The following is a 48845-nucleotide window of genomic DNA, read 5'->3' on the forward strand; positions in this document are numbered from 1 at the left end:
TTGCTTCCGGCTGGAGCATCTTGCCGGGTGGGACTTGCACCCACTGGAAAGCGCCGCCTTGTCACGGCGCACGCCATTAGCGGTCGTTGCTGACCCTCTCATTCAATGTCGACAGTTCGTGGGGAAGCCGTCGTTCCAGGTCCGTCTTAGTGCTTTGCTCAACGTGGCCAGCGGTCGACTTCGCAACAGAAGCATGAATGTGAGTCGCGATGCGAAGTGGTTGTTCCCGTTGGTTGCTTGTAAGGAGCAAATTCGCACCACATCAATTTGCCGACGGCCCCTCCCCGAATAGATGCGGTTGCGAGTCGATTGCGAAACAATCCGTTTAATGCTAATGCAAATCATTCTCATTTGCATTTGTGGTGACGGTTATGTCCGAGGTCAGCATGTGGTTCCGCGAAAAGATCAGCAGGCGTGGGCTGTTGTGGGGCGGCCTGGCGGCGGCCGGAGGCTCGGCGATAGCGGGAACGGCGGCTGGCCAATCGGCCCATTCCGGCCATGGGGCCACGTCGGCCGCGGGCACTACACCGCCTCCAGCGCATTTGGCCGCCCACGGATCGATGATCACCGTCGGAGACGTGGACAACGAGCGCAACGGTTTCGATCCTTCCCGGATCGTGACGGACTGGGAAACGGGCTCGGTGTCGACGCTTCCCGACGGACGAATCCTTCGGACTTTCGAGATCGAGGCGGTTGACAAGGAAATCGAAATCGCGCCGGGGATCATGTTCCCGGCCTGGACCTACAACGGGCGGGTGCCCGGGCCTGCGCTCAGGGCGACCGAAGGCGAGCACCTGCGGATGGTCTTCCGCAACTCCGGCTCGCATCCCCACTCCATGCACTTCCACGGCATCCATGCCGCAAGGATGGACGGCGTCCCCGGTGCAGGCTTGATCGATCCGGGAGAAGAATTCGTCTACGAGTTCGATGCCAGGCCCTTCGGCTGCCATCTCTATCACTGCCATGCGCTGCCCCTGAAGCGGCATATCCACAAGGGCATGTACGGCCTTTTCGTGATCGACCCGGATCCGGCCCGCCATCCGGAGCTTGCCAATGTCGCCCGTTCCCGCTTGCTTGGCACGCCCGAGAACGCCGAATGGCAGGAATTCGCCATGGTGATGAACGGCTTCGACACCAACTTCGACAACGGGAACGAAGTCTATGCGGTGAATACCGTCGCACACGCGTACATGAAGCGGCCGATCAGGATCGTCCGCAACCGCCCAGTCCGCATCTATCTGGCCAATGTCGTCGAGTTCGATCCCATCAACTCGTTCCACTTGCACGCCAACTTCTTCGACTATTTCGAACAGGGGACGACGCTCACGCCGACCTTGAGGACGGTCGACTTGATCACTCAGGTGCAGGCGCAGCGCGGAATCCTCGAGTTTACCTACAAGGATCACGAGACCGGTCTCTACATGTTCCACCCGCATCAGTCGGAGTTCACCGAACTCGGCTGGACGGGCATGTTCGACGTGGTGGAGGCGGTCGCATGAACGAGGTCTCGCACATCGCCGCCGCCGACCCGACCGCTCCCGTCGGCTCCGGAAAATCGCGCGCCGCTTTGCTGTGGCTGATCCTGCCGCTGGCCGCCCTCGGCCTGGCGATCACCTGGCTACTGGTCTCTGACCCGCTCAGAAACTTCGGGAACGGCGCTCCGCCTGTGGAGAGCCTGACTTTCGAGCGGACGATCCTTTCGTCCGACGGCATCCGCGTCCTCGTCCGCGCCGGTGGCTCGGAGCCGATGACGATCGCCCAGGTCCAGGTTGACGACGCATACTGGCAGTTCACGCAGGAACCCGCAGGACCGCTCGCCCGCGGCGCTACGGCATGGATCCACCTGCCCTTCCCCTGGGTGCTGGGGGAGGCGCATGCCATCAACATCGTCACCAGAACCGGAGCGACGTTCGGGCACGAGATCGCGGTCGCCGTGCCTACCCCGACGCGGGATGCAAGGAGCCTCGCCTCCCAGGCGCTGCTAGGCGTGTTTGTCGGCCTTGTTCCAGTCGCCATCGGAATGATGTTTTTTCCAGCGCTGCGCGGAGTCGGCCGCAACGGCATGAATTTCCTGCTCGCCCTGACTGTCGGCCTGCTGGCGTTCCTGTTAGTCGACGCCACGGCTGAAGCTTTCGAACTGGCGGCCGAGTCCGCCGCAATATTCCAGGGACAGGTCATGGTCGTCCTCACAGCCGCTGCGAGTTTCCTCCTGCTGATGGCGGCCGGCCGCCGGGACGGAGTGCCGACCGGACTTGCGCTCGCCACCTTCATCGCGCTTGGAATCGGCCTGCACAATCTTGGCGAGGGGCTGGCCATCGGCGCTGCGTTCGCGGCAGGCGCGGCCGGATTGGGCACTTTCCTGGTGTTGGGCTTCATGCTGCACAACATCACCGAAGGCATCGGCATTTCCGCGCCGATGCTGAAAAAGCGCCCGCCTCTGTGGACCTTCGTCGGCTTGGCGCTTCTGGCGGGCGGTCCCGCCGTCATCGGACTTTGGATCGGAAGCCTGGCCTATGCGCCGCAGTGGTCGGCGTTGGCTCTCGCGGTCGGAGCGGGAGCCATTCTGCAGGTCATCGTCGAGGTCACTGCGTACCTGATGAGGTCGGACGGGAGAGGCCCTGCCGCGCTTACAGCGCCAGCCACGATGGCGGGATTGGCCGCAGGCGTTTCGTTCATGTATGTGACCGCTATGCTCGTCAAAGTCTGATCTGCCGCGGCGACAGCTTGTCCGGTCGCTCCTGCCGGATTGTCGCCTGTGAACTGCGGGCGCGGAGATCGGTTGCGGCAAATAAAAAAGGTCGGCTTGGGTCCAACGTGCGTCGCCCCGGCCACCCGGCGTAAACGACCGACAACCTTGCCGTTTGAATCGGCCGGCGAGCACAGAGCGCCGGTTCCGGACATTCGCGACCGCTCTTCACAGCGGCGCTTCGCGCCACGGTCAATCCGGCCCTCAGACCGACCGTCGCCGCCCGTCAGACCCACCCGAACAGGCCTGGCTCATTGCTTCGTGCTCGCCTCCCGGAACGCCGCCTCTCCGGCGTCCGACACCTCGGCCCACTTCTTGTCGGCCGCTGGATCCGCGGCGTAGCTGTCGTGCCAGTTCCACCACTTGTAGGTCGGGGTCTGGGGATAGCCCTCGGGCGAGTCCTCCCAGACCTCCTGCCGGCCCAGCGGGGTGATGTCGAGGTAGTTCCAGGTGCCTCCCATCTGCTCGTCGCCGCGGTTGTTAATGAAGTAGGTACGGAATACGCGGTCGCCGTCGCGGATGAACACGTTGTGGCCGTGCCACTCGTCCACGCCGAAATCGGCGTCGAAGCTGTCGGTGAGAGTGAACCACGGCATCTCCCAGCCCATCCGCGCCTTCAGCCGCGCGATATCAGCCTGGGGCGCACGCGAGACGAAGACGAGAGTGGTGTCACGGGCGTTCAGGTGGGCGACGTGGGCGACTTGGTCGGCCACCAGGGAGCAGCCGCGGCAGGCATGGTCGGGCCAGCCGAACACGCCCGGCTCGAAAAAGGCGCGGTAGACGATCAGCTGACGCCGACCGTCGAACAGGTCGAGCAGGCTCACCTTCCCGTCGGGCCCCTCGAACGCATAGGTCTTCTCCACCGCCATCCACGGCATCCGCCGCCGCTCGGCGGCCAGCGCGTCACGGGCGCGGGTCTGGGCCTTTTCCTTCACGAGCAGCCGCTCGCGAGCCGCCTCCCACGCCTGCGGCGACACCACCGGTGGTGTGTGCATGGCAGTCTGTCCGCTTTTCCGTCCGCTCTCGGCTGATGAAGTCATGGCTTTGATACCTCCTAATCTGGGCGAATTCCCGCGCCTCATGGGTGAAACGCGGTTCCATTCGCTGCTCACCGCTCGTTTTTCGGCATGAGGTAGTTTGGCACCGGAAAGCGAACAGTGGGAGTAACAAGTGTGGCGCTATTCCGATGGAGTCGCCGATTACAGCCGCGGCGTGCGCCCGAAGCGGGTGATCCCCTCGGCGCGTTGAGCCGCGTTGCGCGACGGCGCTCCTGCCGGCAGTGTCCCGGTGCGCTGACGCCATTCAAAACGTTGAGGGCAGCGTTCGAAGATTGGGCTCAAACTCAATCAGACTGGCTGCCGCCAATGGCCGAGAACCTTGCTGCCTGAACCCGTCGGCGGGAACTAGCAAAGAGCGCCAAAACGGGATATCCGACCCCTGAACGCCAGAGCGCACGTTGGCTCTGTTCTCCGCTACGATGCAGGCTGACGTCCCGTCATCAACCCCTCCAATCTACGGTCCACCGGGCTATGTCGAAGACGAACGGTGGAGATCGACTCGCGCCACGGCGTAGGCGTCAAGCGAGATGAATTGGTCGCCCAGCTGTCTTCCGGAACTTTCCATGAAGTTCGGATCGGCTGCCGCCCGCTCGAATTGGTCGGCAGCAAGAAGGGCAATGCGGGCGCTGATCGGCGTATCCGAAAGCTGCACTGATTGCTTTTTGGCAGTGAGATTCGAGAGCCACAGCGTCGTGCGCCCGTCTTTTTCGGCCGCGATCGCTGCGATGCTGTCAGCTCCGGAAGTTCCTACGGACAGCAGGGTGGCGCCGTTGAGCTTTGAGAGGCCTGCCATGACATGGAAAGCGGGATACACCATTCGGCCATCCTGTTGGTCAAACCACGGCTGCACGAAATCGGCCTTCCTATAGACGTATCCGAATGGGCCGGTGAAGTCGCCGAATGCGACGGCCTCGATTCCCTCGCGCGCGCAGGCCGCGAAATAGCCGACTGTCCAAGCCGCATTGAACAGGCCGCGCTGCCGAGGATCGATGCGGCTCAGACAGACGCGACCGTTCGCTTCATTCGGCGCAGTGGACTTTCCGTAGGGGTTCTCGCGGCAGCCGAGCTGACTGGGACCTATACGCAGGGGCAAGCGGTCGCCCATGAAAGCACGGGTAGAGCGGATCAGATGGGGGATAGCCTGAAGCGTCTCCATCACGGAGACATCATCTGCTGCGTGCACGTTTGGACAGGTGGTGAAGGTTGCGTAGTCGAGCGCTCCGCTTGGCGGACGCTTGCGGTTTAGCTCGGTGAAGTATGCGGCCATGCCGCCGCCCAGCGCCACCCCGGGGAAAGCCCGGCGGGCGGCGGCGTAGCTTTGCTCAAAGGTGGGCATCGCCGGCCACGGTGCTCCCGGCTGCACCGACTTCATGTCCTGCGCCGGAAAGACGCAGACAGCTTCTGGATTGAGGCAAAGGCTTTGGACAGCATCCGCGAGAGGCGCCAATTCGCCGAAGGGATCGAGCGTGCCCTTGGTGATGAGCTCAAGGACGACGCCAGCACCGGTCAACTGTGCCAGGGCGGTGTAACTTTCAAGCTCATCCTGGCCGTGCCCGAACCGGAGATCGACTTGGCAGACCATCCACTTGGGAGCCAATCGTCGAATGAGCTCGGGGACTTCAAGCGCGTGCTTCGCCTCGTCGGCAGCGACGCTGATGCCAATGCTGGGCACTCGACCGATGGCTCTGCCGATCGTCAGGTTAATGGATGGATTGGGGGTTTTAGACGTCCAGGCAGGGAGCGTTCCCAACAGCTGAAGTCGGACGGCCTGCGTGAATTTCTCGCCTTTCGGCAATCTGTAGGGCCGCGGGCGACGCAGGGGACGGACATAGGTTTTGTAGGAGGCGTCGGACCAATTGCGCTGATCCTCCATCTCAAAGGCGTCACCTTCCATGCTGCATGTGGCCCAGACTCCAGGCGCGATCTCGTGCGAAAGCGCGCGAATGTCGGTGAACGGACATCTAGGATCGATGTAGTCCGGAAAAATCGAGACCTCTTCGCGACCGTCCCCGTGCAGCACCTTTACCGGCTTGCCGGCCAAACCCTCGATCGGATGCAGCACGACGAAGCCGGTTCTGTTGGTCAATACGTCAGTTTCGGGCTCTGCCTCCACCACAAACGACAGCGCACCGTCGCTCCTGCCTGCGATCCGCGCCTGGTAGACCAGGCGACCGCACGCACCCGCGCATGTTCCACGGTAGGCGACGCTGAACGCATCCGGCTTTTCATTGATCTGGAGGTCATCGAGAACGGGCGTCTCGGTTCCCCAGTTCTCGTCCCGTACGAGAAATGAGATCCCGCGCAGAATCTCGACCCCGCCGATACGCACATAGCGTATCGCCCCATTGTCAAACTCGACCGACAAGGGTCCCGCGCGCAGTGTCCGCAACTGCGGATCGACCTGTTTGGTCCCACATAAGCGGATTGCTCGAGATGCTGCCGTGGTCAAATCGCTCTCTCGGTCTTGGCGTCGAAAATCGAGGCCCGGTTCATGTTGATGTCGATCGGCAGCCTCTCGCCGGGACGACTGACGTCATGCGCCTGCAGTTCCGCCATCACCGGTGCGCCGGCCAGGCGGAAGGTCGCATAGCTGCGCGAGCCGGTCGGCTGCAGCAGGTCGATCGTTGCGTCGTAGCGAAACGTGCCCTGCGCAGGTGTCGCAGCATGCGCGCGCGTCAGATGTTCTGGCCGCAGTCCAAGCAGCACCGCCTGTCCGTCAACGGCGCCATTCAGGCTCCGGCCAGGGGCGACCGGAAGCAGCGTCTCGGAGAGCCGGATGGCGGCAGCGCTGCCGTCCAACTTTAGCGTGCCCGGCAGGAAGCTCATGCGCGGCGAACCGAGAAAGCCAGCGACAAAGGTCGAGGCGGGGCGCTCGAACAGCTCGAGCGGCGCGCCCTGCTGCTCGATCACCCCGTCGCGCATCAGCACGATGCGGTCAGCCAAAGTCATCGCCTCGATCTGGTCATGGGTGACGTAGATCATGGTTGTGGCGATGTCCTGGTGAAGGCGCTTGATCTCGCCGCGCATCTCGTCGCGAAGCTGCGCGTCGAGGTTGGACAGCGGCTCGTCGAACAGGAAAATGCGCGGGCTGCGGACGATGGCGCGGCCGATGGCGACGCGCTGCCGCTGCCCGCCGGACAATTGGCGCGGAAAGCGCCCGAGCAGCGGGGTGATGCCAAGCATGCGGGCCGCCTCGGCGACGCGCGCCTCCACCTCCGATTTCGGCATTTTTCGTGCCTTCAGGCCGAAGCCAATGTTTTTCGCCACGTTCATGTGGGGATAAAGCGCATAGTCCTGGAACACCATCGCCACGTCACGGTCGCGCGGTCGGAAATCGTTGACCACTTCGCCGCCGATCTCGATCGTGCCTTCCGAACTCTCCTCCAGCCCTGCGATGGTCCTCAAGAGCGTACTCTTGCCACAGCCGGACGGGCCGACCAGCACGGTGAACTCGCCGTCGCGAATGACTAGGTCTATGCCGCGCACGGCATGGAAAGCGCCGTAGCGCTTGTGCAAGCCGGTGATCCTGACTTCGGCCATGCCGACCCTTTCTATCCGCGAACAGCGCCGAGCGTGAGCCCGCGCACCAGATGTCGTTGGGCAAGTACTCCCAGTGCGATCGACGGCACGAGGGAGACGATGGCCAGGGCTGCCGCCTCGCCATATTGCGCACCCTGGAAACCGATGAAGGCGCGAAACACCGTTGGCAGCGTGAAAGCCGTGCGGCTGGTCAAAATCAGCGCGAAGAAGAACTCCGTCCAGCAGGCGATGAAGGCGAAGACCGCCGCCGCGACGATGCCTGGCGCGGCGAGCGGCACGGCGACGCGCCAGAACGCCTCCCAGCGCGTGCAGCCGTCGACAAGGGCCGCCTCCTCCATCGATTTCGGCATGCCGCGGAAATAGGCGAACATCATCCATACCGACACCGGCAGCGTGAACACCGTATAGGCGATGATCAGGCCGATATGCGTGTCGTAGAGGCCAACGCCGCGGTAGATCAGGAACACCGGCAGCACGATGCCGATGGGCGGCAGGAAGCGCTGCGACAGCACCCAGAACGACAGATGCCGGCCGCCGGTGTTGTAGCGCGCCAGGCTGTAGGCCATCAGCGTGCCGAACAGGGCCGAGAGCACCGTTGCCGACAGCGAGATGATCAGGCTGTTGATCAGCCCGTCGAGGCCGCGATATGCGAACAGCGCGGCTTCATAGTGGACAAGGGTGGGTGCGGTTGGGAACCAGACCGGCGGCACGCTGAGATAGTCGTCGCTCGGCTTGATCGAGGTGTTGAACATCCAGTAGAGCGGCCACAACACGAAGACCAGGAAGGAGCCGAGCAGCAGGATGCGGCCGACCGGTATCGACCGGCGTTTCGGGCGACGGACAGGCGCGACGGCCGCCATCAGACCGGCTCCGTCTTCAAAAGCCGTCGCACCAGCAGCATCACCACGAGCGCGGTGAAGATCAGGAACAACCAGCTTCCGGCGGTCGCCTGCGACAGGTGGAACTGGGTGAAGCCGACGGTGTAGAGATAGTAGGAGGCGGTGTAGGTCCGCGTGCCTGGCCCGCCGCCTGTCATGATGAAAATAGTATCGAACATGCGGATTGCATCGAGCAGCCGAAAGGTCAGCGCCAGCAGCATCATTGGCGCGAGGTGCGGCAGGGTTATCGCCCAGAACGCCTGCCAGGCATTGACCCCGTCGAGTTCCGCCGCCTCGTAAAGGTTCGGGGGAATGGCGGTAAGCCCGGCGAGCAGGATGACGAACATGAACGGTGTCCACTGCCAAACATCGGCGATAATCAGCGAAAAATAGAGCCATGGCGATTCGGTCATCCAGCCGATTGTCACCTCCTGCCCCAGAAGTTGCGTCAAAATGTAGTTGGTCGGCCCGAAAGGCCGCTGCAGCAGCAGCGTCCAGGCCTGGCCGACGATAACCGGGCTGATGAACAGCGGCACGATCAGGATCGACATGATCACGCCGCGGCCCGGAAAGCTGCGAACCATGGTCAGCGCCACCAGAAGGCCGAGAACGAATTCGATAGCGACGCTAATCCCCGAGAGCCACGCTGTCAGCCAAAGCGACCAGCGCGCGACGGGATCGAACACGACGCGCTCGAAATTCTTCAATCCGACAAAGGCGTGGCCCGGCACCTGGAAATCATAGTTGATGAAAGACACGACCAGCGAGAACAGCAGCGGATAGACCGACAGCGCCAGGATCAGCAGCACTGCTGGCGCTACCAGCAGCCATTTGAAGTGGCGGTCCGCCCATTGTGCGAAGCCCGACAGTCGTGGCGGGGCGCCAGCGGCCTTCAAGCGACTGATGGTTGCGGTAGGCTGCATCGATTACATCCCAAAACCTGCCTGACGGTTGCGACAGGTGTTGCGGACCAAGCGCCCGCAACACCGATTTTGATCAAGAAACCGGCCTGCGCCGCGACGCAGGCCGAGGTTCACAGGGTGACCGCCATACCGAGCTTCTCCACCGTGTTGTCGGCAGTAGCGCCCGGCAGTTTCAGGAACTCGGTGTAGAATGCCTTCTGCGAATCGACGCCGAGCCGGTCGGTCGTCTCATTCCACTCGGCCGCCGCTGTTTCTAGCGACGCCTTCGGATCCGCACCGGCCCACACAGCCGTGCACATGCGGTCGATGCTCAGGAAATAGTCCTGCGCGCCGGGCATGATCGGGTCGAGGAGACCGACATTGGCCGAGCTGTTAAGATTGCTCAGGTACTCCTTGGCGCTCGGGAACAGCGCGCCGTAAAGCTCGGATTTGAAGTGGGAGATGCGGTAGGGATCGCGCAGGGCGTAGGGCAGCATGCAGCGCGCAAGCGAGACGGGCGGTGAGCAGACCCACTGCATGAACAGGTAGGCCGCTTCGGGGTTAGCCGAATCCGCCGACAGCGCCTTGTTGAAGCCGGTCGCATGTTCAGGATTGCCGGGCACGACGGCATAGCCGACCTTGCCGGCGATCTGTGATTGCGGGATGAAGTTGATTGCAGTAGCCGACTGCGAATAGTTCGCGGCCATGCGGCCAGACGGCGGCCAGGAGTAGATCATCGCTACCTTGCCGGTCAGGAACGCCGCCCACAGCGAGACGGCGTCGAGTTCATTGTTGCCGGGGATAGACGCCGCATTGGCTGCAATCATGTTTTGCAGCGTCTTCACGCCAGCATCTGAAACCAAGCCGGCTTTCATGTCATCGCCGAACAGTTTTCCACCGTTGGCGCGGTACTGTTGCAGAAAGTCGAACTGATTGCCGGGACTGCCCGCCTTGCGGAAATGGCCTGCGCCGTAAACGTTCGGCGCCATCTGGTCGGTGATGAACTGGGCGATCTGGGCATATTCCTCCCAGGTCTTCGGCGGCGCCAGCTTGGCATTGAACTTGGCCTGGTAGGCCTCCACCATCTTCGGATCCTCGAAGATGTCCTTGCGGTAGTAGAGAGCGAACATGTCGCCGTCGTCGAAGAAGCCCCAGATCTTGCCCTTGTAGGTCGGCAGCGCCTTGTAGAGCGGATGATAGTCCTCGAGGTCGGCCGGGTTCATGTATTTGGCGATGTAATCGTCGAGGGGTGCGATGACACCGCCATCGGCTAGCGAGGGCGTCCAGGCTGGCGAGATGTCGAGGACGTCATAGGCGCCTGAGCCGGCAATGTGCTCGGCAACGGCCTTGGAGTACTGGTCCGGGTTCGACAGTTCGACCACGTTCGACTTCATGCCCGTAAGCTGCTCCCACATCGGTCCACTGAAATTGCGCGGATCGAGAGCCTGCAGGCCGACCTCGTAGGTCATGTTCAGCGTGACACCCGAATGCGCCTTGGCGGCCTCGACGGCGCGGAAGGCGGAACCATCCGCCGGGCCTTCCATCGACGCCTTCATGGCCGCCGCCTGTGCCTGGCCGAGCGGCGAACCGGCGTCTGCCAGTTCGAGCTTCTGCTGCGCCAGCGCCCAATCCGTCATCATGGCGAGCATCGGTCCGGACGCCGCCAGCATGCCGGTCATCTGGCCGAAGCGGGTTATGAAGGTTCGGCGGGTGGTCTCGCCGCGCATAAAGGCGTCGACCTCTGCTTCGAGGCCTGCCTGAAAGTCACGCTTGTCATGATCGTTCATAGTGCTTGGTCCTCCCATTTTCGTTTGCCTTCACTCGTCCGCGGGCGCGGCGATCGAGTGTTTCTCCCGTGAAGCCGCCGCGAAGCCTGTGGCGGCGCGCCGAATTCTTGACTCCTACGTCCCGAAGCAGGCAGCGAAACCGGCCAGCCGATTCTTCCATGCCTCGCTTGAAAGCACCTCGCGATTGACCACGCCGCGCGGCTCGCGGCCGTGCTGGACCTCGATGACCGCCTTCACGTCGGCGTCACCGTTGCCGGCAAAACACTGGTCGGTCCAACAGAGCGCATGCGGCGTCAGGATAACGTTGTCGAGCCTGAGGATCGGGTCGTCGGCTTCCGGCGGCTCCTGCTCCAGCACGTCGAGCCCCGCGCCGGCGATGCGGCGTTTCTGCAGCACTTTCGTCAGCGCCTTTTGGTCGACGATCGGGCCGCGTGCGGTGTTGATCAGGTAAGCCGTCCGCTTCATCAGGGCGAGCCGCTCGGCATTGACGATGTGGCGGGTCTGAGGCGTCAGCGGACAGCTCACCGACAGCACGTCGGCACGGCGGAACAGATCCTCCAGCCCGACCAGTTCGATGCCCAGTTCGGCGGCGACCTTGCTGTCAGCGAATGGATCATGGGCGATGAATTTCATGTCGAAGGGCTTGGCCATGCGAAACACCTCGGCGCCGATGTTGCCAATGCCGAGCGATCCCAGTGTCCGCCCGACGAGGCCGACGCCCATATGCTCCGAACGCCTGTCGAATCCATAAGGTCCCTTGCGGGTCAGCGCGTCCTTCGTGAGCAGTTTGCCGGTCAGTGCCAGCATGAAGGTAATTACGGATACGGCGACCGGCCGTCGCACGCCGTCGGGCGTGATGACCAGGGCGATGCCGGCGGCGGTACAGGCCTCGACGTCGACGGTATCGTAGCCGACCCCGAAACGGGCAACGACGGCCAGGCGGCCGCTCTTCGGGACACTGGTCGCATCGAATCGATGGGTGAGCAGGATCAGCGCATCGAAGTCCTCAAGCTGTTCGGCGCGCAGCGGATTGTTCGATTCCAGGAACGCCATCTCGACGCCGGGCGCATTGCGCAGCGGCTCCAGGTCGAAGTCGGGATAGGTCGGCGAGCCGTCCGGCTTGCGGAAATCACCGGAGAGCGCCACCCTGAACGTTGCGTTGGCCATCGTCTCCTCCGCCTCACTCGCACCCGGTCCGGATCTTTGAGACCGCGTCGGCCATCGCATCGTGCAGGACCCAGACATCGCCCGAATAGCAGATGAAATCGAAGCCTTGCGCGTAAAATTCGTGACCTTGCTTGACGCTGGGTACCAGGCGTCCAAGCGATTTGTTGTGCTTCTTGGCGGCCGCAACAATCTTGTCCATTGCGGTGGTGAAGGTGGGATGGGCGAAGTCGCCGGGAATGCCGAGTGAGACCGACAGATCGAAATGTCCGACCCATAGACAATCGACCCCGTCCAGTCCCGCGATGCCGTCGATGTTCTTGACGCCGTCGGCGGTCTCGATCAGGCAGATGAACACCGAGCGCTGGTTGGCAGCTTCGAATTTGTCTTTGACCGAACCCGGACGGTAGCGGTCATGCGCGATCTGCAGCGCTACGCCGCGCGCGCCTGCAGGATGGTATTTCATCGAATTGATGATGTGCTGCGCCTGTTCGACCGTACTCACCATCGGCGCGATCAGGCCTTCAGCGCCCACGTCCATGGCGCGGCCGAGGAAATGATAGTCCTGCGACGGCACACGCACCATAACCGGCAGGTCGGCCGCCTCGAAATAGCGGATCGCGCTCTTCACCGTTTCCAAGCTGAAGCCCGAATGCTCCATATCAAAGAAGACGAAGTCGCAGCCGGCGGACTTCAAAATGTGCCCAATTCCCGGCGTCGCGAACTCGGCGACGAGCGTGCCGAGCTTGACCCGCCGGTGCGCGGCCAACGCCTTAAGACCTGCCTCTGACATGCACTTCCTCCCCTTCGCCCAAAGAGCGCAATCCGACTATGCTTTCTTCAAGTCGTAGCCTCGAGAACGAGGTTGCAGATCGTCACCAACTTGGTGTCGACGAGCGGCGCGCTATGCGTGTTGAATTCACCGAAATGAGCCGTCCGGCAGTGTTCGTCGAAGGCGGCCTCGCTATCGTAAATCTCGTAGAGCACGACCCGGTCCGGTTCGCCGCGCGCCTCCGTCACGTCAAAGCGGCGGCAGCCGACCTCGTTGCGCACCGACGCGCTCGCATTGGCGTCGACGAGCTTTCGGAAGCTGTCTCGGGCGCCCGGCTTGAGGCGGAAATCGACCCAGACAACGTAGCCGGTCATCCCTTGGGCCTCGCGATTTCCAGATAGCGCTTAGACACATATTCCAGATGCCTGCGCATCGCCGCTTCGGACCGGTCCGGATCGCGCGCGGCGATCGCCTCGAATATTTCGCGATGGGCCTCGTAGGCTTTGCGGTCTTCACCTTCGGCCAAAGTCGTCCGCCGCTGTTCGAGCAGCCATTCGGCTAACGCCGCATGGATAGCCGTGAAGATTCGATTGCGGGTGATCACCGCCAGCACGTAGTGGAAGTCCACGTCCGTGCGTTCGAAGCGCGTGAGGTCGCCGATCGACTGCCGGTTCATTTCGAGCGCCTCCCTGAGGCTTTCAATGTCCTCTGGCGTGGCATTCACAGCGGCGTTGCGGGCAAGCCCGACCTCGAAAAATAAACGCGCACTCTGGAAGTCGTGAACCCCGCCCGGGGCCGAAATCATGTGCCGCGCCGGCCCTGAGAGGGCGTCGATTACGAACTGGGGCGTAGGGCGGGTGACCCGGGCACGCTCACCGGATCTCACCTCGACAAGGCCCATCTTGCTCAGATGCAGCAGCGCCTCACGGATTGAAGGACGCCCGACCCCGAACTGCCGCATGAGTTCCCGTTCCGACGGGAGCCGGTCGGCCTCGGCCAGTTCTCCCTTGCGGATCATCCGCTCGAGGTGCTCTGCAACCTCGTCCGAAAGCTTCCGTTGTTTGATCAGAACCCCAATCACTTGGCATACCTTTTATACCAGTCCGTCACGCTATTGCCATAGTGCCCCTGTGTCAAACACAACTCATATCGACAGACGCCCGTCTTCAAGCGCAAGCAACTTGCTCCCTAGCTGAGCGATCAGCCACAGCGCAGGGTGCCAACATTGTCAGTTCGCGTCAGGTATCATTTCCGGTCGAACGAGATTGGGGCGCGGTCACTGCCTCCCTTGAATGCCCTCTTTGGAGCGGCAGGATGGGGATACTGCTTCGGGTCAACCTGCGTCATCCCCGCTATCGGCTACAAACGTCCGAGGAGGTCCGAACTCGATCGCTGAGAATATTTGGGTTCCGATCCGAGAGCGTCGCGCGTCCAATGGAAGCGCAAAGGACGCTTTTTGAACTTTGCGCATGATCCTTTCCGAACCGAAGGTCAGCACAGCAAAAGCCAGTACCGGCTTCCGGGCTCAGGCGCCAGGCAGTCTGAACCGGTATTCCGTCACATGGTGGTAGATCTGGCCCGGCCATAGTGTGGCCTGTGGGAAATACGGCCGGTTCGGCGCGTCCGGCCAGACCTGCGGCTCCAGGCAGAAGCCCGAAAAAGCCTTGTAATGACGTCTCTCGAGCCCCGGCGAAGGCGGCGCCAGATACTGGCCGGTATAGAGTTGGACGCCCGGCTCCGTGGTCCAGAGCTCCATCTCGACGCCGGAATTCGCTCCCTGCGCCCATGACGCCAGCTTGAGCGGCCCGCGCGTCGGGGCAAGGCAGAAATTCTGGTCGTAGGGGAGTTGGCTGCCCTCACTCTCCATGCGCAGCGGCCGCGCCTGGCGGAAATCGAAGGGCGTGCCGTCGACCGGCTTCACCACGCCGGTCGGGATCAGGTCGCCATCGACCGGAAGATAGGCGCCGGCGTTCAGCATCAGCCGGTGGTCGAGGATGTCGCCGGCGCCGCCGTCATCCAGGTTGAAGTAGGAGTGCTGGGTGAGGTTGCACAGCGTCGGCTCCTCGCAGGTGGCGGTCATCTCGACGCTGAGCGTGCCGGGGATTTTCAGCCTGTAGGTGCAGGTCACGTCGAGCGCGCCGGGGAAGCCCATCGTGCCGTCGGGATCATGCAGCGTCAGCGTGACAAAATCCTTGCCATGCAGCGAAACCTCCCAAGCCCGGTGGGAAAAACCTTGCGAGCCGCCATGCAGCGTGTGCTTGTCGAGGAAGTTGCGCTCGGTCTGGTAGCGCTGGCCGGCGATGGTGAAGCGGCCATCGCGGATGCGGTTGGCATAGCGCCCGACGACGGCGCCGAAGAAGGCCGTGTCCGTCTCATAGGGTGCGAAACTGCTATAGCCGAGCACCAGCGGCGCATCGTGCCCGGCCAGGCGCAGATCCTGGATGATGGCGCCCAGCCCGATGATGTTGGCGGTGAGGCCGCCGCCGCGGATGCTGAAGCGGCGGATGGCCTCGCCCGCTTGCGTCGTGCCAAAAACCTCGCCGTCCTTCATCGCCATGTCCGAAACGCCAGTTGGTTGATCGATCCCGGCTGGCCGCCTTCGGCCGGCTTGGGTCTGTTGACAGTCAACAGGCCCTGCCCGATCAGAGGCCGAGGCCGCCGATGCAGACATATTTGGTGTCGAGATAGTCCTCGATGCCTTGATGTCCGCCTTCCTTGCCGAGGCCCGATTCCTTGACGCCGCCGAACGGCGCCTCAGGCGTGGTGATGAGGCCTTCATTGACGCCGACCATGCCGTATTTCAGCCCTTCCATGACCCGGAAGGCGCGGCCGAGATCGCCGGTGTAGAAATAGCAGGCGAGGCCGAATTCGGTGTCGTTGGCGAGTGCCACGGCTTCCTCTTCGGTTTGGAACTTGAACACCGGCGCGACCGGGCCAAAGATCTCTTCCTTCATGAAGCGCATCTTCGGCGTCGCATCGGCGATCACCGTCGGCTGGAAGAACGAACCGCCCAGCGCATGGCGCTTGCCGCCGGCGACGACCTTGCCGCCCTTGGCGGTAGCGTCGGCGATCAGTTCCTCGACCTTTTCCACCGCCTTCTCGTCGATCAGCGGCCCCTGCTGCACGCCGTCATCGAGGCCGGAACCGACCTTCAGCCCGTTGCTGGCGGCAGCGAGCTTTTCGACGAACTTGTCGTAGACGCCGGCTTGAACCAGGAAGCGATTGGTGCAGACGCAGGTCTGGCCGGAATTGCGGTATTTGGCGGTGATGGCGCCGGCGACGGCACGCTCGATGTCGGCGTCGTCGAAGACGAGGAACGGCGCGTTGCCGCCGAGCTCCATCGACACTTTCTTGACGGTGACGGACGACTTCTGGATCAGGATCTTGCCGACCTCGGTCGAGCCGGTGAAGGTGATCTTCTTGACCAGCGGGTTGGCGCAGATTTCGTCGCCGATCTCGCCGGCGGCGCCGGTCAGGATGTTGATGACACCCTTGGGGAAGCCGACTTCCTCGGCGAGCGCGCCCCAGGCGAGGCCTGAATAAGGCGTCTGCGAGGCCGGCTTGACCACCGCGGTGCAGCCGGCGGCAAGTGCTGGGCCGAGCTTGCGGGCCAGCATCGAGGACGGGAAATTCCACGGCGTGATGGCGGCGATGACGCCGACAGGCTCCTTGGTCACCAGGATGCGGCGGTCCGCCCAGGGCGACGGCACGACATCGCCATAGGTACGGCGGCCTTCTTCGGCGAACCACAATATGTAGGACGCGGCCGAACCGATCTCGCCCTTCGATTCGAACAGCGACTTGCCCTGCTCGATGGTGAGCAGTTCGGCCAGCACATCCTGATTGTCCATCATCGCGTCATGCAGCTTGCGCAACAGCTTCGAACGCTCGAGCGCGGTGGTCTTGCGCCATGTCTTGAAGGCGGCGTCGGCGGCTTCGATGGCGCGGCGCGTCTCGACCTTGCCCGACTTCGGCACGGTGCCGATCTTGAGGCCGGTGGCCGGATTGTTGACGTCGACCGTCTGGCCGCTATCGGCCTGCACCCACTCGCCATTGATGAGATTGGCCTGGCGCATGAAATGGCTGGTTTTCTGAAGCATGGTCTAGCCTCCGTTCGGCGCGCTGACGGGCCGCTATCTGGATTTCTTTAACGGGCGTGCGCACTGGCATCGATGCCGGCACGCCTGGAGCCACTGCTCTTTACCTAGGGCAAGCCCCGCAATCAATCGCAAGATGGCATATAGGGTTTGGGCCAGCCAAAGCGAGGCCGATTTGCGCCCCAAATTGCTATCCAAACACGTTGCTATCCAAACACGTGGACCACCACCGTCAGCCAAAAGGCCGTGGTGACGACAGCGCAGGCGGTGGCGATGGTCATCTGGTTCGATGCCAATGCCTGGCCGGTGTTGAACTGCGTCGCGATCAGGTAGGAATTGACCCCGGATGGCAGCGCGGCGGCCACGACCGCGACCTTCGCTGACAGCGGCGGCAGGCCGAACAGCCAGACCAGGCCGAGCGCGACGGCCGGCATCAGCATCAGCTTCAGCGCCGACAGCGCCAGCGCCGGCCGCACGTTGCCGGAGATGCCGAAACGGCACAGGCCAAGCCCCATGGCAAACAGCGCGACCGGTCCGGCGATATTGGCCAGCGCGTCGACCAGCCGGACGGCCAGCGCCGGCAATGGCAGGCCGGTGATACGCCATACCCATCCGGCCAGGATGCCGATGATCAGCGGATTGGAGAGCAGCTTTCGAAAGAAGCGCCGGATGATGCGCAGCGGATGCACATGCTCGTCACCGCGGCCAAAGATTTCAAACAGGATGATCGACGCCATGATCATCGTCGGCAGATGCACGGAAATCAGCAGCGACAGCACTTCGAACCCACTTGGCCCGAATGTGCCGAGGACGAATGGAATGCCGAGCAGGACGAGATTGGAAAAAGCCGACGACACGCCGCCGACGACCCCCGCACGCGCGTCGCGCCCGAACACCCGCGTGATGACCAGGTGGCCTGCGGCCCATGTGACTGCGGCCGCCGCGAAATAGGCTCCCCAGAACAACCAGGGCGCGGTGCCATGGAAATCGGCGTTGACCATGGTGCGGAACAGAAGCAGCGGCATCGCCACCCCGACGGCGAATTCGGCGATGGCCTCGCCCGCCTCGGCCTTCAGATAGCCGGTGAGCCCGGCCAGATAGCCGAGCGCGACAAGGCCGAAGACAAAAAGGACGGTTTCGATGAGTGGAGACATTTTTCTCCTGATAGGCGAGCCGGCATTGCAGCGCAATCGCCCCGCCTTGCGAAGCGGCCTGCCCTCGCCAACAACCGGGCTTGGTCATGCCTTGTTTTTCAGCCGGCTTTGCCGTCCCTATATGCGGTCACCGGAACCCACCTCCGGTGACCGGAAAAGGACGCCTGATGCTTCGATCTGTGCTGGCTCTATTGCTGCTCGTCATTCCCGCCGCGGCCCATGCGACCGAAGCCGGCTGGGCGCTGTTGCGCGACGGCGGACATGTCGTGCTGCTTCGCCATGCCATGGTCACAGGCACCACCGATCCGGCGAATTTCGACATCGAGAAATGCACCACCCAGGTCAATCTCTCGGTGCGCGGCAAGCAGCAGGCGCGCAAGATCGGCGCGCTGTTCGACGCCCGCGCAGCGCCGGTCGAGCGCGTGCTGTCCAGCCGCTATTGCCGCAGCCTCGACACGGCCCGCACGGCTTTCAGAGAAGAGCCCGAACCCTTCGCCCCGCTTGACCTGCTGAAGACCGACGCCAGCGAGAAAGCCGCCCAGCTCGAGGCGGTCATGAACGAGATCCGCGCCTATTCCGGCTCCGACAATGTGGTCATGGTCACCCATCTGGAAAACATAATGGCGCTCACCGGCATCTCGCCGCGCGAAGGCGAAGCCGTGATCGTCGAGCCGCAAGGCGACGGCCTGCGCGTGCTCGGCCGCGTCACCTTTTAATCTGCGCATTGGGTCACGGCTTCCCCTTCAATTTTCTCCGAAGGAAGGCGGAGAAGGGTCGAACCCGGTATTCCGCTTACTCGCGAACGGCTTTCAGTGCGAGCGTCGCCTGCTGGAGCTGCGTTAGTCAGTCGGAGGCTAATGGTATTTTTAATGGAACGCTAATATACATGGATGCTCGAACGGGCGGCGGCCTGCCAAACTTGAGGAATGCCATGCGAAGATTCATCTTCACGGCAATGTGTATCGCCGCCGCAACAGCCGCTAGCGCCCATGATTGGTACGAAGACAAGGTTGACCCGCAGACGAAATTCCGGTGTTGCGGTGGTTCTGATTGCCGTGCCATACCTCGGTCTTCGGTGCAGTCCAGGATCGACGGTGGTTACACTTACTTGCCGCATAATTTCAACATCCCACGGGACCGTGTGCAGGAATCCCCAGACGGCCAATACCATATCTGCGAGAATACCTATGTCGTAACTAATCAGCTGTATTGGCGCTGCTTTTTCGCACCTCGTGCCACGGTCTCTCTACTTCTCCCACGTTAAGGTAAATATTGCGCGTCGCTGCCGGGATCGACATCGGCAAGGTGCGCAGCTGTGGCAAATTCGGTCGCGCCGCCCGCTGCCCTGAACGGACGTTCGCGTTCGCTACACGGGAAAGCATTCTATAGCGGATTGTCCGGTCCTGGCGCACCTGGCTCGTTCCAGCAACCACTGCGGATGACGGCTAACTACCCGCTACCTAGCGTTAGATTTCGCACTTGCAGCCACGCATCGATACGGAGCTTCCATGCCTCGATCATGTGCGCGAACGCGTCCTCCGTCAGCTCGGACAGATACGATCTTCCTGCCGTGCTCAAGGCAATGAAAGTGTAGGCAATCGACGCCTCCGTGCCTCCGTCAGCGGTCGGGCGGCAGGCCACCTCGACAAATCCGAAACGCGAATCCGGCGTCACCCGGACATAGCGGATGCGATGCGCCAAGGGGTCCCAGTCCGTGCAGGCCCAGAGCGTGGTCTCATCACCGTGAGCGGTCCTGAAGACCATGCCCTGGCGCGTCTCCCCGTCTTGTGGATGCAGAAATTCCGGATCCCAGCCGTCCACCCACAGGGTCTCCCCAGTCGGCGTGAACAGCGGAAAGACGCGGTCGACCGGCCCCGAAAGCACGATGCTATGAGTGCGCTCAAGATGGTTCGTCACTCGTCCTCCCCGCTCGTTTCCGAAAAACGGTGGCTGTCTGCTGCACTGAGCTCCAGCCCGTAGATGCGCTTCAATTGGCCGATTGTTTCCAGGGTCGTCGGGGAAAACGGCGTCTGGCCTTCGAAGGCATGCAGCACGATGCCCTCGATGAGGTCACCCAGGCTCATGTCGCGATGCTCGGCCAAGGCCTTGAGCACCTTCACCAATCGTTTTTCCAGGCGCACCCCGGTCTGCACGCGTTCTATCATTCTCACATTTTACCATGGTACGTTGGTACCAACAACCACTTGCCCCGGGCCAATCGTAGGTGTTGCAAAAATACCACCGCTGAAAGAAGCCGCGTCCAGCCACAACTATGCAGCTTGCGACAACCGGTCGCAGCGGCTATAGGCGCGCTCCCGGTCACGAAAACCGAAGCGAGCACAAAGGTTGGAGCTTTTGCCTCCGCCCGCGCAGGCGGCATTGCCGACCTGTGTACGGCGCCGTTTCGGGGATTGGGATCGCGGATGTAGCTCAGCGGAAGAGCGCCGGACTTGGTCCGGAGGTCGGGGGTTCAATTCCCTTCATCTGCACTTCGGATAGCTCAGTTGGTTAGAGCATCAGATCGATAATCTGACTGTCGAAGGTTCAAATCCTTCTCCATTGGCCTCGAAAGCCAGCACCTTCAGGTGGTGTTATCTGAAACGGTCCGGGGACTGGAATGCGAAAGACCTGACGGACGGCCCACGCCCTTGGGCGCGGGCCGGACCCGAAAGTCTGACGCCATCGGCTCGCGGCCAGGCCCGCGGTGACGATCAAGGCGCACCAATGCCGGCAAGGGAGGTCAAGGCCTCCGGCGCCCGCTTCGGTGCCTCGCGATCCGCTCCCGAAGGCCCGCCACGGGCGGATGCCACCGGTCCCCGGATCATTCGTGCCCGGAGTGAAGCAAGAAGCGACGTGAAACGAGAAACGAAAGGACGATCGACGCATGATTTGACGCCTCGGAAGGGGCCATGCCCGACAGGAGTGAAGACCATGACGACCATTCTCGATAGGATTCTTGGGCGCGAGCGCGTCCTCGTAAGGGAAAACGAACGTGCCATCACGCTCTACAAGGGTGAGATCAAGGCTGTTCTGGTGCCGGGCGAGCATTGGCTCGCCAACCGGCGTCGGAGCCTTGAAGTGTCGCGGCACGATCTGAAGAACCCGGAATTCGTTTCGGCGTACGAGAAGGCGTTGTTCGACAAGCTCCCGGATGCGGCCGCGCGTCATTTCACCGTCGTTCGCACCGGGCGCACGGAAGTTGCAGTCATCGAGCGTGACGGCGGCCTCCATGCCGTTCTGGCGCCGGACCGCAAGCTCGTCCTGTGGACGGATGCCGGACCGTGGAAGGTGACGGTGATCGATACCGCCACTGACCTCGCGATCGATCCGGCTGTGATGCGCCGGCTCGGCCAGGCCCGAAAGGCGGAGCTGATGTCCGTCCATCCGGTCGTGGACGGGCAGGCCGGACTGCTGTTCGTCGACGGCGCCCTCGTGCGGACGCTGACGGCGGGCGTGCACGGCTTCTGGAACGTCGGGCGCATGGTGCAGATCAAGGTCGTCGACCTCAAGCGCCAGTCGCTCGACGTCGCCGGGCAGGAAGTGCTGACCAAGGATCGTGTCACGATCCGCGTCAACATCGCCGCCGAATACCGTGTCGTCGATGCGGTGCAGGCGGTGAGTGCTGTGAAGGACTTCTCCGAAGCCCTCTACCGCGCCCTGCAATACACCTTCCGCAAGACGCTTGGCGCGCTGACGCTCGATCAGATCCTCGAAAAGAAGGTGACGGTCGATGAGGAAGCCGCCGGGAAGGTCCGTGCCGACATGGCCGAGATCGGGATAGAGGTCAGCGATATCACCCTCAAGGATGTCATCCTGCCGGGCGAGATGCGCGAGATCCTCAACCAGGTGGTGTCGGCCGAGAAGCAGGCCGAGGCCAACGTCATCCGCCGTCGCGAGGAGACGAACGCCACGCGTTCGCTGCTCAACACGGCCAAGGTGATGGCCGAGAACCCGGTGATGCTGCGGCTGAAGGAGCTCGAAGCTCTGGAAACCATCGCCGGCAAGGTCGAGCGGCTGACCGTCCACAACGGAACGGGCGGGCTGCTGAACGACCTGGTCAAGCTCCGCGACAGCTGAGCGGAAGCAACATCATGGGAAGGGTCGCCGGGCCAACTGGCGGCTCTTCTTGCGTTTACGAAGTGGGTATCCCATCTGCGCCCGGCGTTCAGGTCTTTTCCTGCCCGGAAAAACCGATTAGACAGCGCCCAAACACATGCGGACAGATTCCGCCCGCAACCGAAGGAAAAGCCCTTGTCCACCACGTTCGACAAAGTCGCCAAGATCATCGCCGACACCAGTGAGATTGATATCGACACGATCACCCCTGAAAGCCACACTATCGACGATCTCGGCATCGACAGCCTCGACTTCCTCGACATCGTCTTTGCCATCGACAAGGAATTCGGCATCAAGGTGCCGCTGGAAAAGTGGACGCAAGAGGTCAATGACGGCAAGGCCTCGACCGACGAATACTTCGTCATGAAGAACCTGTGCGCCAAGATCGACGCACTGGTCATGGCCAAGAACGCCTAAAATGGTTCGTTTTCAAGCCTGACCCACAATAGCCGCCCATGAACGCCCACGACGTCGTCATATCAGGCATCGGCCTTGTCTCTTCGCTGGGAGAAGGCCCGGATGCGCATTGGCGCAAACTCGTCCAGCCCGGCCTGGAACCGGTGCTCGAAGCCGCGCGCTTCTCGCCCTACACCGTCCACCCGCTGCCGGAGATCGACTGGAATCTGCAGATCGCCAAGCGCGGCGACCAGCGGCAGATGGAAACCTGGCAGCGGCTCGGCACCTACGCCGCCGGCATGGCGCTGGACGACGCCGGCATCAAGGGCAATGACGAACTCTGCACGACCATGGACATGGTGGTGGCTGCCGGCGGCGGCGAGCGCGACGAGGCGGTCGACGCCGATATTCTCGCCGCCTCGGAAAGCCGCAACGACCGCGACGTGCTGCTCAACGAGAAACTGACAACCGAATTGCGGCCGACGCTGTTTCTGGCGCAGCTTTCCAACCTGCTCGCCGGCAACATCTCGATCGTCCACAAGGTGACCGGCTCGTCGCGCACCTTCATGGGCGAGGAAGGCGCCGGCGTTGCCGCCGTCGAGACGGCCGCCGCGCGCATCCGCTCCGGCCAGTCGACGCATATACTGGTCGGCGGCGCGTTCCAGACCGAACATTCCGACATGCTGCTTGGCTACGAATTGGCCGGCTACCTGCATCGCGGCCCCTGGAGACCGGTCTGGCAGAGACAGGGCCTGGACGGCGGCGGCGTGGTGACTGGGTCAGGCGGCGCGTTTCTCGTCCTGGAACAGCGCGAACATGCGATCAGCCGCGGGCGAAAGATCTATGCCGAACTCGGCCCGGTCATATCCGGACGCGCAAAACGCCGGCAGGGCGAACTCGATGGCGAGATTGCCGCGCTGCTCAGGCAGGCGGCATTGCCGAACGGCGAGTTGCTGACGATTTCAGGCGCTTCGGGTGCCCATGCCGCTACTGCTGCCGAGAAATCGGCGCTCGACGCCAATCCGGCGATTGCCGCACGCGGCTTTTCGACGCTGACCGGCCACATGAAGGAAGCGCAGTTTCCCTTCGCCGTGGCGCTGGCGGCACTGGCTGTCGAACGCAAGGCCGCCTACCCGGCATTTGACGCCGCCACCGAAAAGCCGTTCGACGGCGTTCCCAGGACCGTCCTTGCAACGGCAATCGGCTATCACCAATTCGAAGGTTTGGCGTTGGTCAACGCCGCCTAGAGCATCGGACCGAAAAGTGTGAAGTGCGGTTTTCGGATGATTCCGATGCTCCAATAAAGGAACAGGTCCAGGACAAGTCATGGCCAATCTGAACGACCACATGGGCAGGCCGATCGTCGCCGTCACCGGTATCGGCGTGGTGACGTCGCTGGGCGTCGGCAAGGCCGACAATTGGGCAGCGCTCACCGCGGGCAAGTCCGGCATCCATCCGATCACCCGCTTTCCGGTTGACCATCTGAACACCCGCATCTCCGGCATGGTCGATTTCCTGCCGTCGAGCTCAAAGGGCGCCAGCCTTCTTACCTACGATCTCGCCGAGATCGCCGCGCAGGAAGCCGTGGCCGAAGCCGGCCTCGATTCGGGCGATTTCGGCGGGCCGCTTTTCCTCGCCTCGCCGCCGGTCGAACTCGACTGGAGCGAGCGCTTTTCGCTGTACAACTCCGACAACCACGACATCGGCGCCGAACGGCTGCTTCGCGTGGCGCGCGGCTTGAAGGAACTCGATGTTTTCGAGACCACCCAGTTCGGTTCGATCGCCGACCGGCTCGCCGACCGTTTCGGGACGCGCGGCCTGCCGATCACGCTGTCGACGGCCTGCGCCTCGGGCGCCACCTCGATCCAGCTCGGCGTGGAGGCGATCCGCCGCGGCGAATGCGACCGGGCGCTGTCGATCGGCGCCGACGGCTCGGCAACCGCCGAGGCGCTGATCCGTTTCTCGCTGCTTTCAGCGCTTTCCACGCACAACGACATCCCCGAAAAAGCGTCAAAACCCTTCTCCAAGGATCGCGACGGTTTTGTCCTCGCTGAGGGTTCTGGCGCGCTGGTATTGGAATCGCTAGAGGCGGCACTCGCCCGGGGCGCAAACATCCTCGGCATCCTGCGCGGCTGCGGCGAGAAGGCCGACGATTTCCACCGAACCCGCTCGAAGCCGGACGGCTCACCGGCGATCGCCGCCGTTCGCGCCGCCCTCGCCGATGCCGGCTTGCGCGAGGACGAGATCGATTATGTCAACGCCCACGGCACCTCGACGCCGGAAAACGACAAGATGGAGCATCTGTCGCTGTCGACCGTGTTCGGCGAGCGGATCGGCTCGATGCCGATCTCGTCGAACAAGTCGATGATCGGCCACACGCTGTCGGCCGCCGGCGCCGTCGAGGCCGCGTTTTCGCTGATGACCATGCGAGAAAGCGTCATTCCGCCGACCATCAATTACGACAATCCCGATCCGGCGATCGTGCTCGACGTGGTGCCGAACCAGAAGCGCAACGCCGAGGTCGGCACGGTGCTGTCGAACTCCTTCGGCTTCGGCGGCCAGAACACCTGCCTTGTCATGGCGCGGGAACCGGTCTAATGCATGTCGCCCAAAAGTGCGAAGCGGTTTTGGGACAACGACATGCATAAAAAACAAAAGCTTAAAGCGCGTCGGCTGAATCCTTTTCATCGCGCCGCGCTATAAGCGAGCCTTTTCCCGCTCAACAGAACCGACAGGCTCCATGCGCGCATTGCAACTTATCGAGGACCGCCGCCTGGAAACGGTGGACCTGCCGCCTCCGCCGCAGCCTGCGCTGGGCGAAGTGATGCTGCGCATCAAGGCCGTGGCGCTCAATCATATCGACGTCTGGGGCTGGCGCGGCATGGCCTTCGCCAAGCGCAAGCTGCCGCTGGTCGTCGGCGCCGAAGCTTCAGGCGAGGTCGAGGCGGTCGGCCCCGGCGTCTCCAACCTTGTGCCCGGGCAGCTTGTGTCGATCTACGGCGCGCGCACCTGCGGGTTTTGCCGCGCCTGCCGCGAAGGCCGCGACAACCTCTGCGAGCATGTCTCGGGCGTACACGGCTTCCATCTCGACGGCTTTGCGCAAGAGAAGATAAACCTTCCGGCGCGCCTGCTGGTCCCTGCCCCGCCCGGCGTGACGGACATTGGGGCGGCCGTCGCGCCCGTCACCTTCGGCACGGTCGAGCACATGCTGTTCGACAATGCCAGGCTGCAGCCCGGCGAAACCATCCTGATCCATGCCGGCGGCTCGGGTATCGGCTCCGCCGCGATCCAGCTGGCGAAGAAAATGGGCTGCACCGTGATCACCACGGTCGGCTCGAACGACAAGATTGACAGGGCGAAGGCGCTTGGCGCCGACCATGTCATCAACTATCGCGAGGACCGTTTCGAAGGCGTCGTGCGCAAGCTGACGAAGAAGAAGGGCGTCGACGTCGTCTTCGAGCATGTCGGCGCCGACACCTTTGCCGCCTCGATGCTGTGCCTGAAACGCGGTGGCCGCCTGGTGACCTGCGGCTCGACCTCGGGCGTGTCGACGCAGATCAATCTGATGCAATTGTTCCAGCAGCAGCTGAAGCTGCTCGGCTCCTTCGGCTGCCGCATGCAAAACATGGCCGACGCCATGCAGAAAATGGCGGCGGGGCTGGTTTCTCCGGTCATCGACACCGAAGTCGACTTCGACGGCATCGACGCCGCGCTGAAGCGCATGGAGGGCCGTGACGTGTTCGGCAAGATCATCCTGCGCATCGGCTGACCATGATGTTGCTGTCTAAAAACATCACGGTCTAGGAATGGTCGGCAACGCCTTCAAGAAGCTCCGCCGGGACTTGGCGTTCCGCCACGGCAGGCGGCTGCGCCAATTCAACTACTGGTTGCTTGCGCGCGTCGCGATGACGATAATTTGGCTGCTGCGTCTGCTGCCGGTCGACAGCGCGCTCAATTTCGCCGACCGCGCCGCCCGTCGCATTGGCCCGTGGGTGGGGCGCCACAACGTCGCCATCGCCAATCTGCGCAACGCCTATCCGGAAAAGAGCGACCGCGAGATCCAGGCCATCGCGTCCGACATGTGGGGCAACATGGCTCGGCTCGCCGCGGAATACATCTTTCTCGACGAGCTGTTCGACTACGATCCCGCCGCGACGAAACCCGGCCGCATCGAGGTCAAGGGGATCGAGCACTTCGTGCATATCGCCGAGGAACCGACGCCGCATATCATCTTCACCGGGCATCTCGGCAATTTCGAACTGCTTCCGGTCGCGGCAGCCACATTCGGCATGAACATCACGGCGCTGTTTCGCCCGCCCAACAACCCCTATCTTGCCGACTACATCCTCTCGACTCGACGCTCGACCATGGGGTCGCTTCTGCCCTCCTCCACCGGCGCTTCGTTCGCGCTGGCGGCAGTCCTGGAGAAAGGCGGCAATATCGGCGTGCTCGTCGACCAGAAATTCTCGAGCGGGCTCGAAACGACATTCTTCGGCCGCCCGTGCGAAAGCAACCGGGTTCTGGGCACTCTGGCGCGGCACTATGACTGCGATGTCTATCCGGCGCGCTGCGTGCGCTTGCCCGGCAACCGCTTCCGGCTCGAGATCGAGGACAGACTGAACTTGCCGCGCACCGCCGGCGGCAGTGTCGACGTCCACGGCACCACCCAGCTGCTCAACGACGTGGTCGAGCGCTGGGTGCGCGAGGATCCCGGCCAGTGGATGTGGTTCCACAAAAGGTGGGAGATCAGCGGCCCGCGCGGAAAGCATCGCCAGGCGAGACAGCGCGGCGAAGCCGCCTGAGCGGCAGGACGATGAGAGGCAGCGCAAGCGCGAATCGATTGCCCTGCAACTATGGGTAGTTTCGACTTGACAAGTGACGGCAGTTACGCTAGGAATTTAAGCACAATGTTGATCTGCGCCCCGCCCACTGAGGCGGGTTTTTTGTTTCGGCAGGATCGCTCGACCGCCGCCCTGTTCGGCCAATTGGGGAGAGGACAATGCGAGCCTCTTCTCAAGTTGCTCAATCGAGTTGCGACCAGCTTGCCGTCCATCATCATCGGGATGATTGCCAGCTTCTTTTCTTCCAGAAATTCCAGATCGGCGCTGCCTTGATTGAGGTCCATCAGCTGCTCGACTTTTCCATCCGGATGAATGCGAAAGAGCACCCCTGCGACCCAATCCGTGACCAGCCAATTCCCGGCTCCGTCCGATTCTAGACCATCTAGATTTCCAACAGGCTCGCCGGACCCGATGTCAGAGATAGCCTTCGTGTTCAGGTCAATCGCGATAAGGTGGCCAGGTGTCTTGGACGAAAAATCCGGCTGGATATCGCGACCCCAGCCGGCGACGAGGAGGCGACCGTCTTCGACGCGCAGACCGTTCGGATGCAGGAGATCCTCGCTCTCGAGCCAGACGGAGAGAGCTTGATTGTCCAGAACATAAATCCTGTTCGCCAGCATGTCGGAAGCAAAGACACGACCCGCCTCGTCGACAGCGGGATCATTGAGGAACTGAGCGCCTTCTGCAGGCCACGTTCCAGTGATCTGACCGCTATCGACGTCGACGGCCATAAGCCGATCGATGTCGGTGACGAAAAGCGTGTCGCCTTGCATCACCAATCCCTTGGGCGCGTTAAAGCCGGTCACCCACTCGGCTGCTTGCAACTTTCCGTCAGGCGAAACCTTCGAAAGGTATCCGACCCCATCCCTGACGGCGGGGTCGCCAGCAATGTTGGAGACGTAGAAGACATTCCGCTTGGCATCGAAAAATACGCTCTCGGGGGCCTTGAAGCCGTCAAGCGACCAGACCTCCTCGGCTTTCGCAGGTGAACCCGCCAATCCTAGTAGTAGAATCATAAATAAACTTGACTGCAGCCTGATCATCATAGCCTCCCTGTGTTGTTTATCTGACGCGTTCAGGTAAAGTGCAACCGCACATTGCATAGGTGGCTTTGCAACTCTTACGGTTGGCTGCTTCGATTGCTCTGACGAGTCTGTTTGCCAAGCAGCATCTGCTTAGCCTTGTGAGCTTTATAATTCCCCAGATGAATGCCAGTTCCAACATCCCTGGAAGTCGACGTCGGACACACCTCATCGGCGGTTTGTTCGACCTTGCCAACCTCGGCTCACATGATCGCCGAGCGATTGCCTACCTCTGGTTGCGATGCCGACGCGGGGCCGCCAACGACAGGTCGTGCTTCTGACTAAGGCTTGAATTGCCTCGACAACTCCGAGGCGGGCAGCGGCCCAGAGAGCTGGCACAGATGTTAAAGAGGCCGCTGATGCGCCCCTTCAGTGGTGTTCAGTTCGCCATGAGGGCAACTTAGGGCTGCTCGGGGTTCTCGTCGGCCCGTTCCTGCTCTCGCCGCTCAAGCTGCTTCTGAAGCTCCACCGCTAATGCGAAAAGCTTTGGTGGCAGAGTTTGGTCGGCCTCCATGCTCAATCGCTTGCGTAGCTCCCGACGATTATCTTCCGAACTGATCAATTCCCGGAAGGCATGATCCTCATTTCGAGTTGCCATAACGGTTACCTTTAGTTTTGTGCGTAACTCATCGATTACTGAAGAGTTCCGTAAAAGGTCCGAAATGTTTGCTAGGAGCTTCCGAGCGATATCAGCTAACTACGCTGGATTGAACGGAAAGCCACGAACAGGCCCAGGGCAGTAGCCGCCTCGACAATAGCCTCGGTTATCTCGTCTTGGATGCGACCAAATCAGGCGCAGCCTGCCGAATTTGGTTCAATGCCGCTTTAATCGAGACGGTGTACCCATAGTCTGCCCTATTGAGGATTGCGGTAATCGCCTGATCTAGAACTGGACTGACCCTTTGGGCGATGCTCATCCACTTCCCCCCCGGATAGCGATGGGGCAACAATAACGTGTCCGAAGCCAATGCGCGAAATTTCGGCTCACGACCCCAAGCGGTCATCTGCGGTGCAGGCGATGAACGTCTCAATTGAGCCCATTCCAGACCTTCCGGTGCATGCACAGCAAAGGGCCTTGCGGCGATACAATGCCTCCGACTTCTGCTATGGTGCATTCCTCGGGCATAGGTGGTCTTAAAGAACGCCGTCGTGGATCGCAAGCTTGCTGCCATTCTTGCTGCCGATGTGGTGGGCTACTCCGCGCTGATGGAGCGTGACGGCCAAGCAGGCGGCCGACGCGCGCATGTGGGCCGGGGTCCATTTTCGCTCCGATGTGGTTGCGGGCCAAAAGATCGGTGAGGGTGTGGCCGAGCAGGTCATAGCGTTCGCGGTTCCACCGCCCCAGCGGTGGGCGCGACGCTCGCCTTCGATTGGGGGCTCCTTGGGGCTAAGCACTACGGAGCCCTAGGTTCCGTAGTGCTTAGCCCAGAGCTATCGGAAAAGGTGGCCGAAGCGCACGGGGGAGAGTCGGATTGTCAACCGAGCATGTAGAGCGGCGACTTACGGCCATTCTAGCGGCCGACATCTCCGGCTACAGCCGGCTGATGGGCAACGACGAGGAAGGTACGCTCGCCCAGCTGAAGGCGCATCGGCGTGCTCTGGTCGACCGAAAGATCAACGAACACCGCGGGCGGATTGTCAAGACCACCGGCGATGGGATGCTGGTCGAATTCGCGAGTGTGGTCGAGGCCGTGCGCTGCGCCGTCGAGATCCAGCGCGGCATGGCGGAACGCAATGTCGCGGTGCCGGCAGGACAACGTATCGAGTTCCGCGTCGGCATCAATGTCGGCGACATCATCATCGAGGATGACGACATTTTCGGGGATGGCGTCAACGTGGCGGCTCGCTTGGAGGGGCTCGCGGAGCCTGGCGGCATCTGCGTCTCGGGCCGCGTGCAGGAAGACGTGCAAGGCAAGCTCGATATTGCCTTTGAGGATATCGGCGAACAGAAGCTCAAGAACATCGCTCGGCCGGTGCGCGCCTTTCGCGTGCGGCTCGACGCCACGGCCGCTCCGGCGCCCGCCGGCTGGCGCCGGGGATTGTTCGCCGCTCTGGCTCTGATGATTTTGCTTATTGTAGGCGCGCTGTGGGCCGGTCTTGGCTCTGAGTGGAAATTTCTCAGCATTCTGCGCTCTGGCGATCAATTCACAAAGAGTGCTGAAGTCAGCACGAAACCCGCGATCGCCATTCTCCCGTTCCTGAACCAGAGCGACGATTCGGCTCGTCAGTATTTCGCGGATGGATTGACGCAGGATATCATCAACGCACTGGGTCGGTTCTCCGCGCTGACCGTGATGTCGTGGAACGCTGTCTTCCCCTACAAGGGAAAGCCCGCAAGCCCGGAGGAGATCGGCCGCGGTCTCGCCGTCAGCTATCTGGTCGAAGGCAGCGTCCGCCAGACCGGCGACCGCGTGCGGGTCATCGCGCAACTCGTCGACACAAGGCAGGGACGGGTGATTTGGTCTGCACGCTTCGAGGAGGCGCTGGCGGACGTGTTCGCGCTGCAGGACAACATTGTCACTCGCATCGTCAGAGTCCTGGCGATTCGCGTGACCCAGATCGAACAAAATCGGGTGTTCGCGAAGCCAACCGAAAATCTCGCAGCCTATGATTACGTGCTGCGCGCCAGGCCGGCATTGCAGAGCCCGACACATGCAAACAATGTGGAGGCGCGCGCCCTGCTCAGACGCGCCATCGAGCTTGACCCGAACTACGCTGCTGCATATGCGGCACTTGCCGAAACCTATCACATTGCCAGCTCGATGGGCTGGGCGGAATCGCCAACCGCCTTCCTGAGCCGTGCCGAGGAACTGGCAATCAAGGCGCTGAGCCTTGATGATTCCGACGTGCGCGCGCGCATCACTCTCGGCCACATCCACCTCTTTCGTCAGAGATACAACCAGGCAGAGGTTGAGATCGAGCGCGCCATTGCGATCAATCCGAACGATGCTCACGGCCTCGCCGGGCGCGGCACCATCCTGTTGTGGCTGGGACAGACGGATGCGGCGATCGAGGCCTTGGAGCAGGCGCAGCGTATCGACCCCGATCTCAATGCGATCGATCGCTTTGCGCTGAGCCTGGCCTACTATCTGAAACGGCGTTACGACGCGGCGATCGAACAGGCGGAACTTAGTCTTCGAACAACCGCAGGCGCGAACTTCAGCCGTATCCTGCTGGCGGCCGCCTATGCACAAGACGATCGAGCGGAGGACGCCGCGCGTGTCGTGACGATGATACGCCGCATCGACCCAACCTTCGACCCGCAGGAGTTCGGAACCAAGTTTCTAAGCTCTGGCGATCTCGAACATCTGCGCGACGGATTCCGCAAGGCCCGCCTCTACCCCGTCACAGGCGACCTGCCACCGGCCGAGAGAATGAACCGCTAATGTCCTTGAAGTAGCGCGCGGTTCTGGTTGGCCTTCGCGATGTTCGCAGCAAGGTCCTGCTGGAAGAGCGCGGGTCCCATCGGGGCCGGTTTGCCGAAAATATAAAGCTTTCCGTCGCTGATCAGCCAGTTCTCCGGGTTGGCCTCGTCGAGCTCGCCCAGGGCCAGCGCCATTGCACAAAAATTTCCGAACTCTGGCGCGTAGCGAACAGGATCGGCCTTGAAAAGCTCGCGATGCTCGGCGTTCGCGAAGAGGTAGCGGTGCTCATCCCATTCGTACTCGATCTCCGGCAGCCCGCGCGTGGGGCTTCCGATGGTGAAATAGGCGACCGGGTCATAACCCTTGATCGCCAGCGGAACCGCTTCCGTGGCAAAAGAGGGCATCGAGGTCGCAAACAGGGCGGCTGTGACCGCCAGAACGAGGCGAATGGCATTTCGCCGAGAGACACTGTGCATGGCGAATTCCCTGATTTGACCGTTCCGAGCCGCTACCAGCCCCGCGGCAAGCGAAGCCGTCTGCGTCATTCCGTTCGGGCACTAATTATCGCTCTTGTAGCGCTCGGCCGCAACACGTTTCGGAGATTTTCGGAGTTCGAGTGTGGTGAGGCCAGCGCCCATTGCAGGGGCGCCAGGCTCCATTCTTCGTCTGCTTAGTCCGCATCGCGGTCATTCGTGCTCATCGCATTGAGGGACTGCTTCCCACCCTTACCCGACATCCGGCATTCTTCGAGTGAACGACCAATCTCGGGCCACAACCTCGATAGACTTAGAGCGGGTGGTTTTAGCCGCATTTCTGCGACGCCTGGAGAAAAGTGAACCTGATCGGTCAAAGCATTGCCTCATCGGCCGTAAGTGCATGCTCTCGCGTGCCGGAGACGATGATCTCCAGAACCTCATGCTCGTCGGTGTTTTTGATGTAGCGATCGCCGACGTTCTCGCCGCGCTTCAGCACCATCACGCGGTCGCCCACAGCGAAGATGTCAACGAGGCGGTGGGAGATGATGATCTGGGCAACGCCCTGCTTCTTCAGTTCCAGCATGGTTTCGAGCAGCCGCTCGGTCGCCATCACCGAGAGATTGGCGGTCGGCTCGTCGAGTATCACCACGCGCGGCTGGAAGGAGATAGCGCGGGCAATCGCCACCGATTGCTGGCGGCCGCCCGACAGGCTCTCGACCTTTTGATAGACGGAGTTCACGTCGACCTTGAGCCGCTTCAGCACACTGTCGGCTTCCGCGTACATTTTCCGCCGATTGACGAAAAGGCCCCTGAGCGGCCAACGGCCAAGAAAGATATTCTGACCGACATCCATATTCCCGCAAAGAGCGAAATCCTGGTAGATCATCTCGATGCCGGCGTCGCGGCTTTCGTGCGGGCTCTTGAAGTGCACCGGCTGCCCGGCGACGAAGACCTCGCCGGCGTCGCGCTGGTAGGCGCCGGTCAGGATCTTCATCAGCGTCGATTTGCCGGCCGAGTTGTCGCCGACGAGGCCCAGGATCTCGCCGGGATAGAGCACGAGGTCGACGTTGCGGAGCGCCTGCACCGCACCGAAGGCTTTTTCGATGCCCCGCATTTCTACGATCGGTGCAGGCGTGGTCGGGTCACGCATGGGTGGTCTCCGCCGTTTTTGTGCGCCGCGCGAGGCGCGCCCGCAGGCGGCCGAAGATGTTGGCCTGGCGCACCCAGATGTCGATCAGCACCGCCACGATCAGGATGCCGCCGATGAAGACGTTGATCCAGTGCTGCGGCATCGTGAAACCCTGAACGTTGAGCTGCAGCAGCGCCCGGATCAGGGTGATCACCGCCGCCCCGGCGAGCGCCCCGATCACGGTGCCGTAGCCGCCGAAGATCGAACCGCCGCCGATGATCACCGAAGCGATGGCGTCGAGCTCGCGGAACTGGCCGGCCACCGGGTTGAAGCTGCGGAAGTAGGCGACGTTGATGATCCCGGCCATTGTCGCGCAGAGCGCCGCCAGAATAAGCGCGAGAAAACGCACCCGGTTGGTATTGATTCCGGCATAAGCGGCGGCGCGAATATTGCCGCCGGTTGCATAGACCTTCTGCCCGAACGGCATGTAGGCGAGCACGACGCCGGCGATGAGGGCGACGAACAGCATCCAGATGGTCTGGACGCTCACCACCTCAGCGATCGAGCGCAGCAGCCCGTCCGGCAGCGAGATGCGGTAGTGCAGCAGGATGTCGTTCACCTTGCGGCCAAGCAGGTTGTAGCCCTCGGGCCAGCCGGTGAGCTGCTGCCCGGCTACGAACCAGGCGGCGAGGCCGCGGGCGATGTAGAACATGCCGAGCGTGGCGATGAAGGCCGGCAGCTTGAAGCCGACGGTGACGATCGCGTTGACGAGGCCGGCGCACATGCCCGCGAGCAGGCCCATCGCCACGGCGGTCACGGGGTCGGCGCCAAGGACCTTGAGGAAATAGGCGGCGGTGCTGCCGGCGAGAGCGAGCACCGCCCCGACGGAGAGATCGATATCGCCGGCGGCGATGACGTAGGTGAGTCCGATGGTGATCAGCGCAAGCTCGGTGTAGTTGAGCAAGATCGCGAAGCTGTTGGACAGGTTCCACCAGTAGTCCGGCCGGAGCGCGAGGCCGGTCAGCCACAGGAGCGCGGTCAGGATGATGGCGAGCGCGTCGCGCCGAGCGAGGAACTTGCCGAACCCGGTGGCCGACAGCGCCATGTCGGTCGCCATCGCCCCCTTGGTCTGCACCCCCTCGATCGCGATGCCGCCGATCTCGTAGGCCGGTGGCGGCGGCCGGTCGCGGAGCCAGGCCCAGAGGCGCCCTGCCACCTGGCGGCGGATGAGATAGGGCTCGATGAGCACCGCGACGACGAGCAGCAGCCCGAGGAACACCGGCACCGCGCCGACCGGTAGCGAGAAAACGGCATTGACCGTGATCTCCTCGTCGCCGATCTTGATGATGCGCGTGATCGGCCAGCCCTCGCGCAATACCTTGTCGAGCAGCACCACCAGCAGGGCGCCAAGGCAGGATCCGGCGACCCGGCCGCGGCCGCCGAGGATCGAGGCGCCGCCGATGATCACGGCGGCAATGACGGTCAGCTCACCGCTGACGCCGTAGAGGGGCGTCACGCCCTTGTCCTGGGCAGCTGACATCAAGCCGGCCAGCGCCGCGCAGAGCGAGGAGATCAGGAAGGCTCGGATGCGCACCCAGTTGGTCGGGATGCCGGCATAGGACGCCGCCTGCTCGTTGCCGCCGGTGGCGAAGGTCTCGTAGCCCCAGCGCGTCTTGGCAAGCACATAGGCGCCGATCACGGCGACAACGAGGAAGATCACGATCTGGTTGTTGAAGCCGAGGAGGTTGGTCTCGCCGAGGTGAAAAAAACCCGGATAGCCGGTCGCCTTGGCAGGGTAGTAGATCGCCTGGCCGTGAGTGAGCGCCAGCACGAAGCCGCGGCCGATGAAGAGGACGGTCAGCGTGGCGATGAACGCCGGCACCTTCAGGATGGTGACGAGCACGCCGTTGATCAGCCCGATCAGCGTGCCGAGCAGCAGGCAGAGGATCGCCGACGTGACGACGCCGAGGTCAAGGAAGTTCGGCGCGAACAGCCTGGCAAAGACGACGGCGACTAGGCCGTAAGTTGAACCGACTGAAAGATCGAGGTCCTTGTTGACGATGACGAAGGTCACTCCGACCGCGATGATGGCAACCCGCGAGGTGTCGCGGAGCAGCGAGTGAAACGCTCCTGTTGACCCGAAGAACGCGGGATTGACGAGAGCGCCGCCGAGATAGAGCAGCAAAAGCAAGGCAACGAGCCCCACCTCCCAGCCGCCGACAATCTGGGACGGCGCACGGCCGAGCGATGTGGTCGCGGTAAGCGCCATGGTCTCTTCTGGTCGATTTCCTGCTGCCGCATTGCGGGAGAGCCTGCGCCCTCCCGCAATGATTTCAGACGTTCCGAGTGGACTCAGTTCTCGAAGCGCTTGCCGACGTCCTCGACGGTCTCCTTCGTCACCAGTTGGGCGCGTGTGTCGAGGTTGGCCGCCGCGATGCCGCGATCGATCTCCAGATAGAGTTGCATGACCGGCCAGAAGCCCTGCAAGAAGGGCTGCTGCCCGAGCGCGCCGGTCAGATCGCCGCTCTTCATCGCATCCTGCTGGGCCGGGCCCAGGTCGAAACCGTAGGCGCAGATCTTGCCGGTCAGTCCGGTCTGAGCGACGGCCTTGGCAAGCGCCGGCGTGAACACGTTGTTGCCGGCGAACGCGCCAACGACGTCGCCGCGCGATTCGAACAGCGTCACGATGCCGTTCACCGGATCATTCGGATTGGTGTCTATACCGGTGTTCTCCGGACCCGCGTCGACCTTGAAGGCATCAAGCTTGCCGGCATCCTTCAAGCCCTTGACGATGGCGTTGAAAGCCGAAGTGACGCGATTGTTCACCTCGATGTTGCCCATTGCGGTCGACGACGGCAGGACGATCGAACCCTTCTCGATACCCTTGTCCGCGAGGCACTTGACGAGCGCCTCGCCGGCGATTGCGGCAGCGGACGCGTCCTGGCCGGTGTGGCCGATGCCGCTGCGGTTGAGGAGCGTGCCGTCAAAGGAATTGGTCGTAGCGACCGGTATGCCCTTCGCCTCGGCGGCCTTGACGATGTCGTTGTAGGCGCCGACCTGGGGCGTTGTCATGATCAGCCCGTCGATCGTCGGATCCTGCACGATCTGGTTCAGGATTTCGATCTCGCGGGCAGGGTCGTCGGTCGGCGATTCCGAGCCGAGCAGCAGGACCTTGGCGCCGATCAGGTTGCCGGCGACGGTCGCGCCGACGTAGACCGGATCGAAGAACCCATTGCCGGCAGTGTGTGTCACGATAGCGAAAGTGAGGTGACCATCGGCCGAATGGAAGTCCTTGGTAGCGGGGGCCTCCTTTGCGGCTTCTTCGAAGCTGTAGCCGCCGACCGCCTTGTCGACGCCGCCCGATTGTGCGTAGGCGTTCGATACGCCGAGCGATAACGCCGCGGCACACGCCGCGAGCGAGAAAATACGTTTCATGATTTTCCTCCCTTGCAACCAACGGTCGGAAGCCGTTCGGGCGCATTCATTCAGGATTCCGAATGCTTCCTCCCACCCCGTATATTCTGCCCAAAGCCTGCCCACGTAAATAGTGCTAGCGCGACGCGGTGTCAGACAGACGAGGAGACTTGGTGTATTATGATCCCTACCTGGGCCGCATTTCAAAAGGGAGCGACACAGAGAGCACCAAGAATAAAGTTTCACAAACGCGTAGGGAGGATACCGCGATGAATCTGCGACCAGACCCCACATTCTATGCGTCACCGAAGCTGGCTATGGAAGGGCCGCCGGAAACTCTGGCCTACACGTTGATGCTTAGCCCGGACTTCTCGCAACCCGACGGCCTGGCTGTGGTGAATGTCGATCCAAATTCGCCGGATTTCGGCAAGATCGTCCACACTGTGATCATGCCAAACAAGGGCGATGAGTTTCATCACTTCGGCTGGAATGCGTGTTCTTCGGCGCTATCACCACTGACTGGCCACGCCTTTCTGGAGCGTCGTTATCTGATCATTCCGGGCATGCGTTCGTCGCGCATCTACATAATTGATGTGAAGGGCGGGCCGACAGCCGCCAAGATTCACAAGATCATCGAACCCGCAGAAGTCTTTGCCAAGACGGGCTATTCACGCCCGCATACGATCCACTGCGGACCCGAGGGCATCTATGTCTCGACCCTGGGCGGCGGCGGCAAGGACGGTACCGACGGTCCTCCGGGCATTTTCATCATGGATTGCCAGACCTTCGATGTCATTGGCCGCTATGAGATAGATCGTGGCGCCCAGGACAAGCACTACGATTTCTGGTGGAACCTGCCGCGCGACTACATGGTCAGTTCCGAATGGGCCCTGCCGCCGCAGTTCGAAAACGGCATCGTCCCGGAGGATCTACTGTCCAACAAGTACGGCCACCGCATGCATTTCTGGGATCTGCGTGCGCGTAAGAACATTCAGACGATCGATCTGGGCGCCAATCACCAAATGGCGCTCGAAATCCGCCCGGCGCATGATCCAGTCCAGCAATACGGCTTCTGCGGCGTTGTGGTCGATACCACCAATCTCGAAGGCTCGATCTGGACTTGGTGGCGCGACGCAGATGGCAAGTTCCAGGCCAAGAAGACGGCGATCATCCCGCCTCAACCGGCCAATGCCGACGATCTGCCGGATCTTCTGAAGGGTTTCTCGGCGGTGCCCCCGCTGGTCACCGACATCGACCTCAGCCTCGACGACAAATATCTCTACGTGGCTTGTTGGGGTACGGGTGAAATGCATCAATACGATGTCAGCGACCCGATGAAGCCGGTTCTGGCGGGCAAGGTCGAACTGGGTGGGATCGTCAAGAAGACCAAGCACCCCTGTGGCAAGGTCTTCGGCTATGGGCCACAGATGGTCGAGATTAGCCGCGACGGCAAGCGTGTCTATTGGACCAATTCGCTCTATTCGACCTGGGACGATCAGTTCTATCCCGGCGAGCGCGGCGGGGCTATGGTGAAGGCCGATGTTGGCGCCAATGGTGGCCTGACGCTCGACACCAACTTCTTCGTCGAGTTCCCCAAAGGCTATCGAACGCACCAGATCCGACTTGAAGGCGGCGACTGCTCTACCGACAGTTTCTGCTACCCATCGGTCTAGGTGTCGCCCGAACTCCTTTCGACCACAGCCGGCCTCTGGTTTGCTGTGGTCGCCAGCGGGATTTACCATGGCGTAAACCCGGGTATGGGCTGGCCGCTTGCTGTTTCGGCCGCCCTGATGGAACGGCGAGCCTATGCGCTGCCGGGCGCACTCCTGGCGCTGGCGTTCGGGCATCTTGTCGCCATGACGGTGGTCCTCTTGCCCTTCGCGCTGATGACCGTGCTGGTTGATTGGCAAACCGAGATCCGCGTTGGCGCAGGTCTAATTGTCGTCGCGCTCGGAGTCTGGCTGCTCTTCAACCGGCGGCATCCTAGATTTCTGGCGCGCGTGCCGCCGTCGCGACTGGCGCTCTGGTCCTTTCTGGTCGCCGTCACGCATGGCGCCGGCCTGATGCTGGTGCCGATCTACCTCGGCCTGTGCGGCGTCGTTGAAACGGATGCTGGGCACCGTGCCGCGACCGCCCTCATTGCACGAACTGCAGCGCTCTCGATCGGTGTGGCAGCGGTCCACACCGGCGCGATGATCACTGCGGGCGGCGCTTTGGCCTTCGGCGTCTATCGGTGGCTGGGATTAAGGTTTCTTTCGAAAAGCTGGTTTGATCTAGATGTGATCTGGGCGCTAAGCCTAGTTCTGGTCGGGGCGATCGGCGTGTTTTCCGCGCTCTAGTTCGTCACCACGATCCGCGTGTTGCGGAAGCCGGCTTGCCGCACCATCGAATAGAAGGCGGCGGCATTCGCCGGGTGCAGCCGCACGCAGCCATGCGACGCCGGGCGCCCGAGAGATTTTACCGCGCCGGTGCCATGGATGGCGTAGCCGCCGCGGTAGAATACCGAATGAGGCATCGGCGACATGTCGTATTTGCGCGAATACCACATCCGTGCCGTTCGTTGCGGCCGGTAGCTGCCGCGCGGCGTGATATAGCCTTTGCGCGCCGTGGATACGCGCCATCGGTAAACCGCCTGACCGTATCTTACAGTCATCGTCTGCGACGACACGTCGATCCTTGCAACCAGCTTGGCTGCCCAGCCCTCGACCGATGAACCGAGCAGCGTCGTTGCCAGTGCCGCTGCCATGAAAACGGTTTTCATGCGATCAAACCCTTTGACTGCCCTTGCCTGCTTGCCTTCACGCAATTCTTCATCTTTTTAATCGCGGGTGAATGAGGTAACCACACACCTCTGACGAATTCACCAATCCAAAGCAGCGAATTTGAACGATTTCCCGCGATAGTTGCCGTGACGACACGTAACCACATAACTAGGGCGCGACCCGCCAACAGGCTTGCCAAAGCGCATCATTGGCTGCTCAATTCGCCGAATGAACGAAATGAATGAACGGCTCCTGAAAGCGGTCGGTGATCGGGTCGACGACCTGGTCGCGTTGACCGCGGACCTGATTCGCTTTCCGACCATCAATCCGCCCGGCGAAGCCTATCGGCCATGCGCCGAATACGTCGGAGCGCGGCTGAAGAAGCGCGGTTTCGAAGTCGAATTCATCCGCGCCGAAGGCACGCCCGGTGACACCGACCGCTACCCGCGCGTCAATGTCGTCGCCCGCTTCGATGGCCGCTCGCCCGGCGCCTGCTTGCATTTCAACTCGCATATCGACGTGGTCGAAGCCGGCGACGGCTGGAGCCTCGATCCCTTCGCCGGCATTGTCAGGGATGGCAAGGTCTATGGCCGCGGCGCCTGCGACATGAAGGGCGGCCTGGCCTCGTCGATCATCGCCGCCGAGGCCTTCATGGAGGTCTTCCCCGATTTTCCGGGCGCCATCGAAATATCGGGCACGGTCGACGAGGAGTCCGGCGGCTTCGGCGGCGTCGCCCATCTGGCAAAGCTCGGCTATTTCTCCAAGCCGAAGGTCGACCACGTCATCATCCCCGAGCCGTTGAACAAGGACCGCATCTGCCTTGGCCATCGCGGCGTCTGGTGGGCGGAGATCGAGACCAAGGGGGAGATTGCGCACGGCTCGATGCCGTTCCTCGGCGACAACGCGGTGCGCCATATGGGTGCCGTGCTAAAGGCCTTCGAGGACGATCTGTTTCCGGCGCTCGACCGCAAGGTCACGCGCATGCCGGTCGTGCCCGACGGGGCCAAGCGCTCGACCATGAACATCAACTCGATCCACGGCGGCCAGACCGAGGATTTCCGGCCTGGCCTGCCCTCGCCCAACGTCCCCGATTCCTGCCGGCTGACCATCGACCGCCGCTTCCTGCTCGAAGAGGACCTCGGCACGGTCAAAAGCGAGGTGACCGATATCCTCGACCGGCTGAAGCGCGAGCGCAAGAAATTCGACTACGAGATCCGCGATCTCATGGAGGTGCTGCCGCTGATGACCGAGCGCGATGCGCCGGTGGTCAAGGCGGTGGCGCAAGGCATCATGGCGATATTCGACCACGAGCCCGACTATGTGATTTCGCCCGGCACCTACGACCAGAAGCACATTGCCCGCATCGGTCACATCTACGACTGCATCGCCTATGGCCCGGGCATTCTCGACCTCGCCCACAGGCCCGACGAATGGGTGGGGATATCAGACATGGTCGAATCGGCCAAGGTGATGGCGATCGGGCTCAACGTGCTGCTTAGGGGCGCGGGCGCTCGGTAGTCGGTGATGGGCGAAAAAACATTCCTGCGGGCGCTGCCGGAAAACACGAAACGCAATTTACTCGTTGGTGAAATCACGCTTCTATCCACCGGGTTTTGAGCATGTTTTTGAGCATATCGGGAGTTGCACGATGAAATTGTGGAAAACCATTCTCACCGCCGCGGCCCTGGTGCTGTCTGCCGGAACATCGGCATTTGCCGCGCGGACCGATCTGGTCATCGGCATTACGCTCGAACCTCCGCATCTCGATCCGACCGCAGGTGCTGCGGCCGCGATCGACGAAGTGCTTTACGCCAATGTGTTCGAGGGGCTGACCCGCATCGGTCCGAACGGCGAGGTGCTGCCGGATCTGGCCGAAAGCTGGATGATTTCCGACGACGGCAAGGTCTACACATTCAAGCTGCATACCGGCGTCAAATTCCATGACGGCACCGACTTCAATGCCGACGACGTGAAATTCTCGCTCGGCCGCGCCCGTGCCGACAACTCCGTCAACGCACAAAAGGGCCTGTTCGCCGCCATCGATACGGTCGATGTGGTCGATCCGGCGACGGTCAAGATCACGCTGAAGAACCCGCAAAGTTCGTTCCTCTACAATATGGGCTGGGGCGACGCGGTCATCGTCGCGCCGGAGACAGCCGACACCAACAAGGAAAAGCCTGTCGGCACCGGCCCGTTCAGGTTCCAAAACTGGGCCAAGGGCTCGTCGATCACGCTGATCAAGTCCGACACTTACTGGGGCGCCCCGGTGTCCCTCGACAAGGCAGAGTTCCGCATTGTTCCCGATGCCGCTGCCGCTGTGCCGGCTTTGCTTTCCGGCGACATCCAGGCCTTTCCCTTCTTCCCCGATCCCGACAGTGTCGCCCAGATCAAGGACGACCCACGCTTCAAGGTGGTGATCGGCGCGACCGAGGGCGAAACCATTCTCTCGATCAACAACAAGAAGCCGCCTTTCGACAAGCTGCAGGTCAGGCAGGCGATTTCGTTTGCGCTCGACCGCAAGGCGATCATCGACGGCGCCTCGGCCGGTCTGGGTGTGCCGATCGGCTCGCACATGTCGCCCGCCAACAAGGCCTATGTCGACCTCACCGGCCTCTATCCGCACAATGTCGAGAAAGCCAAGGAACTCTTGAAGGAAGCCGGCCTGGAGAACGGCTTCAAGGCGACGCTGAAACTGCCGCCGCCTCCCTATGCGCGGCTTGGCGGCGAGATCATAGCGTCGCAGCTTCGCGATGTCGGCATCGATCTGCAGATCGTGCCCGTGGAATGGGCGCAGTGGCTGGATCAGGTCTTCACCAAGAAGGACTACGACCTGACCATCGTCTCCCACACCGAGCCCAACGACATCGATATCTATTCGCGCAAGGATTATTACTTCAACTATGACAACCCGACCTTCGACAAGATCATCGCCGATCTGAGCCTCACCTCTGATGAGGCCAAGCGCATGACGCTGCTCGGCGAGGCGCAGAAGATACTGGCCGACGATGCCGTGGTCGGCTTCCTCTACGAATTGCCGAAAGCCGGCGTCTGGGACGCCAAGCTCGAGGGTTTTTGGGAAAACGCCCCGATCCAGGCCAACGACCTGACCAAGGTGAAGTGGACGGAGTGAGGGGGCGCAGCGGTCCTCCCCCATGACCGCCTATCTTCTCAGACGTCTCGTCATCGCGCTCATCACGCTGGTTCTGGCCTCGATGGTTGTCTTTGCCGTGCTGGAGGTCATTCCCGGTGACCCGGCGCGGCTGATGCTTGGCCTGAACGCCAGCGCCGACCAGGTCGAGTTGCTGCGCAACCAGATGGGGCTCAACGCGCCCCTTGCGCTGCGCTATCTGCGCTGGGCCGGCGGCTTGCTGAGCCTCGATTTCGGTCGCTCCTACACCTATTCGGTGCCGGTCATCGACCTGGTCCGCGAGCGCGTCGTCGTCTCGCTGCCGCTGGCGCTGATCGCGCTGGCGCTGTCCACCATCATTGCCATTCCGATCGGACTGTTCTCAGCCGGCCGGCACGGGCGGGCCGGCGACACGATTGCGATGGGCGCCGCCCAGCTTGGTGTCGCCGTGCCGAACTTCTGGTTTGCGCTGATGCTGATCTACCTCTTCGCCGTCTGGCTGCGGCTGGTGCCATCAGGCGGCTTTCCGGGCTGGAGCGCCGGCGTCTGGCCGGCGCTGAAATCGCTGATCCTGCCGGCGATCGCGCTCGCTCTGCCGCAAGCGGCGATCCTCGCCCGCGTCACCCGCTCGGCGCTGATCGAAGTGCTGAACGAGGACTACATCCGCACCGCCCGCGCCAAGGGCCTGCCCTTTCGCGCGGTGCTGTGGCGGCACGCGCTGCGCAACGCGATGATCCCGGTGCTGACCATTCTCGGCCTGCAGTTCGCCTTCCTGCTCGCCGGCACCATCATCATCGAGAACGTCTTTTACCTGCCCGGCCTTGGCCGGCTGGTGTTCCAGGCGATCACCCAGCGCGACCTGATCGTCGTCGAAAGCGTCGTCACGCTGCTGGTTGCCGCCATCATCGCGGTCAACCTGCTTGTCGATCTCTCCTATGCGGTCGTCGATCCGCGTCTGAGAAGCCGCCAATGACGCTGCGCTTCGACATCCCAGAGGAAAATTTTGCCGACATCCTCGTCAAGGCCTTCACCAACCGCTCGTTCCTCGCCGGCTTCGTCATCACCATATTGGTGGCAGCGGTCGCTATCGTCTCGTTCTTCTGGACGCCTTTTGACGTCACCAGGCTGATCATCGCCGACAAGACCCAGGCACCCTCGCCGGCACACTGGTTCGGCACCGACCATTTCGGTCGCGACATTCTTTCCATGATCATGGTCGGCGCCCGCAATTCGATCGCCGTGGCGCTGGTCGCTGTCGGCATAGGCATGGGCGTAGGCGTGCCGCTCGGCGCCTTCGCCGCGGCGCGCGGCGGCATCGTCGACGAAGCGGTGATGCGGCTGAACGATCTCGTCTTCGCCTTCCCTGCCCTGCTTTCGGCGATCATGATCACCGCCATCTTCGGGCCGGGCGCACTCAACGCCATCATCGCCATCGGCATTTTCAACATCCCGGTCTTCGCCCGCGTCGCCCGGGCCGGTGCGCTGGCGATCTGGCCGCGCGAATTCATCCTTGCCGCGCGCGCCGCCGGCAAAGGCAAAACGCTAATCACGCTGGAGCATGTGCTGCCCAACATCGTCACATTGCTCCTGGTGCAAGGCACCATTCAGTTCGCGCTCGGCATCCTGGCCGAAGCCGGGCTTTCCTACGTCGGGCTCGGCACACAGCCGCCAATGCCGAGTTGGGGGCGGATGCTGTTCGACGCGCAGACCCGCATGGTGGCGGCGCCGTGGATGGCGATCTTTCCAGGCATGGCGATCGTCGTCACCGTGCTTGGCCTGAACCTGCTCGGCGATGGGATTGCCGACATCCTCGACCCAAAATCGCGGCGGCAGCGATGAGCCTGCTCGAAATCCAGAGATTGTCGCTGAGCATCGGCGACACGCCGATCCTGAGGGATATCGAGCTCTCCGTCGCGCCCGGCGAGGTGATGGGGCTGGTCGGTGAATCCGGCTCGGGCAAGTCGATAACGGCGCTGACGGTGATGCGGCTTCTGCCCTGGGCGGCGCGCGCCACCGGGCGCGTCGTCTTCGACGGCATCGACATCCTTGCGGCCAGCGAAGACCAGATGTGCGCGCTGCGCGGCGACGATATCGGCATGGTTTTCCAGGAGCCGATGACGGCACTCAATCCGGTCAAGACCATTGGCGAGCAGGTCGCCGAAGGCATCCGCTGGCACACCAAGGCAAGCCGCGCCGACGCCGAGGACCGCGCGCGAAAAATGCTCGACCGGGTCGGCCTGCCGGCGGCACAGTTCCCGCTGTCGCGCTATCCACACGAGCTTTCCGGCGGTCAGCGCCAGCGCGTCGTCATCGCCATTGCCTGCGCGCTGAAACCCAAGCTGCTGATCGCCGACGAGCCGACGACGGCGCTCGACGTCGTGCTGCAGGCGCAGATCCTCGACCTGTTGCGCGACCTGGTCGCAGAGAACCGCATGGGCTTGCTCTTGATCTCGCACGATCTCGCGGTGGTGACCGAGATGGCGGATCGCATCACCATCCTGCGCCACGGCGAAGTGATGGAGGCCGGCGACACGGCGCGCACTTTGTCCGAGCAGCTCCATCCCTACACCCGGCAGCTGGCGCAGGCCTCGATGCATGTGCCGGCGCGTGCCAGGACGCACGAGGTCGGCCAAGACAACCCCCAGCTCCAGGCTGCCAAACCTCTTCTTCAGGTGGACAGCGTGACGCGGGACTATCCGGGACGGCGCAAATCGCTGCTGAAGCGCGCGGCCCCGATCCGCGCCGTCGACGATGTCTCGTTCTCGATTGATCCCGGGCAGTCTGTGGCGCTGGTCGGGCGTTCCGGTTGCGGCAAGTCCACGCTTGCCCGCATGGTCCTGGCGCTGGACGGGCCGACATCGGGAACGATCCGGTTTCGCGGTCAGGTCATCACCGGCAAGAGCGAGGCTGAGCTCAAGCCGGCGCGGCGCGACATGCAGGTGGTGTTCCAGGACCCCTACGGCTCCTTCGATCCGCGCCAGAAGGTCGAAAAACTGGTCGCCGAGCCACTGCATGTCCTCGAGAAGAAGCCGACGGATGCGGAACGGCGCGAGATGGTGGCAAAGGCCTTGCACGAGGTCGGCCTTAGTCCACGCGACATGGACAAATATCCGCACGAGTTTTCGGGTGGCCAGCGCCAGCGCCTGTCGATCGCCCGCGCCATCATCACCCGCCCCAAGCTGGTCGTCGCCGACGAGCCGGTCTCGGCGTTGGATGTCTCGATCCGCGCCCAAATTCTCGACCTGTTCGCCGAGCTGAACCAAAAGCTCGGCGTTGCCTATCTATTTATCACCCACGATCTGACCGTTGCCCGCGCCATCACCGATCAGGTGATGGTCATGCATGACGGCAAGATCGTCGAGCGCGGCAGGACGAGCGAGGTTCTCGACCATCCGCAGTCCGAAGCCGCCAAGGCGCTGGTCGCAGCCGCTCCCGATTTGCATCGGGCGATCGCGAAACGGCTGCAGGAACAGGGGTGAGCGGCTTCGTGGCACGGCTAATTCGTCGGGCGCACGGGCGGGAGAATGGCTATTGACAGCCAACAGTTCTGAAACGCGCGAAGGGCCTGAGCCTCCTCCACTGGGCCTGGGCGGCTCTGCTGCGCTGTTCGGGGCGGGTGCTCTGCTGCTGTTCCTGGTAACGCGGATAGCCGTCCCAACGTTCGTCTCCGCTAGCGGGGCTGAGACTGTGGTGATGTGGTTCTTGGCCGCAAGCATCATTCTTTTTGGCCCCCTGCTTCTCACGGCTGCCCTGCTATTGCATCGAGAGCGGCGTCAAGGAAGGCTGGTGTCGTTGGGCGCGCGGCTGTGGCTTCGCACTATGAATGGCGGCGACTGGCTCTGGGCTATTGGAGGGCTGGCGGCTGTCAGCGTGCTGACCGGCGGCATCGGCGCCGCGCTCCGGATGCTGCAAGACGGGAAGACTCTTCATCCCTCGTTCATGGCTTTCGAGCCGCTAGGTCCTGGGCGGTACTGGATTCTCGGCGCGTGGCTGCCGTTTTTTGTACTGAACATCGTTGGGGAAGAGTTTGTCTGGCGGGGTGTCGCGCTGCCGCGGCAAGAGGTTGCCTTCGGGGGGTGGGCTTGGCTGGTCAACGGGATAATGTGGTTACTGTTCCACGCTGCCTTCCCTTGGCAAGTCCTGTTGACGCTCGTGCCGATCACGTTGCTCCTGCCCTACGTTGTCCAGCGGCGTCGCAGTACATGGGCCGGGATCGTTATCCATGCCGGGTTCGGGGCGATGGGCTTCCTGGTCCTAGCATTCGGGCTCGCCTAAGCGGCGCTGCTCTCGTAATCGGTTACGACCCGACTCGCCTCCAAGGGGCGGCGACGCTTCCATGGCCCATCAAATCGTTATCACACGATGCCTCAGCCTTGCGGCTTCACCACATCGGCAGGGCTGATTTCGAGCAGGTCGAGCGTGCGCCGCAAGAGCTGCATCTCGCTCCCGGCAAGTTGCGAATCGGCCTTGGCGATCTCGGCCATGTGGCGGGCGAGCAGCTTGCGCCGTTCGATGTCGAGGTCGCGGAACTGAGCGATGGCTTGCGAGCTGTTGGTCTCGTAGCCGAATTCGTTGAGATATTCGATGACGCTGTCGATGCTGGTTTCGGGAATGCCGAAGGCGTCCCGGCAGATACGCCTGAAGGCGGTCATTTCGCTTTCGCTGACCGACCCATCGGCCAGGATCATGCGAAACAGCATGAGCAGTTCCGCCGACAGTACAGGATCGTCCGCGACCTTGCGCACGCCGGGGTCGCCTTCGAAGATCGAGCGTATCTGGTCCAGCAAAGCGAATGACATCAGCGTCCCTTTCCGATTCGTCAAATGCATGTCGCTCAAAAGTGCGCAGCGGTTTTGAGATAACGACATGCATAAAACAAAAGAGCCAAGCGCGTCGCGGCGCGCTTGGCATAGGTAGCGCGGAATCGGCCTTGCGCAAACGGGTCGGCTGTGGTTCGAACGCACCACATCTTCCCGCTGGCCAGAAGCCCTTCCCGCAACCATCCGATGTTCGATCTCGCCACCCAGACCGTCGTCATCCTCGGCGTCGCCGCCTTCGCTGCCGGCTTCGTCGATTCGATTGCCGGCGGCGGCGGCTTGATCACCATTCCAGCACTGCTGCTGGCGGGCTTCTCGCCGGTCGAGGCGCTGGGGACCAACAAGCTGCAGGGCATGTTCGGCTCAGGCTCGGCGACCATCCACTACGCCGCCAAGGGCCATGTCGATTTGCGCCGGCAATTGCCTTCGGCCCTGTTGGCGCTTGCCGGCAGTGCTCTCGGCGCCTTGCTGGCGACATTCGTGTCGGGCGACCTGTTGCGGGCTCTTCTGCCGATCCTGCTGATCGCCATCGCGCTTTTCTTCGCCCTCAAGCCAAACATGGGCGACGTCGACCGCGCCCGGCGCCTGTCGCCGTTCCTGTTTGGGCTGATCCTGGTGCCGATTGTCGGCTTCTATGACGGCCTGTTCGGGCCGGGGGCCGGTTCCTTCTACATGCTGGCCTTCGTCACCCTGGCCGGCTACGGCGTGCTCAAGGCGACGGCGCATACCAAGCTGCTCAACTTTGCCTCCAACATCGGCGGCTTCATCGTCTTCGCTGCTGCCGGGGTCGTCTACTGGAAGATCGGCCTGATGATGGGTGTCGCCCAGTTTCTCGGCGCCCGTGTCGGCGCCAGCCTCGCCATCCGCAATGGCGCAAAACTGATCAAACCGCTGCTGGTGATCGTCTGCCTGGCGCTGGCCAGCAAGCTGCTGGCCGATCCGGCGAACCCGCTGCGCACGCTGATTGGTGTGTGACGAGGCGACTGATACTATGCGGTTGTACGAATCATGTTGGAGGAGCCACACATGAATCTCAGTGCGCCTACGCAGCTTATTTTTATCATATCCCTTGTTATCGCCCTCATCGGCCTGCTCGCCGCTCTCGGCGTTTTTGCATTTATTCCCCTGGCCTCGGTGTGGATCGTCCTCATCGCTTATATAGTGCTTGCTGGCGGCTGCCTGGTTCGCGGCGCTTAAGCACTCAGACCTCAGGCAACTCGGA

Annotated in this window: 42 protein-coding genes and 2 tRNA genes; 22 read left to right on the plus strand and 22 right to left on the minus strand. The window is 62.4% G+C overall.

Annotated elements, in window-relative coordinates:
- The first annotated feature begins 371 nt into the window (after window positions 1–371).
- Entirely contained in the window at window positions 372–1499 is a 1128-nt protein-coding gene (locus tag AC0L3N_RS21370) for a multicopper oxidase domain-containing protein (RefSeq protein ID WP_473549398.1), read from the plus strand.
- A complete protein-coding gene (locus tag AC0L3N_RS21375; protein ID WP_473549399.1) occupies window positions 1496–2707 on the plus strand; it encodes a ZIP family metal transporter in 1212 nt (403 codons plus the stop codon). The genes AC0L3N_RS21370 and AC0L3N_RS21375 overlap by 4 nt, the downstream gene beginning before the upstream one ends.
- Window positions 2708–2997: 290 nt before the next feature.
- Here AC0L3N_RS21375 and AC0L3N_RS21380 read toward each other — a convergent pair whose 3' ends face one another.
- From AC0L3N_RS21380 to AC0L3N_RS21440, 13 genes are all read right to left on the minus strand, one after another.
- The gene (locus tag AC0L3N_RS21380) at window positions 2998–3786 is read right to left on the minus strand and encodes a DUF899 domain-containing protein (protein WP_473549400.1); all 789 of its coding nucleotides are present in this window, start codon (window positions 3784–3786) and stop codon (window positions 2998–3000) included.
- Window positions 3787–4273: 487 nt separating this feature from the next.
- The gene (locus tag AC0L3N_RS21385) at window positions 4274–6253 is read right to left on the minus strand and encodes a D-apionate lactonase family protein (RefSeq protein ID WP_473549401.1); all 1980 of its coding nucleotides are present in this window, start codon (window positions 6251–6253) and stop codon (window positions 4274–4276) included.
- On the minus strand, window positions 6250–7344 hold the full coding sequence (locus tag AC0L3N_RS21390) for an ABC transporter ATP-binding protein (RefSeq protein ID WP_473549402.1): 1095 nt from the start codon (window positions 7342–7344) through the stop codon (window positions 6250–6252). Before AC0L3N_RS21390 ends, AC0L3N_RS21385 begins: the two co-directional genes overlap by 4 nt.
- Window positions 7345–7355: 11 nt before the next feature.
- Window positions 7356–8204: a carbohydrate ABC transporter permease gene (locus AC0L3N_RS21395; protein WP_473549403.1), complete on the minus strand. Its 849-nt coding sequence runs from the start codon at window positions 8202–8204 to the stop codon at window positions 7356–7358.
- A complete protein-coding gene (locus AC0L3N_RS21400) occupies window positions 8204–9145 on the minus strand; it encodes a carbohydrate ABC transporter permease (RefSeq protein WP_077383818.1) in 942 nt (313 codons plus the stop codon). Before AC0L3N_RS21400 ends, AC0L3N_RS21395 begins: the two co-directional genes overlap by 1 nt.
- Before the next feature lie 110 nt (window positions 9146–9255).
- On the minus strand, window positions 9256–10911 hold the full coding sequence (locus tag AC0L3N_RS21405; protein ID WP_287063789.1) for an extracellular solute-binding protein: 1656 nt from the start codon (window positions 10909–10911) through the stop codon (window positions 9256–9258).
- Between the two features lie 114 nt (window positions 10912–11025).
- Window positions 11026–12078: an NAD(P)-dependent oxidoreductase gene (locus tag AC0L3N_RS21410; RefSeq protein WP_473549405.1), complete on the minus strand. Its 1053-nt coding sequence runs from the start codon at window positions 12076–12078 to the stop codon at window positions 11026–11028.
- 13 nt (window positions 12079–12091) lie between these two features.
- Window positions 12092–12868, minus strand: a complete 777-nt coding sequence (locus AC0L3N_RS21415; protein WP_473549406.1) for an HpcH/HpaI aldolase family protein — start codon at window positions 12866–12868, stop codon at window positions 12092–12094.
- Between the two features lie 47 nt (window positions 12869–12915).
- Window positions 12916–13221, minus strand: coding sequence for a putative quinol monooxygenase (locus tag AC0L3N_RS21420; RefSeq protein ID WP_473549407.1), 306 nt, complete (start codon window positions 13219–13221; stop codon window positions 12916–12918).
- Complete coding sequence (gene nanR / locus AC0L3N_RS21425) at window positions 13218–13928, minus strand: transcriptional regulator NanR (protein ID WP_473549408.1); 711 nt, start codon at window positions 13926–13928, stop codon at window positions 13218–13220. The genes AC0L3N_RS21420 and nanR overlap by 4 nt, the downstream gene beginning before the upstream one ends.
- 444 nt (window positions 13929–14372) lie before the next feature.
- On the minus strand, window positions 14373–15404 hold the full coding sequence (locus AC0L3N_RS21430) for an aldose epimerase family protein (protein WP_473529949.1): 1032 nt from the start codon (window positions 15402–15404) through the stop codon (window positions 14373–14375).
- Window positions 15405–15489: 85 nt separating this feature from the next.
- A complete protein-coding gene (locus AC0L3N_RS21435; protein ID WP_473549409.1) occupies window positions 15490–16947 on the minus strand; it encodes an NAD-dependent succinate-semialdehyde dehydrogenase in 1458 nt (485 codons plus the stop codon).
- A 203-nt stretch (window positions 16948–17150) separates the two neighbouring features.
- Window positions 17151–18098 (minus strand): AEC family transporter, encoded by a 948-nt coding sequence (locus AC0L3N_RS21440; RefSeq protein ID WP_123150521.1) that lies wholly within the window; start codon window positions 18096–18098, stop codon window positions 17151–17153.
- 167 nt (window positions 18099–18265) lie between these two features.
- Between AC0L3N_RS21440 and AC0L3N_RS21445 the strand changes: the two genes are divergently transcribed.
- Window positions 18266–18814: a histidine phosphatase family protein gene (locus AC0L3N_RS21445; RefSeq protein ID WP_473549410.1), complete on the plus strand. Its 549-nt coding sequence runs from the start codon at window positions 18266–18268 to the stop codon at window positions 18812–18814.
- A gap of 733 nt (window positions 18815–19547) precedes the next feature.
- Here the strand turns inward: AC0L3N_RS21445 and AC0L3N_RS21450 are convergent.
- The gene (locus tag AC0L3N_RS21450; RefSeq protein ID WP_473549411.1) at window positions 19548–20015 is read right to left on the minus strand and encodes a hypothetical protein; all 468 of its coding nucleotides are present in this window, start codon (window positions 20013–20015) and stop codon (window positions 19548–19550) included.
- The gene (locus AC0L3N_RS21455; RefSeq protein WP_244602997.1) at window positions 20012–20251 is read right to left on the minus strand and encodes a hypothetical protein; all 240 of its coding nucleotides are present in this window, start codon (window positions 20249–20251) and stop codon (window positions 20012–20014) included. The genes AC0L3N_RS21450 and AC0L3N_RS21455 overlap by 4 nt, the downstream gene beginning before the upstream one ends.
- Before the next feature lie 266 nt (window positions 20252–20517).
- Between AC0L3N_RS21455 and AC0L3N_RS21460 the strand changes: the two genes are divergently transcribed.
- The 8 genes from AC0L3N_RS21460 to AC0L3N_RS21495 all read left to right on the plus strand — a co-directional run bounded on the left by AC0L3N_RS21460 (window position 20518) and on the right by AC0L3N_RS21495 (window position 27412).
- Window positions 20518–20587, plus strand: a tRNA-Gln gene (locus tag AC0L3N_RS21460).
- 5 nt (window positions 20588–20592) lie between these two features.
- A tRNA-Ile gene (locus AC0L3N_RS21465) sits at window positions 20593–20661 on the plus strand.
- 368 nt (window positions 20662–21029) lie between these two features.
- Window positions 21030–22175: a slipin family protein gene (locus AC0L3N_RS21470; protein ID WP_165848752.1), complete on the plus strand. Its 1146-nt coding sequence runs from the start codon at window positions 21030–21032 to the stop codon at window positions 22173–22175.
- A 174-nt stretch (window positions 22176–22349) separates the two neighbouring features.
- Window positions 22350–22631, plus strand: coding sequence for an acyl carrier protein (locus AC0L3N_RS21475; protein WP_123150518.1), 282 nt, complete (start codon window positions 22350–22352; stop codon window positions 22629–22631).
- Window positions 22632–22669: 38 nt separating this feature from the next.
- A complete protein-coding gene (locus tag AC0L3N_RS21480; RefSeq protein ID WP_123150517.1) occupies window positions 22670–23857 on the plus strand; it encodes a beta-ketoacyl-ACP synthase in 1188 nt (395 codons plus the stop codon).
- A 79-nt stretch (window positions 23858–23936) separates the two neighbouring features.
- Entirely contained in the window at window positions 23937–25208 is a 1272-nt protein-coding gene (locus AC0L3N_RS21485) for a beta-ketoacyl-ACP synthase (RefSeq protein ID WP_473549412.1), read from the plus strand.
- Window positions 25209–25350: 142 nt separating this feature from the next.
- Window positions 25351–26379 carry a zinc-binding dehydrogenase gene (locus AC0L3N_RS21490; protein WP_473549413.1) on the plus strand — a complete coding sequence of 343 codons (1029 nt, stop codon included), beginning with the start codon at window positions 25351–25353 and terminating at the stop codon, window positions 26377–26379.
- Window positions 26380–26416: 37 nt separating this feature from the next.
- Complete coding sequence (locus AC0L3N_RS21495; RefSeq protein WP_473549414.1) at window positions 26417–27412, plus strand: lipid A biosynthesis lauroyl acyltransferase; 996 nt, start codon at window positions 26417–26419, stop codon at window positions 27410–27412.
- Window positions 27413–27495: 83 nt separating this feature from the next.
- Here AC0L3N_RS21495 and AC0L3N_RS21500 read toward each other — a convergent pair whose 3' ends face one another.
- Window positions 27496–28494, minus strand: a complete 999-nt coding sequence (locus AC0L3N_RS21500; protein ID WP_473549415.1) for an SMP-30/gluconolactonase/LRE family protein — start codon at window positions 28492–28494, stop codon at window positions 27496–27498.
- 1511 nt (window positions 28495–30005) lie between these two features.
- Between AC0L3N_RS21500 and AC0L3N_RS21505 the strand changes: the two genes are divergently transcribed.
- Window positions 30006–31919 (plus strand): adenylate/guanylate cyclase domain-containing protein, encoded by a 1914-nt coding sequence (locus tag AC0L3N_RS21505; RefSeq protein ID WP_473549416.1) that lies wholly within the window; start codon window positions 30006–30008, stop codon window positions 31917–31919.
- Here the strand turns inward: AC0L3N_RS21505 and AC0L3N_RS21510 are convergent.
- The 4 genes from AC0L3N_RS21510 to AC0L3N_RS21525 all read right to left on the minus strand — a co-directional run bounded on the left by AC0L3N_RS21510 (window position 31916) and on the right by AC0L3N_RS21525 (window position 36938).
- Window positions 31916–32443: a YHS domain-containing (seleno)protein gene (locus tag AC0L3N_RS21510; RefSeq protein ID WP_473549417.1), complete on the minus strand. Its 528-nt coding sequence runs from the start codon at window positions 32441–32443 to the stop codon at window positions 31916–31918. The two genes, AC0L3N_RS21505 and AC0L3N_RS21510, sit on opposite strands and share 4 nt — an antisense overlap.
- A 301-nt stretch (window positions 32444–32744) precedes the next feature.
- The gene (locus AC0L3N_RS21515) at window positions 32745–33524 is read right to left on the minus strand and encodes an ATP-binding cassette domain-containing protein (protein ID WP_123150511.1); all 780 of its coding nucleotides are present in this window, start codon (window positions 33522–33524) and stop codon (window positions 32745–32747) included.
- Complete coding sequence (locus tag AC0L3N_RS21520) at window positions 33517–35772, minus strand: ABC transporter permease (protein ID WP_123150748.1); 2256 nt, start codon at window positions 35770–35772, stop codon at window positions 33517–33519. Before AC0L3N_RS21520 ends, AC0L3N_RS21515 begins: the two co-directional genes overlap by 8 nt.
- An 83-nt stretch (window positions 35773–35855) precedes the next feature.
- Window positions 35856–36938 (minus strand): substrate-binding domain-containing protein, encoded by a 1083-nt coding sequence (locus tag AC0L3N_RS21525; protein ID WP_473549418.1) that lies wholly within the window; start codon window positions 36936–36938, stop codon window positions 35856–35858.
- 248 nt (window positions 36939–37186) lie between these two features.
- On the opposite strand from AC0L3N_RS21525, the gene AC0L3N_RS21530 reads away from it, so the two are divergent.
- Both AC0L3N_RS21530 and AC0L3N_RS21535 read left to right on the plus strand, forming a co-directional pair.
- Window positions 37187–38590, plus strand: a complete 1404-nt coding sequence (locus AC0L3N_RS21530; RefSeq protein ID WP_258116342.1) for a selenium-binding protein SBP56-related protein — start codon at window positions 37187–37189, stop codon at window positions 38588–38590.
- An 84-nt stretch (window positions 38591–38674) separates the two neighbouring features.
- On the plus strand, window positions 38675–39256 hold the full coding sequence (locus tag AC0L3N_RS21535) for a hypothetical protein (RefSeq protein WP_473549419.1): 582 nt from the start codon (window positions 38675–38677) through the stop codon (window positions 39254–39256).
- Here AC0L3N_RS21535 and AC0L3N_RS21540 read toward each other — a convergent pair.
- Window positions 39253–39678, minus strand: coding sequence for a L,D-transpeptidase (locus AC0L3N_RS21540; protein WP_473549420.1), 426 nt, complete (start codon window positions 39676–39678; stop codon window positions 39253–39255). The two genes, AC0L3N_RS21535 and AC0L3N_RS21540, sit on opposite strands and share 4 nt — an antisense overlap.
- 238 nt (window positions 39679–39916) lie before the next feature.
- Here AC0L3N_RS21540 and AC0L3N_RS21545 point away from each other — a divergent pair, with 238 nt between their 5' ends.
- The 6 genes from AC0L3N_RS21545 to AC0L3N_RS21570 all read left to right on the plus strand — a co-directional run bounded on the left by AC0L3N_RS21545 (window position 39917) and on the right by AC0L3N_RS21570 (window position 47081).
- Window positions 39917–41197, plus strand: coding sequence for an acetylornithine deacetylase/succinyl-diaminopimelate desuccinylase family protein (locus tag AC0L3N_RS21545; RefSeq protein ID WP_123150747.1), 1281 nt, complete (start codon window positions 39917–39919; stop codon window positions 41195–41197).
- Between the two features lie 130 nt (window positions 41198–41327).
- Window positions 41328–42809, plus strand: a complete 1482-nt coding sequence (locus AC0L3N_RS21550) for an ABC transporter substrate-binding protein (RefSeq protein WP_473549421.1) — start codon at window positions 41328–41330, stop codon at window positions 42807–42809.
- A 22-nt stretch (window positions 42810–42831) separates the two neighbouring features.
- Window positions 42832–43779 (plus strand): ABC transporter permease, encoded by a 948-nt coding sequence (locus tag AC0L3N_RS21555; protein WP_473549422.1) that lies wholly within the window; start codon window positions 42832–42834, stop codon window positions 43777–43779.
- Window positions 43776–44645: an ABC transporter permease gene (locus AC0L3N_RS21560; protein WP_473549423.1), complete on the plus strand. Its 870-nt coding sequence runs from the start codon at window positions 43776–43778 to the stop codon at window positions 44643–44645. Before AC0L3N_RS21555 ends, AC0L3N_RS21560 begins: the two co-directional genes overlap by 4 nt.
- Complete coding sequence (locus tag AC0L3N_RS21565) at window positions 44642–46285, plus strand: ABC transporter ATP-binding protein (RefSeq protein WP_473549424.1); 1644 nt, start codon at window positions 44642–44644, stop codon at window positions 46283–46285. The genes AC0L3N_RS21560 and AC0L3N_RS21565 overlap by 4 nt, the downstream gene beginning before the upstream one ends.
- A 223-nt stretch (window positions 46286–46508) precedes the next feature.
- On the plus strand, window positions 46509–47081 hold the full coding sequence (locus tag AC0L3N_RS21570) for a CPBP family intramembrane glutamic endopeptidase (RefSeq protein WP_473549425.1): 573 nt from the start codon (window positions 46509–46511) through the stop codon (window positions 47079–47081).
- A 92-nt stretch (window positions 47082–47173) separates the two neighbouring features.
- On the opposite strand, the gene AC0L3N_RS21575 is transcribed toward AC0L3N_RS21570, so the two are convergent.
- A complete protein-coding gene (locus tag AC0L3N_RS21575; protein ID WP_123150746.1) occupies window positions 47174–47605 on the minus strand; it encodes a tellurite resistance TerB family protein in 432 nt (143 codons plus the stop codon).
- A gap of 207 nt (window positions 47606–47812) precedes the next feature.
- Between AC0L3N_RS21575 and AC0L3N_RS21580 the strand changes: the two genes are divergently transcribed.
- Both AC0L3N_RS21580 and AC0L3N_RS21585 read left to right on the plus strand, forming a co-directional pair.
- Window positions 47813–48598, plus strand: coding sequence for a TSUP family transporter (locus AC0L3N_RS21580; RefSeq protein WP_473549426.1), 786 nt, complete (start codon window positions 47813–47815; stop codon window positions 48596–48598).
- Between the two features lie 51 nt (window positions 48599–48649).
- Window positions 48650–48820, plus strand: coding sequence for a hypothetical protein (locus tag AC0L3N_RS21585; RefSeq protein WP_473549427.1), 171 nt, complete (start codon window positions 48650–48652; stop codon window positions 48818–48820).
- Window positions 48821–48845: the final 25 nt, after the last annotated feature.

It is taken from the genome of Mesorhizobium sp. WSM4807 (assembly GCF_055811615.1).

What these genes read in the sequence shown, in the direction of transcription:
- AC0L3N_RS21370 (WP_473549398.1), top strand. Translation starts at nt 372, where the DNA reads ATGTCCGAGGTCAGCATGTGGTTCCGCGAAAAGATCAGCAGGCGTGGG.
- AC0L3N_RS21375 (WP_473549399.1), top strand. Translation starts at nt 1,496, where the DNA reads ATGAACGAGGTCTCGCACATCGCCGCCGCCGACCCGACCGCTCCCGTC.
- AC0L3N_RS21380 (WP_473549400.1), bottom strand. Translation starts at nt 3,786, where the DNA reads ATGACTTCATCAGCCGAGAGCGGACGGAAAAGCGGACAGACTGCCATG.
- AC0L3N_RS21390 (WP_473549402.1), bottom strand. Translation starts at nt 7,344, where the DNA reads ATGGCCGAAGTCAGGATCACCGGCTTGCACAAGCGCTACGGCGCTTTC.
- AC0L3N_RS21395 (WP_473549403.1), bottom strand. Translation starts at nt 8,204, where the DNA reads ATGGCGGCCGTCGCGCCTGTCCGTCGCCCGAAACGCCGGTCGATACCG.
- AC0L3N_RS21400 (WP_077383818.1), bottom strand. Translation starts at nt 9,145, where the DNA reads ATGCAGCCTACCGCAACCATCAGTCGCTTGAAGGCCGCTGGCGCCCCG.
- AC0L3N_RS21405 (WP_287063789.1), bottom strand. Translation starts at nt 10,911, where the DNA reads ATGAACGATCATGACAAGCGTGACTTTCAGGCAGGCCTCGAAGCAGAG.
- AC0L3N_RS21410 (WP_473549405.1), bottom strand. Translation starts at nt 12,078, where the DNA reads ATGGCCAACGCAACGTTCAGGGTGGCGCTCTCCGGTGATTTCCGCAAG.
- AC0L3N_RS21415 (WP_473549406.1), bottom strand. Translation starts at nt 12,868, where the DNA reads ATGTCAGAGGCAGGTCTTAAGGCGTTGGCCGCGCACCGGCGGGTCAAG.
- AC0L3N_RS21420 (WP_473549407.1), bottom strand. Translation starts at nt 13,221, where the DNA reads ATGACCGGCTACGTTGTCTGGGTCGATTTCCGCCTCAAGCCGGGCGCC.
- AC0L3N_RS21430 (WP_473529949.1), bottom strand. Translation starts at nt 15,404, where the DNA reads ATGGCGATGAAGGACGGCGAGGTTTTTGGCACGACGCAAGCGGGCGAG.
- AC0L3N_RS21435 (WP_473549409.1), bottom strand. Translation starts at nt 16,947, where the DNA reads ATGCTTCAGAAAACCAGCCATTTCATGCGCCAGGCCAATCTCATCAAT.
- AC0L3N_RS21440 (WP_123150521.1), bottom strand. Translation starts at nt 18,098, where the DNA reads ATGTCTCCACTCATCGAAACCGTCCTTTTTGTCTTCGGCCTTGTCGCG.
- AC0L3N_RS21445 (WP_473549410.1), top strand. Translation starts at nt 18,266, where the DNA reads ATGCTTCGATCTGTGCTGGCTCTATTGCTGCTCGTCATTCCCGCCGCG.
- AC0L3N_RS21470 (WP_165848752.1), top strand. Translation starts at nt 21,030, where the DNA reads ATGACGACCATTCTCGATAGGATTCTTGGGCGCGAGCGCGTCCTCGTA.
- AC0L3N_RS21480 (WP_123150517.1), top strand. Translation starts at nt 22,670, where the DNA reads ATGAACGCCCACGACGTCGTCATATCAGGCATCGGCCTTGTCTCTTCG.
- AC0L3N_RS21485 (WP_473549412.1), top strand. Translation starts at nt 23,937, where the DNA reads ATGGCCAATCTGAACGACCACATGGGCAGGCCGATCGTCGCCGTCACC.
- AC0L3N_RS21490 (WP_473549413.1), top strand. Translation starts at nt 25,351, where the DNA reads ATGCGCGCATTGCAACTTATCGAGGACCGCCGCCTGGAAACGGTGGAC.
- AC0L3N_RS21495 (WP_473549414.1), top strand. Translation starts at nt 26,417, where the DNA reads ATGGTCGGCAACGCCTTCAAGAAGCTCCGCCGGGACTTGGCGTTCCGC.
- AC0L3N_RS21500 (WP_473549415.1), bottom strand. Translation starts at nt 28,494, where the DNA reads ATGATCAGGCTGCAGTCAAGTTTATTTATGATTCTACTACTAGGATTG.
- AC0L3N_RS21510 (WP_473549417.1), bottom strand. Translation starts at nt 32,443, where the DNA reads ATGACGCAGACGGCTTCGCTTGCCGCGGGGCTGGTAGCGGCTCGGAAC.
- AC0L3N_RS21515 (WP_123150511.1), bottom strand. Translation starts at nt 33,524, where the DNA reads ATGCGTGACCCGACCACGCCTGCACCGATCGTAGAAATGCGGGGCATC.
- AC0L3N_RS21520 (WP_123150748.1), bottom strand. Translation starts at nt 35,772, where the DNA reads ATGGCGCTTACCGCGACCACATCGCTCGGCCGTGCGCCGTCCCAGATT.
- AC0L3N_RS21525 (WP_473549418.1), bottom strand. Translation starts at nt 36,938, where the DNA reads ATGAAACGTATTTTCTCGCTCGCGGCGTGTGCCGCGGCGTTATCGCTC.
- AC0L3N_RS21530 (WP_258116342.1), top strand. Translation starts at nt 37,187, where the DNA reads ATGAATCTGCGACCAGACCCCACATTCTATGCGTCACCGAAGCTGGCT.
- AC0L3N_RS21535 (WP_473549419.1), top strand. Translation starts at nt 38,675, where the DNA reads ATGGGCTGGCCGCTTGCTGTTTCGGCCGCCCTGATGGAACGGCGAGCC.
- AC0L3N_RS21540 (WP_473549420.1), bottom strand. Translation starts at nt 39,678, where the DNA reads ATGAAAACCGTTTTCATGGCAGCGGCACTGGCAACGACGCTGCTCGGT.
- AC0L3N_RS21545 (WP_123150747.1), top strand. Translation starts at nt 39,917, where the DNA reads ATGAATGAACGGCTCCTGAAAGCGGTCGGTGATCGGGTCGACGACCTG.
- AC0L3N_RS21550 (WP_473549421.1), top strand. Translation starts at nt 41,328, where the DNA reads ATGAAATTGTGGAAAACCATTCTCACCGCCGCGGCCCTGGTGCTGTCT.
- AC0L3N_RS21555 (WP_473549422.1), top strand. Translation starts at nt 42,832, where the DNA reads ATGACCGCCTATCTTCTCAGACGTCTCGTCATCGCGCTCATCACGCTG.
- AC0L3N_RS21560 (WP_473549423.1), top strand. Translation starts at nt 43,776, where the DNA reads ATGACGCTGCGCTTCGACATCCCAGAGGAAAATTTTGCCGACATCCTC.
- AC0L3N_RS21565 (WP_473549424.1), top strand. Translation starts at nt 44,642, where the DNA reads ATGAGCCTGCTCGAAATCCAGAGATTGTCGCTGAGCATCGGCGACACG.
- AC0L3N_RS21575 (WP_123150746.1), bottom strand. Translation starts at nt 47,605, where the DNA reads ATGTCATTCGCTTTGCTGGACCAGATACGCTCGATCTTCGAAGGCGAC.
- AC0L3N_RS21580 (WP_473549426.1), top strand. Translation starts at nt 47,813, where the DNA reads ATGTTCGATCTCGCCACCCAGACCGTCGTCATCCTCGGCGTCGCCGCC.
- AC0L3N_RS21585 (WP_473549427.1), top strand. Translation starts at nt 48,650, where the DNA reads ATGAATCTCAGTGCGCCTACGCAGCTTATTTTTATCATATCCCTTGTT.